The following is a 57671-nucleotide window of genomic DNA, read 5'->3' as shown; positions in this document are numbered from 1 at the left end:
GATCTCGAAGGCGCCGGCGACGATCGAAACCCAGCCGATGAAGATGGTGCTGATCACGGTGACGAGCATGACGTCGCCGAGAACCAGGAAGCCGGCCAGGATCAAGGCGAGTCCAAGCAGAACACAGATCCAGAACGGCGGCGCAGGCAGGTTGGTGACGCCCATCGGCGAGCTGTTGTCAATTGTGGTCATGGCAGTCTCCTCACTTCACGTCTCATCGCACCCTCGAGCAGCGTGGCCATCACCGCCATCGCCAGCCGCAGACGCGACGGCCGCGGTGCCACCAACAGACCCAACGGCGACGCCGACGACGATGCCAGTGATGAGGGGGACGCGACGGCCGCGTGGGCGGCCGTCCAGGCGGTCGTCGCGGTGGCCGTCCAGCCGGTGATCCAGGCGGCCGCGTGCCAGGGCCTTGAGTCTCGAGCTTGAAATCTCCGGCGTCCTTTCCAGGATCCTTCTGCACCGCGAACGGCGCCGCCTCGGCCATGCCTGGTGGCAGGCTTGTGGCCAGGCCGATGGTCACGGCACCGCACACCAGAGTCCGCAGCGCAGTGCGACGGTCGATTGCATCCATTGTTGTTCTCCTTCTTGGGACGCCCCTTTCCTCGCATGCTCATGCTGATCAGCCGGACCTCAATCGGTTACCGGGCGCATCACTTGGTATCTCGCCCGGCAGGTAATTTGGAAGCCGGCCCGCCGGGATGATCGCCAACAGCGCAAGACCGGCCATGATCAGCAGTCCGATCTTCAGCGCACGCAGCCGCGCTTCGGTATTCACGCGCACCGCTTCCTCGACCTGCTGCGGCGTCGCGGTCGTTCCTTCCATCACGCTCCGCAGCCGGTCGTTGCTGACGAAGGTGATGTTGTCGAGATCGACCTGGCTCTGGATCTCCTTCGGCAGCTCGGGGCTGGCCGCGATACTGCTGAGCGCGATCGCACTCAACAGACCGACCAGAAGCGCACCCGCCACCGCCGTTCCAACCGCAGCGGCAAGATTTTGCGTGGTGCCGCGCAGCGACCCGACGTCGCCTGCGAGTTCCTTGGGCGAGGCGGTGACCAGCACGTTGAACAACAGCGTCACCAGCGAACCCTGCCCGATCCCGAACAGAACCAGGCCGATCAGCACAGGAACCTCGCTCCAGTCGTTGCGCACGACAATGGCCAACCACACCAGACCAACCGTACACAGCAGGAAGCCGTAGCGGCCGATCTGCCGCGGCGTCAGCCGGTCGTAGACATTGACGATAAGCATCGCCGTGAAGAACACCGTCAGATTGAACGGCATCATCGCAATCGCAGTCGCAAGCGGCGAGCGGCCCTGCACGATCTGAATGTACAACGGCACTGAGAAATTGAGCGCCGCCTCCAGCGCGACCACGGCAAACAGCGCATAGACCGCACAGCGCTCTTCCGGCGAGTCGATCACCTCGAGCGCCAATAGCGGGGTCTTCCCGGCGGCCTGACGCCGATGCGTCCACATCAGGAATGCCTGCCCGAGCACCACGCCGAGAACGATCATGATCGGCGCCGGCGAAAGGCCAAGCAGGTCGAACGGCGCATTGGCGGTGGCCAGCGCTAGCCCCCATCCGTTCAGATTGTTGAAGCCGAAACTGATGAGCACGATCGCCGATGCCGCCAGAACCACACCGACGAAATCGATATGCACATCCGGGCGGCCATAGTCTCGCTTGAGACGGAAACTCAGGAGGAACACAATCGCGGAAACCGCGATCAGGATACCGAATGCCGGGCGCCAGCCGATATAGGTGCCGAGCACGCCGCCGATGATGAACGCCAGCACGCCGGCCGCCGCGCGCGCGGAGCCGAGCGCACCCACCGCCGTCGCCTGCTGCCTTCCCGTGTAATTCTCGGCAATCAGCGCCACCAGCGACGGTACGATCACGGCGCCGGCCGCACCGCAGAGCGCTTGCGCTGTGATCATCAACGTCGCCGTGGGGCTGAATGTCATCAGTATCTGCGACGCGCAGAACAGGATGACGGCGAAGCGGAACACCTGCAACGCGCCGAACCGCTGCGCGAGCTTTGCGCCGAGCATCACGAAACCGGCCACCAGCATGGAATAGGCCACGATGCCGGTCGCAACCGTCGTCGGCGGGACGCCAAAACTCTTCACCATCCCGCCGAGCGCTACTGGTAGCGAGGCGACGTTGTAGGACATGATCATCTGGCCGAGCGCGATGGCGATCATCGGTACCCATGACTCCCGCGCACCTTCCCGGATTGCTCCGATCGACATCGAGTGCGTCGCCATGGTGTCCTCCCGAGCGGCTCGGTTCCGGATCGATCGAGCTATCGGCTCGATCAATCCACTCTTTGCATCTGCTTCAGTTTTCCGGTTGCGATACGAACAGATCCATTCCCAGCCGCTGCGACAGGAATTTTGCCGCGAACTGCCCCTTCACGCTGTTGCCGGCCGCGTCGAGCGGCGGCGCGAAGGTACCGAAGCCGCCCTTGCCGGGAGAGACCGCGACGATGCCGCCGCCGATCCCGCTCTTGCCCGGCAGGCCGATGTCGTAGAGCCAGTCGCCCGACGTCTCGTATAGGCCGGCAGTAATCATCACGGTGAGCGCGTAGTGGCAGACCGCAGCATCCACTACGCGCTGCCGGGTGACCGGATTGACGCCGCCGTCCGCCAGCGTCGCGCCCATGACCGCCAGATCGCGCGCACTCACATTCAGCGAGCACTGCTTGGTATAGAGATCGGTCGCCTGCTTGGCGTCGCAATAGATGCGGTCGTAGCTCTGCAGCAGCCGGGCTATACTGCGGTTGCGATAGTTGGTTTGCGACGCCGAGGCGTACACCTCTTCATTGAGTGCAAGCTCGCGGCCGGCAAACCGTGACAGCCCGTCATGAATGAATTGCCATTGGCCTTCAGCCGTCAGGCCCGGCACGAGGCTGGTGGTCGCGATCGCGCCCGCGTTGACCATCGGGTTGGTGCGGCCACCGCCCTGCTCGATGGCCGCGAGGGAGTTGAAAGGCAATCCGGTGGCGTTCGCCCCAAGTCTTCTGCGCGCCTCTTCCGGGCCGATCGTCTCGCAAACAAGCGCGAACACGAACGGCTTCGATACGCTCATGATCGAGAATTCATAGTCGGTGTCGCCGGCCTCGTAGACACGCCCGCTGGTGCCGACGACGCAGACCCCGAACAGCTCTCGCGGCACCCTGGCGAGCGCCGGATAGACTTGTGAGTTCTGTCCGTCTCCGTTCGACTTGAAGCGCCGGTGCGCCTCCGACACAAGCTCTTGCACCAGCTCGGGTTCTGGCAGGTGTCCTGTCGAGATGTAGGGGCATTCTGTAGGTCCCGAAATCGAAGGTGAGTCCATCGGACTCCTCCATTCGGCTCGACATGCTGCGCCCAGATGATCGAGCCGTTCGGCAACACGCGTTACATGCTGATAGACGGTCTGCGTCGACCGTCTCAGCTTCGTTTGACTTGCACGTACCGTAACGCTTGAAAGTGCATCGAGTCAATCACACAACCTTAAAGTACGTTTGCGTCGGGTGTGTTCCGCTACACAACTTTGTGACAAATCACGCGAACGCCGATGGCTCCGTATCGACAAACCTCCGCGAATTAGCGACCAATTTGACCGAGCTAATGCGGTATTGAGCAATGACGAAGCCGATCTCCGAGCGACACGTCACCAAAGCCGCAGAGAACATGCTGGTCGATCCGTGCAACGGCGATATCGAGGATGATGCCGCCAGTCCGGGGCAGCGGTCGCTGCTGGCAATCGCCGGAAGCCTGCTGGTCGAAATCAGTTTGCCGAAGCTCTTGTTCGCCTGGACGATCTTGCTGTTGTTGCCGGCGGTGTTGCTCGGTCTGGCGCCGTTGCTGGCTTCGGCCTGGTTCTCCACCTTGTCGGAACAGCTTGCAGCCCTGACCGAAATCGGCGCGGCGCTGGTGCTGGCTGCGATCGTAGCGGCGGGATGGATCGGATGGCGTCCGCTGCTTCGGATCGCCGAGATCAATTTCTGGTCGCTCAATGCACTCGCGGTACAGCCCGGCTATGCGTTTGTGCGCGAAGCCTTGCGTCATCTGGCTGAGCTGATCGCGGGAAAAAACTTCACTCCTGCCGGCCGGGCGCGCTTGGGCAGCGCCAATTCGGTTGGCGCCGGCATCTTGTTGTCGGCATGCGCGGCGATGATCGCGATACTCGCCTGGCCTGCCTCGCGGTGGGCTGGTAACTGGAGCGATCTGCTCTTGCTGCATCGGCTCGCCGTGCCCACGCTTGCGAATGCCGTCGTACTGATGGCGGGCTATCTGGCGGTCGCATCGCTGGTTTGGGGTTTTGCCGATGCCAGCATGCCCCAACCGCTCGATCTTGCAATGTTCGATGCCGCCTCGGCCGAAGGCCGGATCTGGCGTGTCGCGCATCTGTCGGATATTCATGTGATCGGCGAGCAGTATGGCTTTCGCATCGAAAGCGGACGGGCTGGCCCGCGTGGAAATGGCCGGCTCAATCGAATCCTCGCGCGGCTGGCCGCCATCCATGCCAGCAATCCGCTCGATCACGTTCTGGTCACGGGCGACATGACCGACGCCGGTCGCGCCAGCGAATGGGCGTTAATCCTCGAAGCACTGGCGCGCCACCCGGAGCTTGCCGCGCGCACGATCCTGTTGCCGGGCAATCACGACGTCAACATCGTCGACCGCACCAATCCGGCCAGGCTCGACCTGCCGTTCAGCACCGGCAAGCGGCTGCGGCAAATTCGGACGCTGTCGGCGATGGCGGCCGTGCAAGGTGAACGGGTGCACGTCGTCGATGCCAACGGAAGACCGGCCGCTACGCTGCAACAGGCGCTGGCGCTGCACCGTGACGCGATCGTGGCCGTTGCGGAGTTTGGAGGTTTGCGCCGTGTCGCCGCGCTGCACAGCCTCTTCGACGACCAGTTTCCGATGATCCTGCCGCCGGAACCGGAAGATGGCCTCGGAATAGCCATCCTGAACTCGAATGCAAAGACCCACTTTTCCTTCACCAACGCGCTCGGACTGGTCTCCGTCGAACAGGCGCATCGCCTGGAGGCAGCCATCGGATATTTTCCACGGGCGCGCTGGATCGTCGCACTGCACCACCACCTGGCGGAATATCCCATGCCGGTGAAAGCATTTTCCGAGCGCATCGGAACGGCGCTGATCAACGGCAGTTGGTTCGTCCGCAGATTGGAAGCGCTGGGAGATCGCGCCGTCGTGATGCATGGCCACCGTCATATCGACTGGATCGGCGCGTGCGGCGGGTTAAAAATCATCTCCGCTCCGTCGCCCGTGATGGGTGCGACCGACGCTGCGGCGACGTACTTCTACATTCATTCCCTGACGGCCGGCCAGGATGGCCGGCTGGGCCTGTTGCCGCCCGAGCGGGTAGAGATCGAGGGCGAGACAGCCGACTAGGGCTTGCCGGGTTTCTCCGGCTCCGATCCGCCGAGCAGATCAGCAATCCAGCGGCTCGACGGATGCTGGGCACAGAAGGTGAGTATGGCGAGCGTGATGGGCACGCCGATGAAGGTTCCGAACAGGCCCCACAGGAACGTCCATAAGAAGATCGCAAACAGCACCACCACCGGCGAGATCGACAACAGGCTGCCGGCCACCCGCGGCTCGATGTAGCTGCCGACCGCGAACTGAATGATGTTCAGGCACACGAATACTCCGAGCACCGCCGGCCAGGTCTCGAACTGCGTCATCGCCAACAGGGTCGGAAACAGTGTCGCAACGAACGGGCCGATGAACGGGATATAGTTCAGCACGAAGGCGATCACGCCCCATTCGAACGCGAATGGCAGCCCGGTAATCCAGGCGAAGCTGCCGACCAGCAGGCCGGTGACCGCGCTCATCTGCGTCCGCACCAAAAGGTACTTTCGGAATTTCGCCGCGGTCGCTTCGCTGCCGTCGAGCAGCACGCGTGCTGCGGCACGGTTATCCAGCCGTTCGATGTTTCGCCTGATGCTCTCGACTTCGAGAAGCCCCAGCATGACGTAAACCAAGGCAATCACCCAGAAGCTGAGCGTCGTGTTCACCCGTCCGGTGACATATTGCGGTGGCGCGCAGCAGCCAGCTTACGTTGAAATGTTCAGCCCACAGGCCCGCAACCGAGACGCCGTGGCCGTCCAGCCAATTTACGGTCGCCGCATAAAGGGCCTGGTAGCGCGCCAGGTCGGCGAGCAGTGATTGCCCTACCCGACCAAATCCCCAGGCTGCGAGCGAGGCGAAGCCGAGGCAGATTGCCACGGTGGCGATGATGGTGATCGCCAGCGCGGCAAGTTTTGGCATCCAGGACTGCAACTGCTTCTGGATCGGCCACACAATCGCAATGATGAACAGTGCCGCCGCAAGCGGGGCGAACACCGTGCTCGCCTGAGCCAGCGCCGCCATGACCAGCACGGCTGCGATGATTCCTGTGGTGGTCTTTAGCCCGAAGCCCATTTTGGGTTCCTTCGACCGTTCAGCAACCCGAGATTGTCAGCGGCATCGCGCGTCGGCAAGCGTGGAAGCGCCGCGCGCTGCAACCGTGATCGCGGTCACGTACGACGGCCCGCACCCGGCTTAGCGTCCCAGCAAATCTCGCAACGAGGTCTCGCCTGAGGAGGCAGCCATGTCCCGCTTTAAGTCATCGCTATTGGGTGCCGGCCTGCTGGCAGGCCTGCTCGGCTTCGCTGGTGCGGCGTTGGCCGAAGCCCCGAACGTCGACATCCGCAACGGCATGCAAACGCCGCCGGCGGACCAGCGCGTCGCGCTGGTGATCGGAAATTCGAATTACCAGATCGCGCCAAAGCTCGCCAATCCCGGTAATGACGCGCAGTCGATGGCGCAGCTTTTGAACTCCGCCGGCTTCGAGGTCACCCAGGCCACCGACCTGACGCGCAGCGACATGGTCAAGGTCGTGCAGGACTTCTCCACCAGGGTCGCCGAGCGCGGCCCCGGCACCGTCGCCATGATCTATTATGCCGGTCACGGCGTGCAGGTGGCGGGTGAGAACTATCTGCTTCCAGTCGATGCGAAGATCGCTTCGCCGTCCGATCTTGACGGCAATTCGGTCCGGCTGGTCGATGTGATGGGCACGCTGGAATCGATCCCGAGCCGGATGCGCATCGTGGTGCTCGATGCCTGCCGCAACAATCCGTTCCCCGAGATCAACGACGCCGGACGGGGCTTGGCAATCGTCGATGCGCCCCGAGGCTCGATCGTCGGCTACTCGACCGCACCGGGTATGGAAGCGCAGGACGGCGACGGCAACCACAGCCCGTATACGTCAGCTTTCCTGAATGTCGCACGCGAGCCGAACCTGCCGATCGAGCAATTGTTCAAGCGCGTCCGGCTCGAAGTGAACAACACCACGTCCGGAAAGCAGACACCGTGGGAAAGTTCGTCGTTGACCTCCGACTTCTATTTCTTCGGCGATACCGCGGTCGCCGCAGGCCGCGCGCCGGATCGCCGCCCGATCATCCAGGCCGCGTCGAATCTGCCGTCGCGTTCGGTGCGCCAGGCTTACGACTACGTGCTGTCGGAAGGCTCGCCCGAGCACTATGAGGAATTCATCCGCCTTTACCCGCACGATCCGCTGTGCGACCACATCCGCCTGCTGCTCGGTAATCTGCGGATGGCGACGGCGTGGCACAAAGCGGTGGTCGCCAACTCGCCGTTCGCCTACAAGACGTTCCATGACAATTATTCCAACAGCCCCTACGCCAAGTCCGCGCTGAAGCTACAGGGCGCGCCGAAGGCCGTGCCACTGATGCAGTTCACGCATCTGGCGAAGCAGTCGCCGACATTTAAGCCGGGCAACATCGGTAGTTCACCCATACTCGGCATCTCCAAGCACAATCTTGGTGCCCAGGCCCACATGCCGGTGCCTTCCAAGATCATCACGCTGCCTGCCAAGGGCACGGCAACGAAAAACCCGATCAGTGGCATCAACAACGGCAACACGGGCAAGGTCACGACCCTGCCTGGCAAGCTCACTGGCAATAGTAGTGGTATTGGCGGAAAGGCCACGACCCCGCCCGGCAAGATCAACCCGATCCCTGTCAATGCCAGCAACAACAGCAGCAAGATCGGCAAGGGCACGACCTTGCCGCCCAGGATTCATAACAATCCGATGCGGGTCACCAAACCCATCACGACCAGGCCCATGATGGCCAGGCCGATGATAACCACCGCGCCGCGTCGGTTCAGCGGCGGCATGGGCGGCGGAGGAGGTTTCAGCCAGCGCTTCGCCTCGAGCCCGTCCCGCAGCTCGTTCGGCGGGTCATTCGGCGGCGGCGGCTTCAGGCGCTGAATAAGGAGCTCCGGACAACAAAAAAGCGGGCAGAGCACGTGCTCTGCCCGCCTCCGTTTAAGATGTGATGGTCAGGCGACCAGCTTGGCGAACAGGTCCGCGTCGACATTGCCACCGGAAAGCACGATGACGACGTTCTTTCCCCTGGCATCGATGCGGCCGGCCAACAGTGCGGCGAGGCCGACAGCCCCGCCTGGCTCGACCACCAGCTTCAATTCCCGGTAGGCATAGGCCACCGCCGCGCCTACCTCCTCGTCGGATGCGGTCACGCCGTTTGCGAGCAGCTTGCTGTTGATCGAGAAGGTGAGTTCGCCCGGCATCGCCGCCATCAGCGCATCGCAGATGGTGCGGCCGGCGGCGTGATGGGCCTCGCGATGGCCGGCGCGGAGCGACAAGCCGTGATCGTCATAGTCCTTGGGCTCGGCGACGATCACCTGCGCTTGCGGAAATTTTGCCTTCACGGCCGTCGCGACGCCGGCGATCAGCCCGCCGCCGGAGGCCGGCGCTACCACGATATCGGGCACGAGCCCGAGCGCTGTCATGTCCTCGGCGATTTCGCGGCCCGCAGTGCCCTGCCCTGCAATGACGAAGGGATCGTCATAGGGCCGGACCAGCGTCGCACCGCGTTTGCCGGCGATGCCGTTGGCGATCGCTTCGCGGTCCTCCTTGTCGCGGTCGTAGAGCACCACCTCCGCGCCATAGCCCTTGGTGCGCTCGCGCTTGGTGATAGGCGAGTCCGCCGGCATCACGATGGTGGCCTGCATGTTGAGGATCTGCGCCGCCGCCGCCACGCCCTGGGCGTGGTTGCCGGAAGAGAATGCGACCACCCCGCCGCCGCGCTTGTCCTGCGGGATCGAGGCCAGCTTGTTGAAGGCGCCGCGGAACTTGAACGATCCGGTCCGCTGCAGCATTTCGGGCTTCAGAAAGACTTTGGTCCCGACGCGCTCGTTGAGAACGGGGAACGACAACAGCGGCGTCCGCACCGCGAACGGGCCAACCACTCGCGCCGCCGCATCGATATCTGCAGCACCGACCGGTGCCGTTGAGGCTTTTTCCGTCATGCGCACTTTGTATCGCGCAAGCGGACCGGCGGGCAATACAGATTCAGGTGATATCAGGCGGCGAAATGCGGGTCCTCCGCCACAAATTCGGCCAGCTCGCCTTCCGGCCGCAGGGGACCAAGATTGAGGGCATGATGGACGAAAGCCCGTGCCGAGGCTTGCCAGCTATGGGCGGCAGCAAATTCCACGCATTCTTTTCGCGAAATCTGCAGCGCCTCCAGGCAGGCCGCGCGCAAATCCTCGTTCAGCACGCCAACCGGCGCCGAGCCGATCACGTCGCGGGGACCGTTGACCGGAAAAGCCGCAACCGGCAGGCCGCTGGCCAGCGCTTCCAGCAGCACCAAGCCAAACGTGTCGGTCTTGCTGGGAAAGACGAAAACATCGGCCGCCGCATAGATTTCGGCCAGTTCCTCGCCATGCCGCGCGCCGAGGAACACGGCGTTAGGATATTTGCGCTCCAGCGCCATCCGGGCCGGCCCATCGCCGACGATGAGCTTGGTGCCGGGCAGATCGAGATCGAGGAAGGCTTCGAGATTCTTCTCTACCGCGACACGGCCGACGCTGAGATATACAGGCATCGGCAGGCAGAGATCGGCGCTGCGCGGATGGAACAGCGAGGTATCGACGCCGCGTGACCACAGTACCACGTTACGAAAGCCACGCAGGCGCAGCTCAGCCGCCAGCGCCGGCGTCGCCGCCATTACCGCCCGGCTCGGCCGGTGGAAGGCACGCAGCGCCCACCAAACCCAGGATTCCGGAATCGGCGAGCGCGCCGACACATATTCCGGAAACCGGGTGTGAAAGCTCGTGGTGAACGGCAAGCCGCGCTTGCGGCAATAGCGCCGCACCAACAGCCCGATTGGCCCCTCGGTCGCGATATGTATGCTGTCGGGCCTTGCCGCTTCGATCAGTTGCGCGATCTTGCCGGGAAGCGGCAGAGCCAGCCGCAGGTCAGGATAGCTCGGCATCGCAAAGGTGCGAAATGATTGCGGCGTCAGAAAGCTCACCTCGACGCCAAGCCCCGTGGCCGCCTCCGTCATCGCGGTCAGCGTGCGTACTACCCCGTTGACCTGGGGATGCCACGCATCGGTCGCGACCAGGATATGCGTCATGCGGCGCGCGCCGCGACGCGGGGAACTGGCGCCGCCCTTCGCTGCGGATCGGTCCAGGTGATGATCTCGAACCGGCCGTCCTCGTGCTCGGCGAGCGCGGTGCAGCTTTCCACCCAGTCGCCGCAATTCATGTAGCGGATGCCGTGCTCGTCGCGGATGGTGGCATAGTGGATGTGGCCGCAGATCACGCCGTCGGCGCCGTGACGTCGCGCCTCGCCGGCCAGCGTCTGTTCAAACGCGCCGATGTAGTTCACGGCGTTCTTGACCTTCAGCTTCGCCCATTGCGACAGCGACCAATACGGCACGCCGAACATGCGGCGGAAGAAGTTGACGAGGCGATTCATCTGAATGGCGAAGTCGTAGGCCTTGTCGCCGAGATGGGCGAGCCAGCGCGCGTTCTGCACCACGAGATCGAAGATATCGCCGTGGATGACGAGATAGCGTTGGCCATCGACGCCGGTGTGAATGGTGTTTTCCACCACGTCGATGCCGCCGAAATGCGTGCCGTAATAGTTGCGCAGGAACTCGTCGTGATTGCCCGGCACGTAGATGACCTTGGCGCCCTTGCGCGCCTTGCGCAGCATCTTCTGCACGAAGTCGTTGTGCGATTGCGGCCAGTACCAGCTCGACTTCAGCGCCCAGCCATCGACGATATCGCCGACGAGATAGATGGTGTCGGCGTCGTGGCTTTTGAGGAAGTCCAGCAAACGGTCGGCTTGCGAGCCGCGGGCGCCGAGATGGACGTCGGAGATGAACAAGGTACGAAAGCGCCGTTCGGGGCTCTCTTCACTCAAGGAGTCACTACCCATACCTGTCCCCTGACAGATTTCTGTGACAGGGCGATGACTGTTCACGCCGCGATATTCCCGCGAGAATCAATGCCGCGCCCCACAACTTGCGGATAGCAGCGCGATGCGACAGACAAGCGACATTGGAGAGGCAACTTCTCGACGTTGTCTCTGCCTCGTGCGCAATCGCGCATTAACCCATCATCAACAGGGTCAATTATCGTGGAAGATTAACCATCCCCGTAATTCAACGGATGCGCCGCGACGCAAAAAGTCCCTGCGCGATTGCGCACCAGACAAGGACGGCAGCTAATAAAACTTATGAAAATGGTGGATCGGGCCGTGACCGCGGCCGACGCTGAAGCGATCTGCCGCCGCAATCGCAGCGCTGACCCACGCCTTGGCGTTACGCACGGCGGTTTCCATGCCCTCGCCCTTCGCGAGTTCCGCTGCAATCGCCGAGGACAATGAGCAGCCGGTGCCATGGGTATTTTTCGTCGCAATGCGCGGCGCGGCCAGCGCGATGGTGCCGCTCGTGCCGATCAGATAGTCGATGCACTCGGCGCCCTCCCCGTGGCCGCCCTTGATCAGCACCGCCTTGCAGCCCATGGCCAGCAATCGCCTGCCCTGGCTTGCGACGGCGGCCTCACCCGCAGCCACCGGTTCGTCGAGCAGCGCGGCGGCCTCAGGCAAATTGGGCGTAATGACCGAAGCTAACGGAATGAGTTTTGTCCGCAGCGCCTCGACCGCTTCCGCAGCCAGCAGCCGGTCGCCGGAGGTTGCGACCATCACGGGATCGAGCACAACATGCTTCGGCGACCAGCGCTTGAGGCCGGCGACGATGGCGTCGATAATCGATGGCTGCGCCACCATGCCGATCTTGACCGCTCCGACGTCGAGATCGGAAAACACCGCATCGATCTGCGCGGTCACGAACTCCGCCGGCACCTGATGGATGCCGCTGACGCCTTCGGTATTCTGTGCCGTCAGCGCCGTGATCACGGAGGCGCCGTAGACGCTGAGCGCGGCAAACGTCTTCAGGTCGGCCTGGATACCGGCGCCGCCAGAGGAATCGGAGCCGGCGATGGTCAGCGCGATCGGCGCCGTCATCGCAAGCCTCGTGCAAGTCGTCGGTTGAAGGCCATGTAATGTCCTACCGCGCCATGGCATGGGCAGCAAGCTGGCTTGCCATTATCGGCGGTTTTTGGCCTATTGGGACCAACTAATTCGGAGACGACAGCGATGGTTCCCTTCTTTGTCCAGTTCAAATGCAAACTCGGCCAATCCTATGCCGTCGCCAATGCGCTCGCGGAGGCTGAGATCGCCTCGGAGATCTATTCCACCGCCGGTGACTACGATCTGCTGGTCAAGTTCTACGTCGATAAGGACACCGACATCGGCCATTTCGTCAACGAGAGGGTGCAGGTGATTCCAGGGATCCAGGACACCCACACCATCATCACCTTCAAGGCGTTCGGCACGGGTTAGGCGTCGGCCCGCCTCCCCAAGGCCGCGTCCTTGGCGCGGCCGATAGGCCCCTGTGATGGAGGGGCTGCCAGCCCTGCCCGTCTGCCACGCCAATTGGGCGCCCCGACCGCAGCGGATAGTTAACGACGTTAACCATGGCATGCTTTTGCCATAAGGGGATCATGCTACCGCCTTGATATTTTTGATTATCTAGGGCGTCGTCAATCGGAAGTTCCGCGGCGGGGACGGTCCGAGGGGGAAACGGTCGCGAGTACCACCATGGGGACGCTGTACGATTTGCTCGGAGCGCTTCCGAGTGATGACGCCGAGGAATTGCGGAAGGCATTCCGCAAGGCAGCGAAGGCGACTCATCCCGATATCAATCCCGACGATCCCGATGCTGCGCTGAGGTTTAGGGAACTCATGCGCGCCTATGACATCCTGACCGACACCGAGCAGCGCGCGACCTACGATCAGTTGCTCGCCATTGCGCTGCAGCCGCCGGCCACCAAGGCAATCCAGACATACGAGACCGTACGAAAGGTCGCCTCCAACACGATGGCGGCAACGGTCATTTCCGCGGTGCTGGTCGGCGGCTACACGGTGTTCGGATTGTTTTCAAAACCGCCGGGCGCCGCAGAAATCGCAGATGGCGTGCAGCAGGTTGCCGCGCTGCAGCCCGACGCTACCGCGCAGGACGGATCCCGTGCCCAGCGCGAAGAAGAACTTTCAACCGGCAGCGTGGCCCCCATCGCTGCCACGGCACCCGCCGCAAAGGAAGCCCGCGCCGCGCCGCTCGGCCGCTTCGAGCCGGTCCCGGCCTTCGCCACGTACAATCTCGGGGTCCAATATTATCCGCGCTTCGCAGCCGCCTATTTCGATCGCGGCGGCGTGCTGTATCGGGTGGGCGATTTCGATCGCACACTCGGTGACGTCGCTTTGACCAAGCGCTCCACGGATTTGAAGCGGGCCAAAGCCGCCACGCCGCCCGTGCCGCGTAAGCCGCTGTCGATCGTGCCGACCTTGCCGGAGCGGCGCCAACCGATCACCGCAGCCGTGACGCCCTGACGACGCGCGAACTCGCGTCTCACGTAAGAGCTCTCAGCCTTCTTTCGCTTTCTTCGGCCGCGGCGGTCCCTCAACCGGCGCCAGCGACTTGACATACTCCGCGATGGCATCGCGATCTTCCGGCGGCAATTGCGAGGTGTTCTTGATCACGCGGACCATCGATCCGCCTGCGCTGTCGCCATCCGGCGTTTGCCCAGTTTCGAGGAAGTAGGCGATATCCTTCGCGCTCCACTCCTCCAATCTTTTCTGGGTGATGTTGGGCACCCAGCCCTCTCCTTCCGGATTGGGCCCGCCTGCGAAGCGTTGCGCCTGGACGATACCGCCGAGGAAGTTGCGCGGGCTGTGGCACTCGGCGCAATGACCCATACCGTTGACGAGGTAAGCCCCGCGATTCCACGACGCCGAATGTGAGGCGTCGGCTATGTGAGGCTTTCTGTCCATGAACAACCATTTCCAGACGCCGATGTTGCGGCGGATGTTGAATGGAAACGGGACGTCGTGACCGCGCGTCTTGCCGGTCACCGGCGCAAGCGTCTTCAGATAGGCAAAGAGATCGCGAACGTCGTCGACGGAAGCGTTCTGGTACGACGTATATGGAAAGGCCGGAAAATAATGCACGCCGTCCGGCGACGTCCCCTTGAGCACCGCCGTCACGAAATCAGCCTCGCTCCAGCGGCCAATACCGTAGGTGGGATCTGACGAGATGTTGGGAACGTAAAACGTCCCGAACGGAGACGGCATTGCGAGTCCGCCGCCCAGTTTCAACCGATCGGGCTGGTTGGGAACGGCATGGCAGGAGGAACAGCCCCCGGCATTGAACGTTGCAACGCCATTGGCAAGGTTCGGCGTGCGGGGAGGAAGTGAGGCTGGGGCAACGACCGTCGGGATCGTCAGCCACCAGAAGACACCGGCGCCGGCAACGCCAGCCAAAATCAAGGCAAGGAGAATTCGTCGCAGCATTCACTGATCCGTTGTCAGGGAGTCCTAAACTCAACAACCAGTATGAACGCACTTTGCGCCATAGGCTTCTACGAAAATTTCGAGCCTTTGTCGGCGCTGCGGGAATAAATTCGCCAAGCCGTTGTTTTGAGGCTGACATCGCCGTTTTGACGTCAACAGGGAGAAACACCATGTCGAACAAAACCATGCTTGTCACGCTTGCGTTGGGGGCAGCGATTGCTTTTGCCGGACCCGCGTCTGCCGACAAGATGAAGGCGACGCTCGACGGCAAGGCCCAGGTGCCGCCCAACACCAGCACCGCCAAGGGCACCGCCGACATCGACTACGATCCCGCCAGCAAGAAGCTGAGCTGGAAGCTCTCCTATTCCGGCCTGTCCGGCCCTGCCACCGCCGCGCATTTCCACGGGCCCGCAGAGGCCGGCAAGAATGCCGGTGTCGCTGTCGCCATTCCCAATGCGACGTCGAGCCCGGTCGAGGGCAGCGCAACGTTGACCGATGCGCAGGCCGCTGACCTCGTGGCCGGCAGGTATTACATCAACATTCACACTGCAGCCAATCCGGGCGGCGAAATCCGCGGTCAGGTAACCAAATAAATCAAGTCACCAAGTAAATTTGGTGACGAAGTAGGTAGGTTTGAACGCGAGTAAACAAGAAACAAGGGTAACACAAAAGGGCGGACGCTTCGCGGCGTCCGCCCTTTTTGTGAGGTCACAGCCTGATCCGGACAAATGTGTAGCGGTTCTTCGAGAAGATCATGCTCAAGTTAGAATGCGATCAGCCCTTCTTGATCCGGTATGTCTCGTGGCAGCCGCTGCACTGCTTGCCGATGACAGGCAGTTCCGCCTTTAGCGTGTCGAGATTCTTGACCTTGCCTTTGGCATCGGCGACGACCTTGGCGAAGCTCTTAATTTGGGACTCGAAGCCGGCCTTGTCTGTCCAGATTTTCGGCGAGGGGTCGTAATCACCCTCGAACTTGACGCCTTTCATGCTCTCGGGGAACAGCGTCGGAAGGTTCTTGGCGGTGTCATCGAACTGGGCCAGCGCGGCATTGACAGTCGACTGGTCGTAAGGCTTTTCGCCTTTGACCATCGCCGACAACGCGCCTGCGTTCTTGCCATTGTCCTTCATCATGGCCTGGGTCCGCTTGAGCTGGTCCTGCTGTGCAACGACCGCACCGGCACTGAATGCAAGCACGGCTGCGACGACGACGATCCGCTTCATTGGCAAAATTCCCTTCAATTCGGGTTTGTACCGGCCCCAAGATGGTGCAGACCGGCTGTTTGCAAACACCGCATTTGGCGCATCATTCCGCATGCGACAAAATATCAGAGATTATGCCGTTTCTGCGCCTCGCGGATCGCGATCCAGACCCGCTCGGCCGTGGCCGGCATGTCGATGTGGTCGATCTTGTACTCGCGCCAAAGGCCCTCGATGATCGCGTTGACCACCGCGGGGCAAGAGCCGATCGCGCCCGCCTCGCCTGCACCCTTGACGCCGAGCGGATTGGTCGTGCACGGCACGTTGTGCGTTTCGAAATGGAATGACGGGCCGTCGGAAGCGCGCGGCACCGCATAGTCCATGAAGGTGCCGGTGACGAGTTGACCGTCGGTCGCGCTGTAGACCGCGTGCTCCATCAAGGCCTGACCGATGCCCTGCATCGCGCCGCCATGCACCTGACCGGCGAGCAGCAGCGGATTGAGCGTCACGCCGAAATCGTCGACGATGACATAGTTGACGATTCTGATGATGCCGGTTGCGGGATCAATCTCGACTTCGGCGAGATGCGTGCCGTTCGGGTAGGTGCCGTCGGCCTGCGCGAACGTCGCGCTCGCATTCAGTTTCGACGGATCGACGCCTGGCCGCTTCGCGAGGTCTGCAAAACTGATCGAGCGATCGGTGCCGGCGATGCGCACGACGCCATTGCTGATCTCGAGGTCGCCGGCGCTGGTCTCCAGCGCTTCGGCCGCGATCTCCTTCAGCTTGTTGCCGAGTTCGCGCGTGGCGCGCTCGACGCTGACGCCGCCGGTCGGGATCGACGACGAGCCGCCGGTGCCGAGCCCGGTGGCGATCTTGTCGGTGTCGCCCTGCAAGACATGGACACGCTCCGGCGGCACGCCGAACTGCTCGGCAACGAGTTGCGCATAGGCCGTCTGGTGGCCCTGCCCGCTCGACTGTGTGCCGATCAGGATGTTGATGTCGCCGTTGGGATCGAGCGCGACGTTAGCGGTCTCCTCGCCCATCGTGCCGCAGATCTCGACATAGCAGGACATGCCGATGCCGCGCACGAGACCTTGCTTCTTCGCCGCCTTGGCGCGCTTCGGAAATTCCTTCCAGTTGGCGACTTCCATCGCGCGCTTCATATGCGCGGTGAAGTCGCCGGAATCGTAGACCTTTCCGGTTGCGGTCTTGTAGGGCATCGCCTTCGGCGGAATGAAGTTCTTGCGCCGGATCGCATCCGGCGTCATCCCGCGCTTGCGTGCCGCTGCATCGACCAGCCGCTCGACCACATAGGCCGCTTCGGGGCGCCCGGCGCCGCGATAGGCGTCGACCGGCACGGTATTGGTGAATACGGTGCGGACGCGGCAGTGGAAGGCTTGGATGTCGTAGAGCCCGGGCAGCATGCCGGCGCCGCCATGCGGGATGTAGGGCCCAAAGGTCGAGAGATAGGCGCCCATGTCGCCCATCAGATCGACGTCCATGCCGAGGAATTTGCCGTCCTCGGCCAACGCCATCTTAGCCGTCGTGACGTTGTCGCGGCCCTGCGCGTCGCCCATGAAGTGATCGGAGCGATCGGCGGTCCATTTGATGGTCTTGCGCAGCTTGCGCGCAGCCACCGAAATCAGCGCATACTCGCGGTAAGGAAAGAGCTTTGTGCCGAAGCCGCCGCCGACGTCGGGGCAGATCACCCGCATCTTTTCCATCGGAATCTTCAGCACCATGCCGCACAGGATTTCGCGCAGGCGATGGCTGCCCTGGCTGCCGATGGTCAACGTCAGATGATCGCGCTTGGCGTCGTATTCGGCGACCGCCGCGCGCGTCTCCATGAAGTTGGTGATGACGCGCGGGTTGACGATCGATATCTCGGCGATCGTATGCGCCTTGGCAAAGGCGGCCTCAGCCGCCTTCTTGTCGCCGATCGATACGTCGAACAGCACGTTGCCGGGCTTGTCAGGCCAGACCAGCGGAGCGTCTTTCTTCACGGCGTTGACGACGCCGACCACCGATGGAAGCGGCGTCCAGTTGACGTCGATCGCTTCGATCGCGTCACGGGCCTGGTCGATGGTGTCGGCGACCACGAAGGCGACGGCGTCGCCGACATGGCGCACCTCGTCCTTGGGAAGTATCGGATAGGGCGGGCCGGTGAACGGATCGACTTCCAGGTTGAACAGGCACGGCAGGTCGCCGAGATCCCTGACGTCGTCGGCGGTCAGGATCGCAGCCACGCCCGGCATCGCGCGGGCCTTGGTGACGTTGAGGGTGAATTTCGCGTGCGCATGCGGCGAGCGCAGCATCAGCGCGTGCAACGCCGGCTGTGGCGAATGGTCGTCGGTATAGCGGCCCTTGCCGCGAATGAGCGCGTCGTCTTCCTTGCGAAGAACGCTTTGACCGACGCCGAACTTGATGGGAGCTGCCATCGTCTCTCCAATTCCCGGTGTTTCGAGCGGCCGCATATTGCAGCGGTTGTCGGCTCAGCGCAAACCGCTTTCGCCCGACGAATTCGTGATTGCGGCGCAATGCGGATCACGCGGAGCTGCGTCCGGGGCGCGCTCGCCGGAATTTTTCGTTTAACTATAGAGATTTAGCGCGAGGATTGGCGATCGCGAAGGAGCGAGAACAGCCACCCCCTGCCGAACAGCAGCAGGATACAAACCCCGTACACGAACGCGCCGGATGCAATCAGCAACGCCAACACGGTCTCATCGCGGAACGTGTGCATCTGCGCAAAATAGACGCTCGCGAATCGCGCGGTGGCCCACAACGAGGCACCGAGCACGACACCGGCCGCGGCGAACTTGGCGAGCGACGTCATCCAGGCGCGGTCGAGCTCGAGGTAGCCCGCCCGCACCGCGAAGGCGAGCACCAGCAAGAGATTGACCCAGGCCCCAATGGCGGTGGCGAGCGCCAGGCCGATTTGTGCCAGCGCGCCCATCAGCGCGACCTTCAGTGCGACGTTGACGGCAACGCCGGTCAGCGCAGCCTTGACCGGCGTCGCGGTGTCCTGCCGGGCATAGAAGGTTGCTACCGCACTGCGGATGGTCACGAACGGGATGAGTCCGATTGCGTAAGCGGCCAGCGTGGCGCCGGCAGCCACCGCATCCGCGTTCGAGAACGCGCCGCGCGCAAACATCGCGCGCATGATCACATCAGGCACGGTCAGGAAGGCGGCGACGAAGGGCACCGAAAACAGCAGCGAGAATTCGAACGCCCGCCGCTGCGCGGCGGATGCACCGGTGATATCGTTCGCCGTGAGGCGCCGCGACATTTCCGGCAGCAGCACGGTGCCGATCGCGATCCCGATCACGCCGATCGGCAACTGGTTGAGACGGTCGGCATAATACAGCGCCGAAAGCGCGCCTGCCGGCAGAAAGGTCGCGATGATCGTATCGGCGAACAACGCGATCTGCGTTCCCATCGAGCCGATGGTCGCAGGCCCCAGCGCCCGGAAGAACGCACGCACGTCTTCGTCGAATTTGACGAAAGCGAATTTCGGCAGGATGCCGGTCTTGGCCGCGTCGCCAGCCAGCAGCAGGAATTCAAGGATGCCGGCAAGCAGAACGCCCCATGCGGCGGCGTAGCCAGCGCCCGGAAAGAACGCCGCCAGCGCCAGCGTCGCCATCATCGACAGATTGAGGAAGATCGGCGCGGCGGCAGCGCTGGCGAAGCGATGCATCACATTGAGCATGCCGCCGTACAGCGTCACCAGCGTGATCAGCAGCAAATACGGAAACGTGATCCGCGTCAGCGAAATCGCCAGTTCGCCACGCGCCGGATCGTCCTTGAACCCCGGCGCTAGAATGGCGATCACTTCCGGCATGAACACCCAGGCCACAACCAGCAAAACAACCTGCGCGGCGAACAAGAGCGAGAAGATCCGATCGGCAAACAGTTTTGCCGATGCTTCGCTTTTGCCGTGCAGATGCGCATAGGCCGGCACGAAGGCAGCGTTGAAGGCACCTTCGGCGAAGATAGCGCGAAAATGATTGGGCAGCCGCAGCGCCACGAAAAACGCGTCCGCGACGGGGCCTGCGCCGAGAATCGCGGCGAGCATGATATCGCGCGCGAATCCGGTCAGCCGCGAAAGCAGCGTATAACCGCCGACGGTGAAGATGCGTCCAAGCATGCGCCGCTTCTAGCGCATATTCGCAAAACGGGGAAATCAGTCCGCTAGCAGCTTAGCCTTGATGTTGACCGAAACCGGCCACCACCTTGCTGACGCTGCCCTTCGGGTCGGGTTCACGCCTGAAGCGCGCCGCGTACCGCCTTGATGACCCGCTCCTGCGTCGGCTCTTCGAGATAGGCATGTATCGGCAGGCTGATGACGTCGGCGGACAGGCTCTCGCACGCCGGCAGTCCGCCATCCGCGACTGGGAAATTGCGATAGGCGGTCTGCTGATGCATCGATTTCGCGTAATAGATCGCGGTCGGAATCCCCTGCGCTTTGAGGTCGGCAGCGAAGCGGTCACGGTCCGTGCCTTTGGGCAGGCGGATCGTATAGCAGGCCCAGATCGAGCTGCAGCCGCTGGCAAGACGGGGCACCGTCACGACATTGCCGAGCCCCCGCGCATAGCGCTCCGCGACCACATTGCGCGCCGCGATCTCGTCCTCGAAGATTTTTAGCTTCTCGATCAGAATCGCAGCCTGCATGGTGTCGAGCCGCGCGGTGAGCCCGATACGGACATTGTCGTATTTGTCCGAGCCCTGGCCGTGGACGCGGATGCTGCGCAGCGTTTCGGCCAGCGCATCGTCGTCGGTGAAGATCGCGCCGCCGTCCCCGAAGCAGCCGAGCGGCTTTGCGGGAAAGAAGCTGGTGGTGGTCGCCAGACCGAAGGTGCCGAGCCGGCGGCCCTTGTAGGTGGCGCCAAAGCTCTGGGCGGCGTCGTTGAGCACGAAAAGGCCCTCGGCTTCGGCGATGGCGCTGATCGCGTCCTGGTCGGCCGGCTGTCCAAACAGGTCGACCGGAATGACGGCGCGCGGATTCAGGCCACGCTGCCGCGCCGTCGCGATTCCGCGCTTGAGCGAGCCGGGGTCGATGTTGAAGGTCACCTCATCGACATCGACGAAGACGGGCGTGGCACCGGTCAGCACCACCACCTCGCCGGTCGCGCAAAAAGTGAAGGACGGACACAGCACGGCATCGCCTGGGCCGATATTTTTCGCCATCAGCACCATCAGCAGCGCGTCGGTGCCGCTGGCGCAGCTCACCACATGCTTGGCGCCGCAAAATTTTGCCAGCGCGGCTTCCAGCTCAGTGACCTCCGGTCCGTTGATGAACTGGCAGTGATCGAGCACGCGGGCAACGGCCTCATCGATCAATTTGCCGAGCCGGCGGCGCTGCGCAGCGATATCAGCGAAGGGAACGGGTTCTGGACGCATGTGCTGGTTCATGGAGTCTTGCTCGGTTCTGGAAGGAATTCAGCCGGCGATACGGCGCGGCCCCTTGCGCGCGGCGGAGGCCGCGGGCTTGGCGGGCTGCTCGAGGCAGCGAATGGCGATTTCAAGACTGGCGACGCCCTCGTCGCCGGAAACCGCCGGCATATTGCCGGTGCGGACGGCATCGAGGAATGCGATCAGCTCGGCGCGTAGCGGTTCGTCATGACCGACGGGCAGATGCCGCATCGAGTAGCTGCCGTCGGGCTTGAAACCGAAGCACTCGGTCACCTGCCGTGTCAAAAGATCGCCCATCACATATTTGCCGCGGGTTGCGACCGTAACGCTGCGCGCCTTGAACGGGGTCAGCCAGTTGGTGTTGATATGGGCAAGCACGCCGGAGGCGGTGCGGAACTGCAAGAGCGCGATGTCCTCGCGCTCGGCAACCGCGCTGGAAAGCTGCGGCTGCACCTCGACGATATCGGACTCGGTGAACCAGCGGATCAGGTCGATATCGTGGACGGCGAGATCGATCACGACGCCAACATTGGACATCCGCGGCGGAAACGGCCCGACGCGGGTGATGCCGATCGAAAGAATGTCCTCGCCCGAGATCGCCTGCTTGATCGCGGCGACTGCCGGATTGAAGCGCTCGACATGGCCGACCATCAGCGTCACGCCGGCACTACGCGCCGCATTGACGATGTCCTGCCCTTCCTCGACGGTCGAGGCCACCGGCTTCTCGACCAGGAGGTGGATGTTGCGGGTAATGCAGGCGAGCGCAATCTCGTGATGGAGATGGGTCGGCGCCGCGATCGTCACGGCATCGACGCCCTCGTCAAACAGCTCGTCGAGTTCGGCGAACGCACGGCAGCCGGCGAGCGCGGTGGCGCGCGCGCGGTGTTCGGGTAACGGATCGACAATGCCGACCAGCGTCACGCCGGGTAGACCGGCCAGCACGCGGGCATGGTTGCTGCCCATCACACCCGCGCCGACTACGCCGACGCGCAAGCCGCGTTTTGCGTCGGCCTTCGCGTCGAATGCGGACCCTTTGGAACTCATGTTTTGTCGACCCCAAGCAGATTTTAAGCAGATTCCAGGCAGAATTGCGCCGGTAATATCCCCGGCGGTTCTCTAGCACGCCATCACAGATGTGGCGAACGCGATCGACCGTTTTCGGACACGTTTTGATTCAAAGAATTACAACCGCGGGCCCGGTAAAACTACGGTCGGCTCAACTGCGCTGGTAGTCGTCCTCGATGCGGATGATGTCGTCCTCGCCGAAATAGCTTCCGGTCTGGACCTCGATCAACTCGAGCTGAATCTTGCCCGGATTTTCCAACCGGTGCACGGCGCCGATCGGGATGTAGATCGATTCGTTCTCGTGCACGGTCTTGACCAGTTCGTTGACCGTCACCTGCGCCGTTCCTCGCACCACGATCCAGTGCTCGGCGCGGTGGTGGTGTTTCTGCAGCGACAGCCGCCCGCCCGGCTTGACGATGATGCGCTTGACCTGATGCCGATCGCCATTGTCGACCGACTGATAGGATCCCCAGGGCCGATGCACCCTGATGTGGTCTTCCGTCACCTGCGGCGCCACTGTCTTCAGTTTCGCGACCAGCCGCTTCAGCCCGTTGGCGTCCTTCTGCCGGCTCACCAGCACGGCGTCCTGGGTTGCGACCACCACGAGGTCGTCGACGCCTTCGAGCGCGACCAGCGCGCGATCGGTCGATACGTTGCAATTGCGCGAATCCTCAAACACGGCTGCGCCGCGCGCCGCGTTGCCTTCGCCGTCCTTGCCGGACAATTCCCACACCGCATGCCAGGAGCCGACATCGGACCAGCCGCACGCGACCGGCACGACCGCGGCACGCGAGGTCTTCTCCATCACCGCATAGTCGATGGAGATCGATTTCGCCGATCCGAACGAGGCCTCGTCGAGCTTGACGAAGCCGAGGTCGGTGCCTGCCTTCGTCACTGCATCAGTGACGGCTTGGACGCTGTCCGCATCGACCTTGCCATACTCATCCGACAGCACGGCAGCGCGGAACATGAAGTTGCCGCTATTCCAGAGATAGCCCGACTTGACGTAATCAGCAGCGGTTGCCGGATCGGGCTTCTCGACGAACTTCGCGACTGCGCGAACCTTGCCGGAAATGAGTTCGCCGGGATTGATGTAGCCATATTCGGTGGCGGCGCGTTCGGGCTGCACGCCGAACGTCACGATGTGCCCGGCTTCCGCGGCAGCCAGCCCTTCGCGGCAGGCGGCGAGGAAAGCGGGCGTGTCGCGCACCACATGGTCGGCGGCGAGCGCCAGCACGATGGCACCCTTGTCGCGCGCTTGCGCAAAGGCAGCGCCGGCCGCGATCGCAGGCCCGGAATCGCGCCGCATCGGTTCGAGAAGCACGTCGGCTTCCAGTCCGATCTCCGCCAGTTGCTCGAGCACCATGAAGCGATAGGCGTTGTTGGTGATGATGACGGGCCGTTCGAACAGACCAGCATCCGAAACCCGCAACAGCGTATCCTGGAACGTCGAACGCGCGCCGAACAGGGACAGGAACTGCTTGGGATGAACCTCGCGCGAGGCCGGCCACAGCCGCGTTCCGGCGCCGCCGCACATGATGAGAGGAATAATTCGTCGGTTCATCGGCGCCTCAAATCAAATCCTGTAGTAGTCGCGATACCAGGCAACGAAGTCGCGAAGCCCTTCCTCGATCGAAGTCTGCGGCCTGAAGCCGGTGTCGCGCATCAGTTCGGTTACGTCAGCAAAAGTCTCGGTCACATCTCCGGGCTGCATCGGCAGCATCTCCTTGACCGCCGCACGGCCCAATTCCCGCTCTAAAACCGCTACGACATGGGTCAGCTCTTCCGGATGATTATTGCCGACATTGTAGACTTTTGCAGGCGCTCCGGCGCCCTGCCCGCCGTCGCGCGGGGCCTGGTCGACCAGCCGCAATACGGCACGCGTCACGTCCTCGATATAGGTAAAGTCGCGTCGCATCCTGCCATGGTTAAAGAGCCTGATCGGGGTACCCTCCACGATCGCCTTGGTAAACAGGTAAACCGCCATGTCGGGCCGTCCCCATGGCCCATAGATGGTGAAGAACCGCAGGCCCGTTACCGGAAGACGGTAGAGATGGCTGTAGGAATGCGCGATCAGCTCATTGGCCTTCTTGGTGGCAGCATAGAGGCTGATCGGATGGTCGGTCTTGTCCTCCACCGAAAACGGTAGTTTCGTATTGGCGCCGTAGACCGATGAGGACGAGGCGTAGACCAGATGGCCGCATCCATGATGCCGGCAGCCTTCCAGCACGTTGACGAAGCCCGCTAGATTGGCATCGACATAGGCGTGCGGATGATCGATCGAATAACGCACGCCGGCCTGGGCTGCGAGATGCACCACGCTTGGAAAGCGGTGTTTGGCGAACAGGTGTTCCACTGACGTGCGACTAGCGAGATCGATCTGCTCGAATGTGAAACCCTGCTCCCGGCGCAGGACCTCCAGCCGCGCCCGCTTCAACGCCGGATCGTAATAGTCGTTGAGATTGTCGAGCCCGATCACGGCGCGGCCTTCGGCCAGCAGCCGGCGCGCAACGTGGAAGCCGATGAAACCCGCAGCTCCGGTGACCAATATGGGTTGATCCGGCATCGTATCCTTGGAAGGCGCCGCTCGATGGCTGAAATTTCTGTCGCCAGGCCTCTTTACCTGCGTTGCCGAGGCCACCGCAACACCTACCAGTCCCGCTATTGCCAGATCGGCCCGAAAACCATACCAAGGCGCCCGAATTGCATCGCTTTTTGCACCCTCCTCTCAAACCCGGCACGGGCGAGATGCGCCGAATCCTGCTTTCGACATTGAAGATACTGGTCTCGGCGGCGCTCTTGTATTTCTCGTTGCGCAAGGTCGACCTCGCCGACCTCGCGGCCCGCATCGACGTTTCCAGCCTGGCCTGGATCGGCGTGGCGATTGCCGTGTCGTTCCTCCAGATATTCGTCGGCGTCCTGCGATGGCGCGAGATCGGGGCGGAATGCGGCGCGCCGCTGCCGACCCGGCAGGCGATGCGCTTCAACGTGATCGGGATGTTCTTCAACCAGACGCTACCGTCCTCGATCGGCGGCGATGCGGTCAGGCTATGGCTCGTCGCGCGCAACGGCGCCGGCTGGCGGGCGGCGACCTATTCCATCTTCGTCGACCGTGCCATCGGCCTGATCGCGCTCGCCGTCGTCATCGTTGCGAGCCTGCCGTGGAGCTATCGCCTGATCACCGATCCCCATGGCAGGTCAGCGCTGCTGTTCGTCGATTTCGCGGCGCTTGCCGGTGGCCTCGGATTTCTCCTGCTCGGCAGGCTGCGGTGGCCGTGGCTGAAGCACTGGTGGGGCACCCATCACATCCACGCCTGCTCGGTGATCGCCAATCGCGTGCTGTTCAGCCGCACTCACGGCCCGAAAGTCGCGGTGCTGTCGTTATTGGTGCACGTGCTTGCCGTCGTCATCGCCTGGTGCGTGGTGCAGTCGATCGCCGCCCCCGTTGTGTTCGGCCAGATATTCCAGCTTGTTCCGCCCGTCATGCTGATCACCATGCTGCCGATCTCGATTGCCGGCTGGGGTGTCCGCGAAGCCACCATGGGGCTGGCGTTCGGGTATGCCGGCCTGATGGCCAACGAGGGCGTCAACATCTCCCTGCTCTATGGCGCGGTATCCTTCATCGTCGGCGCGATCGGCGGCCTGGTCTGGATTTTCAGCGCCGAGAAAGCCGCGCAGGGCGTGACATCGATTGAAGTTCCCAAATAATTTTCGAACAACATGCCGCGCGGGTAGAATGGCCAATTCGCAACTATTGCTGTCGTTTGCCACAGTAGTGACGGCTGCGCTGTTGTCGGCCGTCCTGACATGGGCGATCCGGCCGCTGATGGTGCGGATAGTGCTGGCAAAACCGAATGCTCGCTCTTCCCATCGGGTTCCGACACCGCAGGGCGCGGGCGTCGCGGTGATCGCGGCCACGCTGATCGCGGCGGCTGCGGTCATCGCGCTTGCCGACGCGGCGGAGATGAGAATTCCCGTCGCCGTGTTCGGCGCGACGCTGTTCATCGCGGCCGTCGGCTTCGCCGATGACGTCAACTCGATTCCCGTGGTGCCGCGGCTATTGCTGCAGGGACTGACCGTCGCGGCAGTGATCTTGGTCGCCCCCGACAGCTTACGGATCGTTCCTGCCTGCCCGCTCTGGCTCGAGCGCGGCCTCCTGATCCTCGCAGGGCTGTGGTTCGTGAACCTCGTCAACTTCATGGACGGGTTGGACCTGATGACGGTCGCCGAGATCGTGCCCATCACCGGCGCACTCGTTCTGCTCGGCTGGCTCGGCGGACTTCCGGCATCAACGATGGTCGCCGCCGCAGCACTGTTCGGCGCGATGCTCGGCTTCGCGCCCTTCAACCGGCCGGTAGCAAAAATCTTTCTCGGGGACGTCGGCAGCCTGCCGATCGGCTTGTTGGTCGGCTGGTGTCTCTTGCAACTCGCCTGGCATCAGCAAGTGGCAGCGGCGCTGCTGTTGCCGCTCTATTACCTCGCCGATGCGACCGCCACGCTGCTGCGGCGCGTCGCGCGGCGCGAGCCGTTCTGGGCCGCGCATCGCACCCACTTCTATCAGCGCGCCACCGACAACGGCTTTTCGGTATCGCGCGTGGTGAGCGAAGTGTTCGCGCTCAACCTCGTGCTGGCTACGCTGGCGGTCGGCGCGGCCATGACCTCGTCCGCTGCGATAGCCGGCCTGTTACTCGGTGCTGGAGGCGCCGCGACGGCGCTCTTGATGCACCGTTTCTCACGCCGTCAACCGTCTCGCGTCTGATCCAGCTACTTCTGCGCGAGTTCCCGGATTAGCCCGCAATAGTCGTCCATGGCGATCTCAAAATCGAAGCGCTTGGAGATTTCAGCTGCGCGCTCGGCCCGTTGCGGGTCAATGGAAGCGGCGGCACGACCGACCGTTTTCGCCAGTTCATCGGCCTTGCCGGGTTCGACGACCCAGCCGACATCGTGCTCGGTCACCGTCAACGCCGCTTCGGCATCCGCTTCGGAAACCAGGATCACTGGACGGCCGATCGCCAGCAGATTGTAGAACCGGCTCGGCACCGATATGCCGGCAACGTTCTTGCGATACGGAATGATCCAGGCGTCCGCGGCCGAAAGAAAGGCCTCCAACTGCTCGTCCTCGACGCGGTCGACCAGGGTGACGTTGGAAAGTTTTGCCTCGGCCTGCAGGGCCTTCAACTGGTCGAACCCGATCCCCCAGCCCGACAGCAGGAAGTGTATATCCTTGTCGTCGCGCAGCAGGCGCGCCGCTTCGAACACGATGACGGGATCGTGGGTAAAGCCGAGATTGCCAGACAGTCCGACGACGAAGCGGGCGGAAAGCGAGCGGCGGTACGGATTGTCCGGGTCGATCGCGCGAACGCCACGTGCAAGTGTCGCCCAGTTCGGAATGAAGCGGATCTTGTCACTTGTCATTCCGCCATAGCGCAGCAGCAGCTTCTCGGTGTCGCGGCCGATGATGACGACGGCATCGAGCGCGCGAAACATCGGCGCGTTCAAGGCGCGCATCGCTTTCGCCACGATCGACTGCGGCTTCAACAGGCCAGCCATGACGAGGACGTCGGGATAGAGATCGTGCATGATCAGCGCTGATCTCGCGCCTTTCAATCTGGCCGCGGCGGCAAAAGCGTAAGGCAGCATGAAGGGCGCCGGCACGGTCAGCGTGACGTCGCCGCGCCGCAACCTCGCCAGCAGCACGAAAAACATCCGGACCGTGAACAGCAATTCGGCCACGGCGCGCCTTCCCAGCGCGCCCTTGCCCGGCATCCAGTTCTTGACCTCGACGACCTCAGGCTTGCCCGCTTGCGCCGATATCGCGGAGCCCGCCGTTCCCGACAGCACCGTCACCTCGGCCTCCTGCGCCACGTGGTCGGAAATCGCGGCCATGATCGCCGCCGTCGTGCTCGGATCGGGCGGATAATGCTGGCTGACGACGACGACTTTTCCGGACTTCTGCATCATGGCTTCCGAAGGGGCACGAATGGCCGCGGGGACGGACCAGGCGAGGCAGCAAAATCAGGCGGCGTTCGATCCGAATTCCGGCACGGCATCCTTGAGCACCGCACGGATGGTGGAGCGGTCATCCCGCGCGATTGCATCCTCCAGCGCCGCAAGCCATTTGCGCAAGGTCTGCATCGGCGGCTCATTCGGCTTCGCCGCCATGATGCCGGCCACCCCGATCTCGGCCGTCGGCTCCTCGGTGGCGAACAGGATCTCGTTCAGCCGCTCGCCCGGCCGTATGCCGGTGAACACCACCTCGATGTCGACGCCCGGTTCGAGGCCGGACAGGCGGATCATCCGCTCGGCAAGCTCCACGATCTTGACCGGCTGTCCCATGTTGAGGACATAGACGGAGACGTCGGGCCGCGCCGGCGTCAGCGCGTGCGTGGCTGCGGTCAGCACGAGATCGCAGGCTTCGCGGATCGTCATGAAGTACCGGACCATGTCCGGATGCGTCACCGTGACAGGACCGCCGGCCTCGATCTGCGCCTTGAACTTCGGCACCACCGATCCGTTCGAGGCCAGTACGTTGCCGAACCGCACCGAGATCAGCCTCATGTGCGGCTTGCCCTCCGATTGCGTCATCAGGTCGTGGTCGAGCGCCTGACAATACATTTCGGCGAAGCGCTTGGTCAGGCCCAGCATCGAGACCGGCTCGATCGCCTTGTCGGTCGAGATCATCACCATGGCTTCGGCGCCCGCCGCCTGCGCGGCGTCGGCGACATTGACCGATCCGAAGATGTTGGTCTTGACGCCCTCGCTCCAATCGCGCTCGAGGATCGGCACGTGCTTCAGCGCGGCGGCATGGAACACGATATCGGGCTTGAACTCCCGCATCAGGCTTATGATCCGGTCACGATCGCGGATGTCGGCGATCCGGCCTTCGATGGCGGCATTGGCTGCGCGTGCCGTCAGCGCTTCCGTGACCGCGTAAAGCGCCGGTTCCGAGTGCTCGATCACCAACAGCCGCGCAGCGCCAAAGGTCGCGACGCGGTCGCATATCTCCGAACCGATCGAGCCGCCGCCGCCGGTGACGATCACTGCCTTGCCCTTCACCAGCGTTTCAAGCCGCGCGTAATCGATCTTCTCGCTTGGCCGCAGCAAAAGGTCTTCGACGGCGACATTGGTCAGCCTCGGCACGTCGCCGCCTTCGAGCGACGGCAGGCGGCTGACGAATAGCCCGAGCCGCTTGGCCCGCATCAGAACCGCCTCGGGATGCGCCTCGGGTTCGAACGCCGATGGCGTCATGACGACCCGCGAAATCGGCTTTCCCCGCCCGGCATAATCGCGGACCACGTCCTCGACGTCGTCGATCCCACCCAGCACCGGCACGTTGCGGATCGACTGCCCGCGGTCCGCGGCCGAAGGCGACAGCACGCCAACCGGCCAAAGCTGCTTGACTGCGCCGCTCTCGATCGCGCGCAACAGCACCTCGGCGTCGGCGGCGCGGCCGATCAACAGCGTCGCCGATGCGCCTTCGGTCCGGGCATGGCGGCGAACCCGCGTGTAGCGGAAATAGCGATATCCGAAGCGGAGTGCGCTCAGCGCGAACACCTGCAGAAACCAGTAGAGCACGATGGTGATACGGCCGAACAGCACCGGCGCCTTGCCGTTCGATGCGGCGAAAATGAAGGCGTAGTCCAGCACGATAAGCGCGACCGCCAGAATGGTCGCCACGCGCAGGATATTCAGTGCATCGGGAAGCGAAATGAAACGCCATTTCGTCGTCGTCAGATTGAAGACGTAGCAGATAACGATGCTGAAGGCGACGAACAGCGGCAAGATCTTCAGCAGCAGGGGCAGGCGAGCATAGAAGGCCTCGCCTCCCTCGAAGCGCAGGTAGAAGCTTGCGAGCAGCGCAAGCGCAGTCGCCAATGCATCATGCGCTGCGATCAGGTAATTGCGACGGGTCAGTTGCGAAAGAGGCGTCATTCCGTTGGCCGGCTGCGGAAACGATCGGGATTCGCGGAGCGTCCCTCGCCCGCTGATATCTTATCTGCGGCGTGCATGCCAGCAATCATGGCCGGACTGTTCCGGAAGATTCCGCCGCCTCTGATCTGGCGCGCAGCACCATGCCTCCCGCAACTCCGACGCCCAGCACATACATCCAGCCTTCATGGAAGTCGAAGATGTGGGAGTTGAATAGCGAGGTGAAGATATTCTGCACTACGACCAAAAGCCCGATCCAATTCGCAAGCCCATCGCCACGGAACAGGAGCAGGTGCAACAGCCACATCGCGTACAGTATGATGACACCGACAATGCCCCATTGCACCGCGACGTTGAGCGTCTGGTTATGGGGATTTCCGATCACTTCGCTGCTGGCCTGGTATGAGTCGTGCGTGGCGACGCGCTCGAACAGCCCACGCGTCGCGCCCGTGCCATGGCCTATCAGCGGCGCCTCGGCAAAGAAGCCGAGAGACTTCCGCCAGAACTCGAGCCGCAGCCCGATCGATGTCGGAATGTTTTGTTCCTTGTAGAGCTGGTAGTCCCGGGCAAACGTCTCCGCGGTCCGGCGCAACGCCGGCGAGGTCTGCCAGGCAACGGCGGCGAACGCGGCCGCAACGCACAGGATGATGACGATGCTGCGCCACCTCAGATGCAACAGCGCAAACACCGCGAACATGATCGGCACCGTGACCAATGCCGTGCGCGACACCACCAGAAACGCCATGTTGACGAAGAAGCCGAAGGCGGTGGCGATGAGCAGCACGGCCAGCGCAATCCGCTTTGCCCGCAGCAGCATGACGACCGGATAGGCCAGCGCAACCGCGCATAGCGTGAATTCCTGGCTCTGGGCGATGTAGTTCTTGACAAAGATGCCGCGTGCGGCGAGCTCCGGCGTCCGCAACGAAAGTTCGGGACGCAAAAACACCAGCCAGGACATCAGCATCAAGAGCGTGCACGAAGCGAGGAACGCCACAAACACCCACGACCCGCGCGCCGAGCGCTCGAAATGATAGAGCAGGACCGGAAGCACCAGGAGCTTCGCGGCCGGCCCCACGGCATAGAATCGCGCGCCCCAAGCGGCGTCCGACCACAGGGTTCCAACAAACGCCAGAACGAACAGGGCGATCGGCAGCGCAGAAATCGGGCGCTTCAGCGAGGCAAGAAAGCCCTTCAACTCGACCGTCGGCGCAACCGTGGCCAGAAGCACAGCGCCGAAAATGCCGACCAGCGAAGTCGACCATGGCAGCGACAGCGCAAGCAGGACCGCGACGACGTCGCTCACCTTCATCCATGCGGCGGGATCGCGCCAGATCGGCAGCGCCTTGGCGATCGGCGACGAAGCTGCGTTCGCGCTCACGCCTTGCCTCCCCGGGCGCGGCCGACCAGCGACGTCGTGCTGTGGCCCGGCAGGATATCGACGAGCACGACTTCGCCGCCGGTAGCCTCGACGATCTCGTGGCCGACGACCTGCTCGCGCGTATAGTCGCCGCCCTTGACCAGCACGCTCGGCCTCACCCGCGTGATCAGGTCGATCGGCGTGTCCTCCGCGAAGATCGCGACGAGATCGACCGCCTCCAGCGCTGCCAGCACTTCGGCGCGCGCCCGCTCATCCTGCACCGGGCGCCCCTCGCCCTTCAATCGTTTCACCGAGGCATCGCTGTTGAGGCCGACGATCAGGCGGTCGCAGGTGCCGCGCGCCGCCGTCAGCACTTTGACGTGGCCGGGATGCAGAATATCGAAGCAGCCATTGGTGAAGCCGATGCGCAGCCCCTGCCGGCGCCACTCCGCCAGAGGCATCGCGAGATCGCCGCCTGCCGGCACGATCTTCTCTTCGGCCGCCAGCGACGCATGCGGCAGGATTTTCCGCCGCAGCTCCGCGGGTGTGACGGTAGCGGTGCCCTTCTTGCCGACCGCGACCGCGGCCGCGGCATTCGCCATCCTGAGCGCCGTCTCCCAATCGGCTTGGGCCGCAAGCGTCAACGCCAGCACCGCGGCAACCGTGTCACCCGCGCCCGAGACGTCGCGTACCTTGACCGGAAGCGCCGGCACATGGATCGCCTCGCCGCCGCGAACCACCAGCGTCATGCCGTGTTCGCTTTGCGTCACCAGCATGGCCTCGCAGTCGGCAAGATACATCGCGTCCTGCGCCGCCTCGGCAATGTTCTGGTCAGTGTCGGCGCGGCTGCGGGTCGCTTCGGCAAACTCCTTGCGGTTGGGAGTCAGCAGCGTGGCGCCGCGATAGATCGCAAAATTGGCGCTCTTGGGATCGACGATCACGCGCTTGCCGAGCTTTTTCGCGGCGTCGATGATGTTGCGGATGACGCGCGCCGTCAGCACGCCCTTGGCATAGTCGGACAGCAGCACGATGTCGGCGCGGGGCACAAGCGGCAGGATCGCATCGATCACCCGCTGCTCGACATCGGCCGAGGCCGGCACGGCCTGCTCCCAATCCGCGCGCAGCATATGGGTGGAAAAATGCTCGGAGACGAAGCGCACCTTGCGTGTGGTCGGACGGGAAGGATCGGATACCAGCACGGCCTCGATCAGGCTTTCCCGCGCCAGATCGGCCTTCAGCTTCGCGCCCGCCTCGTCTTCGCCGATCAGGCCGGCAAAGATGCAGCGTGCGCCGAGCGAGGTGATGTTGCGCGCGACGTTGCCGGCACCGCCGACATTGGTCTCGCTACGCTGGACCGCGATAACGGGCGCCGGTGCTTCCGGCGAAACACGGGATACGTCGCCATAGACGAACTCGTCGAGCATGAGATCGCCGACGCAGAGCACGGTCTGATTTGGGATCGCCTGGCTCAGGGCTTCAAAATCGAACATCTGTCTACCTGGTGCCCATCAGCGAAAGCGATCGGGACGATCGAGAAAAACCTTCACATAAGTCTCGACCGCGTCTTCGAGCGCGGTGAAACCGCCATTATACCCGGCGTTCAGCAGCCGATCGACCTCGCTCTGGGTGAAGTACTGATAGCTGCCGCGGATCTGCTCGGGCATATCGATATACTGGATGTTCGGTGTGATGCCGAGCGCGGCATAGGCCGACAGCATCAGATCGCGAAAACTGCGCGCCGTGCCGGTTCCGACATTGAAGATGCCGCTCACATCAGGCGTCGCGAGCAGCCACATCACCACCCGCACGACGTCGTCGACATAGATGAAGTCGCGCCGCTGGTCCCCGTCGGCGATCCCTTCCCGATGCGACTTGAACAATTGCACCGGACGGCCGGCCTTGATGTCGTCGAAGCGCCGCGCCAGCACGCTCATCATCGTGCCCTTGTGATATTCGTTGGGGCCGAACACGTTGAAGAACTTCAATCCCGCCCAGTGCGGCGGCAGCCGTTCGCCGCGCGCTGAGCGTTCGGCGACCGCCATGTCGAACAGATGCTTGCTCCAGCCATAGAGGTTCATCGGCCGCAGCCGCTTCAGCGCGTCCATTGACTGGTCGTCGCCAAACCCCTGCTCGCCGTCGCCATAGGTCGCGGCCGAGGACGCGTAGATCAACGGCGTGGCGTTGGCCGTGCACCAGTCGAGTAACCGCATCGACAGACGGAAATTGGTCTCGATCACCAGGTCGCCGTCGGTTGCCGTGGTCTCGGAAATGGCGCCGAGATGGATGATCGCCTCTAGCCGGCGGCCCTTCAGCCAGTCCAACAGTTCCGAAGGCGGTACAAAATCGGCCAGCCGGCGTTTGGCCAGATTGCGCCATTTGCCGTCATGGCCGAGCACGTCGCACACAACGACGTCCCGGCCAGCGTCATTCAACGCAGCCACGACGTTCGACCCGATAAAACCGGCACCCCCGGTCACCAGCAACATGCCATCCCCTGCCATGATTGTTCGGACGAAAGCTTTGCCTCACTCCCGCGCGGCAGGCAACTTTGTTCCTCGGCGGATCGAAGAACGAATCGACCGGCTTTACGTGTCGCCTTGGAGCGGTTACCGACGGGCCGGCAATTGGTTAGCGGCGAAACAACCAAGATATGAATTTTAATTCACCAAATGGGACCGAAATGGAAGATAGCGCCGACACCAGGCCTATCCTGATCGTTCCCTATATGTGGATTGGCGACTTCGTCCGCGGCCATACGGTGGTGCGGGTATTGAAGCAGCGCTGGCCGAACCGCCCGGTCGACCTCCTGGTGACCCCCCTTTGCGCACCGCTGGTCGACTATATGCCCGGCGTCCGGGCGGGCATCGGCTGGAACCTGCCGCGCAGCCGGCTTGCGCTGGCCAAGCAGCGGAGCCTCGCCACCGAACTGCGCGCCCGCGGCTATGGAACCGCCCTCGTCCTGCCCCGCACCTGGAAGGCGGCGATTGCGCCCGCGCTGGCCGGGATCCCCGAGCGCGTCGGCTTTTTCGGCGAGGCGCGGTTCGGGCTGATCAACCGGATGCGCTGGGGCGAAAAAGCCCTGCCCCGCTTTATCGACAAGAATGCCGCGCTGGCGCTGCCCGATAGCACGCCGCTGCCGCCGGAATGGCCAGTGCCGCAGCTCGTGGTTCCGCCGGAGGAAACCGCCCGGTGGCGGCAGGCGAGCGGGCTCGGCACAGGTCCCGCCGTAGCGCTCGGCCCGGGCTCCGTCGGCGCCTCAAAGCGATGGACCTATTATCCGGAAGCCGCGCGGCTCCTGATCGAGCGCGGCCTCGACGTCTGGGTGGTCGGCGGTCCCGGCGAAAAGACGCTGGCGCAGGAAATCGTCTCCGCCACCGGCGGCAAGGCCCGCGACCTCACCGGCACTGATCTGCGCAACGGCATACTGGCGATGGCGGCGGCGAGCGTGGCGATCTCGAACGACTCCGGCCTGATGCACATCGCGGCCGCGATCGGCACGCCGACCATGGGCATTTTCGGCCCCACCAGCCCCTATCTCTGGGCGCCGCTGAACGGCCTTGCCGCCACGGTGCTGCAGACCAAATCGAAGCTGTCCTGCCAGCCCTGCCAGCGCACGGTCTGCACCATGAACGACCACCGCTGCATGCGCGACATTGCGGCGGCCGAGGTGGCCGACATCGCGCAGCGCGTGATGGCTCAATCGAGCGTGCGATAGACTGCGGCGATCGCATTGGCCTCCGCCTCAAGACTGAACTTTTCCAGCACGCGCGCACGCGCCCGCTCGCCCATCGCATGTGCCGAGGCCGGATCGCGCATCAAAGGCTCAAGCGCCGCGACCAGCGCCTCAGTATCGCCCGGCGGCGTCAGCACGCCGGTCACACCGTCCTCGACCACGAACTCCGCTGCGCCTGCCCGCGCCGCCACCAGCGCCGCACCTGCCGCCATCGCCTCGATCAGCGTCAGGCCAAAGCCTTCGTTGCGCGAGGTGAACGCGTAGATCGTCAGCCGCTGATACCAGCGCTGTACTTCCTCGATTTCGAGCTCGCCCGTGATGACGATGCGCGATTGCAGCCCGGCCGCCTCGATCTGCCGTTTCAAGCCGTCGGCAAAACCCTGCTGCTCCGGCACGACCGCGCCGACGATGACAGCGGTGAAATCCGGGTAGCGCGGCAGCAACCGGCACATCGCCTCGACGAACACATCCGTGCCCTTTTGCGCGCGCACCCGCCCGAAGCAGCCGATCGCGTAATGTCCGGGCAGTTTCGCCTCGGCAAACGCCGCTGCGCGATCCGCCGGCGGTGTGTAGGCGTTGGTATCGACGCCATGCATCACCACCGTCGCCTCGCGCTTGAGAAACGACGCCGACAGTTCGGAAGTGGCGATCACGGCATCCATCTGCCGGATCAGCCAGCGCGTCAGCCAGGTGTGATGCCGCTGCGCCGCCGAGGTGAAGACCAGTTTCAGCGGCCAGCCGAGCGCACGCAGCAAGACGCCGACAATCATCTCGTCATTGCGTCGCGCGTGCCAGATCACGGAGTGGCGACGGCGCCAGAGTTTCAACAGATCCGCGAAACCCATCCGCGCGATGCCGTCGGGCGCGTGCGGCCCGAGCCATGCTGCGCGGTACATCTGCGCGAGCTTCGGCGCCACCATCCGGTTGGTCGCCGTGACGCCCGAATAGCGCCTGTGCAGATTCGGCACAATGAGCTGCAGATCACTGGCCAAATTGTTCTCGATCGGCACGTCCGGCTCCGTTTCGGCCAGTTCCTATACGCAACATTAAGCATAGTGGCCAGTTCGCCGGCGCCGAAACCCCCTCTTCACCGCGAGCCCCTAGCATTGCCCCTAAATAACTCCAAATAAATCGGGAGAGGTGAGCCATGACCGTGCTCGTCACCGGTGGCGCCGGCTATATCGGAAGTCATACGGTTCATGCGCTGGTTGACGCCGGCGAAAGCGTCGTCGTGATCGACAACCTGTCCACCGGATTTTCGTCACTTTTGCCCCGTCCCGTGCCGCTGTTCATCGGCGACGCCGGGGACGAAAACCTCGTCGAGGGCGTGATCGCCCAGCACCGCGTCGAGAGCATCATTCATTTCGCAGGCTCCGTCGTGGTGCCGGATTCGATGCGCGATCCGCTCGGCTATTACCGCAACAACACCATGACGACCCACAGCCTCTTGAATTCAGCGGTGAAGGCCGGCGTCAGCCGCTTCATCTTTTCGTCAACGGCTGCCGTCTATGGCAATCCGGACCAGGTGCCGGTGCCGGAACATGCGCCGACGCGGCCGATGTCGCCTTACGGCTCATCCAAGCTGATGACTGAAATCATGCTGCATGACGTCGCCGGTGCCCACGACATGAAATACGTCGTGTTGCGCTATTTCAACGTCGCCGGCGCCGATCCGAACGGCCGCTGCGGCCTCTCGACCGTCGGCGCGACGCATCTGCTCAAGATTGCGGTCGAAGCCGCCACCGGACAGCGCGCCAAGGTCGACGTGTACGGAACCGACTACCCGACGCCGGACGGAAGCTGCATTCGCGATTTCATCCATGTCAGCGATCTCGCGGAGGCCCATCGCGCCGCGCTGTCATACCTGCGAGGCGGCGGAAGCTCGATCACGCTGAATTGCGGCTACGGCCGCGGCTATTCGGTGCTGGAAACCGTCGAGGCCGTCCGCCGCGTCTCGATGCGCAATTTCGCGGTTCAATATGCGCCGCGCCGCCCCGGCGACATCGTGACCATGGTTGCCGATACCAGCCGCATTCGTTCGATGCTGGAATGGACGCCGCAATTCGACAATCTCGAAACCATCGCCGGCCACGCGCTGACCTGGGAAAAGCGGCTGTTCAGCGAACGCGGAGGCCTTCCGCAGCGTGCGGAATCGGCCTGAAATCAAGCGCTTATTTGGCTTGAAAAAGCCCCTCTAAGCAGGCAAGGAGGCATCGCAGCAGCCCTGACGCGCCGGGCTATCCAGGCGCCGTCAATGGAACGCGGATGACCGAACTTCCTACAGAAACTCCGAAGAAAATCACCGACGACCCATATGGTGCGGCGATCCTGATTCGGCGCCTCGTCGCTGAACAGGGGCTCGCCTACTGGCGGCGCTATCTGCTCGCCTTTTCGCTGATGGGACTAGCGGCGGTGACAACCGCGGGTTCCGCCTACCTGCTCGGCGAGGTCATCAACAAGGCCTATGTCGACAAGGATGTGCGCGGGATTGCGCTCTTGTCGCTGGTCACCGTCGTCATCTTTACGATCAAGGGTGCGGCGACCTACGGGCACACCGTGATCCTGTCGCAGATCGGCAATGCGATCCTCGCGAATAACCAGCGCCGGCTGTTTGCCAAGCTGATGAGCGAAAACATCGCGTTCTTCTCCGAGCGGCATTCATCGGAATTCCTGGCGCGGCTCACTGCCGGCGCCACCGCCGTGACGCAGGTGCTCAATCTCCTGATCAACGCCATCGGCCGCGATCTGCTGTCGCTGATCGCACTCGTCATCGTCATGGTGATGACCGATCCCCTGATGGCGCTGCTCGGTTTTGCGGTGGCGCCGCCGGCGATGATCGTACTGCGCAAGCTGGTGAAGCGCATCAAGGGTCTTGCACACAACCAGTTCTCCGGCACCGCCGACATCATGGAGACGATGCAGGAATCGCTGCAGGGCATCCGCACCGTGAAAGCCTTTACGCTCGAACAGGCGATGCGCGAACGGATCGACGCCAGCATCGCCGCGGTCGAGCGCAACGCCAACAAGATGGCGCGCGTTTCCAACCGCTCCAGCCCATTGATGGAAACCCTCGGCGGCTTCGCGATCGCGGGTGGCCTGATGTATGGCGGCTATCGCGTAGTCGCGATGGGCGCTTCGCCCGGCCAGTTCTTTTCATTCCTGACCGCGTTCCTATTGGCCTATGAGCCGGCCAAGCGGCTGGCGCGGCTCAACATCGAGCTCAACAGCAACCTGATCGGCGCGCGCAAGTTGCTCGAAATCGTCGACAGCCCACCGAGCGAGCCTGACGACAGTGACAAGCCGACGCTGAAACTCACTGACGCGCAGGTCGAGTTCCGCGACGTGACCTTCGGCTACCGGTCAGGCGAGCCGGTCCTCAATCGCATGAGCTTCGTCGCCGAGCCCGGCAAGACCACCGCGCTGGTCGGCCCGTCCGGCGGCGGCAAGTCAACGGTACTTGCGCTGCTGCTGCGGCTCTACGAGGTGAACCAAGGCGAAATCCTGGTCGACGGCCAGAACATTTCCAGCGTGTCGCGGCGCTCGCTGCGCCGGCAGACCGCCTATGTCGGCCAGGACGTCTATTTGTTCCGCGACACGATCGGCGCCAACATCGCCTTCGGCAAGGAAGGCGCCAGCCAGGACGAGATCGTGGCAGCCGCGAAGGCAGCCTGCGCGCACGATTTCATCATGGGCTTTCCACTCGGCTACGATACGCCGGTCGGCGAACACGGCACGCAGCTATCCGGCGGCCAGCGCCAGCGCATTGCAGTGGCCCGGGCGCTGATCAAGAACGCGCCGATCATCCTGCTGGATGAAGCCACCGCGGCGCTCGATTCCGAATCCGAGAAAGCCGTGCAGGAGGCGATCGAGCATCTTTGCCAGAACCGCACCACCATCGTGATCGCCCACCGCCTGCACACCATCATGCATGCCGATGCCATCCTGGTGGTCGAGGCCGGCGAGATCGTCGAACGGGGCGAGCATGACGATTTGCTGCGCCGCGGCGGGCGCTATGCTTCCTTCTTCCGCCTGCAGCAGCGCGAAGCCGGTCCGCCTAGTCTGGCGCCGATCAGCGCAACCGCGTAAAAGCTAGAGCATGATCCGGAAAAGTGGGCACCGGTTTTCCGAAAAGATCATGCTCAACTAGAAGACTCCGGATTTCCACCGTAACCCGAGACCCTTTTCATGACCGCAGCCTCCTACGTCATATCAGCAGCCCCGCAGCCCACGCTTCCCGTCGTCGGCGAGACCGGCTCCTATCCGGTTCGCCGCATCTGGTGCGTCGGGCGCAACTATCTCGAGCACATCCGCGAGATGGGCAATGACGAGCGCGCGCCGCCGTTCTTCTTCGCCAAGCACGCCGACATGCTGGTTCCCGACGGCGCCACGATTCCCTATCCGCCGCTGACCAAGGACCTGCATCACGAAGTCGAACTGATCGTCGCGATGAAGAGCGGCGGCCTCAACATCCCGGCCGACAAGGCGCTCGATCATGTCTACGGCTACGCCGTCGGTATCGACCTCACCCGCCGCGACCTGCAGATCGCCTCGCGCAAGAAGGAGCGGCCGTGGGAAGTCGGAAAGTCCTTCGACTATTCCGCGCCCTGCTCCGCTATCCAGCCCGCATCCAAGATCGGCCATCCTGCCAAGGGCAAGATCTGGCTGACGGTCAACGGCAAGGAAACGCAGAAGGGCGACCTCACCGAACTGATCTGGAGCGTGCCCGAAATCATCTGGCAGCTCTCGCAGCAGGTGAAACTCGCCGCCGGCGACATCATCATGACCGGCACGCCGGCCGGAGTCTCGCAGCTCAATCCCGGCGACAAGATCGAGTGCGGCGTCGACGGTGTCGGCACGCTGAAGGTGAATATCGGCGAGCCGGAATAGGCCGACGATACTTTCGACAGCAAGAAGCCCCGGATACATCCCGGGGCTTTTTCATTGCAGGAACGCCTGTTTCTACCGCGTCATTGCGTGCTCGCTGAGATAGGCCTGGTAGGCGAGCCGGATGCCGTCCTCGAGCCTCGTGCTGGCGCGCCAGCCGAGTTTTGCCAGGCGGCTGACGTCGAGCAGCTTTCGCGGGGTGCCGTCCGGGCGCGAGGCATCAAAACCGATCTCGCCGCTGTAGCCGACGATCGCCGCGACCACGCGGGCGAATTCGGCGATCGTGATGTCCTCGCCGGTGCCGATGTTGACCAGTTCGCTCTCCGAATAGGTCTTCATCAAATGGATGCAGGCGTCCGCGAGATCATCGACATAGAGGAATTCGCGCCGCGGCGTGCCGGTGCCCCAGACCACGACTTGCTTGGCGCCGGCAACCTTGGCCTCGTGAAAGCGGCGGATCAGCGCGGCGACGACGTGGCTGTATTCGGGATGATAATTGTCGCCGCGGCCATAAAGGTTGGTCGGCATCACGTTGATGAAGTCGGCGCCGTACTGGCTGCGATAGGCCTCCACCATCTTGATCCCGGCGATCTTGGCAATCGCATAGGGCTCGTTGGTCGGCTCCAGCGGGCCGGTCAGCATGGAATCCTCGCGCAGCGGCTGCGGCGCCAGCTTGGGGTAGATGCAGGAGGAGCCCAGGAACATCAGCTTCTCGGCGCCATGGACATGCGCGGCATGGATCACGTTCGAAGCAATCGCCAGATTGTCGTAGAGGAATTCGGCGCGCAGGGTGTTGTTGGCGACGATGCCGCCGACCTTGGCGGCGGCCAGAAACACCATCTGGGGCCGGTTGGCGGCAAACCACGCATTGACCGCGGCCTGGTCGCGCAGATCGACCTCATTGCGGGGCGTCGTCAGCAGCTCGACGTCTTCCCGCGCCAGCCGGCGCACCAGCGCGGCACCGACCATGCCGCGGTGGCCGGCGACGTAGACCGTCTTGCCCTTCAGCTCAAACGGCAGGCTTGCCATTAGCGACCTCCCGCCGCGCTTCGTCGAGATCGTTCGCGACCATTTCCTTGACCATCTGCGCAAACGACGTCTTGGGCTTCCAGCCCAGTTTCTCGCGCGCCTTGCTGGCGTCGCCGACCAGAAGATCGACCTCGGTGGGGCGGAAATAGACCGGATCGATGCGGACCACGGTCTTGCCGGATTTGGCGTCGACGCCGGTCTCGTCGGCGCCCTGGCCGCGCCATTCGATGCGGCGGCCGACTTCGGCGAACGCCAGTTCGACGAACTCGCGCACCGAGCGGGTCTCGCCGGTCGCCAGCACGAAATCGTCCGCCGCATCGGCCTGCAGAATCAGGTGCATGCCCTCGATATAGTCCCGCGCATGGCCCCAGTCGCGCTTGGCCTCGAGATTGCCGAGGTAGAGCGCCTCCTCCAGGCCGACCTCGATGCGGGCGACGCTGCGGGTGATCTTGCGGGTGACAAACGTCTCGCCGCGGATCGGGCTCTCGTGGTTGAACAGGATGCCGTTACTGGCAAACATGCCGTAAGCCTCGCGGTAATTGACCGTGATCCAGTAGCCGTACAGCTTGGCGACGCCGTAAGGCGAGCGCGGGTAGAACGGCGTGGTTTCCTTTTGCGGCACCTCCTGGACCAGGCCGTAGAGCTCCGAGGTCGAGGCCTGATAGAACCGCGTCTCCTTCTCCATGCCGAGGATGCGAATCGCCTCCAGCAGCCGCAGCACGCCGATGGCATCGGCGTTGGCGGTGTATTCCGGGCTTTCGAAGCTGACGCCGACATGGCTCTGGGCGGCAAGGTTGTAGATCTCGGTCGGCCTGATCTGCTGCATCAGCCGGATCAGGTTGGTCGAGTCGGTCATGTCGCCGTAATGCAGCAGGAACGGCACCTTGCGGGAATGCGGGTCCTGGTAGAGGTGGTCGATCCGCGCGGTGTTGAACGAGGACGACCGCCGCTTGATGCCGTGGACTTCATAGCCGAGGCCAAGCAGATATTCGGCCAAGTAGGCGCCGTCCTGCCCAGTGACGCCGGTGATCAGCGCCACGCGACGCTGCAAATCCTGAGCCGCCATATCTTCTCCATACCCGCCCGTCGCGCAGGCCATAGCATTCGACCTGCGCCAAGTCTATCGCCAAAGTCGTTTGAAATCAGGCTCTTAGGTGCCTAATCGCCATGGTGGCGCAAGCGTTCGAGTTCGATGATGGTGACGCCGCCATATTCGAGCCGCAGCATGCCCTCCTTCTCGAGCCGCTTCAGGCACTGGTTGGCGTTTTGCCGCGAAATACCGGAGAGCGCTCCGATTTCCTCCTGCGTGATCTCCAGGTGGCGCGTCATGTCCGGATAGAGAATCGGGTTGAACAGCGACGCGATGGAACGCGCAACGCGGCTGGTTGCATCGAGCGTGCGGCCATGTTCCACCGCTCCGATGAACTGGCCGAGCCGCTCGTTGAGCTGCCGGACCAGAAAGCGGTTGAACGCCACGCTGTTCTCGAACAGCCAGAAGAAGGTGCTGCGGTCCATCAGCGCCAGCCTGGTGTCGCGCAATGCCACCACGTCGTAACGGCGCGGCTCGCCCTTCAGCACCGAGCCTTCGCCGAACCAGGCACCGGCCGTGAGGCCTGCGAAGGTCGCGGCCTTGCCCCCGCTCGACACGGTACTCATCCGGGCAAGACCCGTGACGATGCCGGTCCAGTAGTCGAAGGGATCGCCGCGCATGAAGATATGCTCGTTGGCGCGATAGGATTTCTCGACGATGCCGGCACGGGCGACCTCGATTTCCCGCTCGTTCAGTTCGCGCGACCAGGCCGCGATGCGCTTGAGGTTATCCGCAGCAATCATGATCGCATCGACCGTCACGCCCTATACTTGCTGCACTGCAACAGAAGTGCAGCCCTGGCAAAATTTCCCGACGAATTGTCAGGCAAACGACATTTCAAACTATCGCATTGCCCTAAGGAGGGCCACCTCGGCGGGCGTGCCCATGGCGCTACCAGTTGGGGTGCGGCGTTACCACGCGTGATGCCGGCCGTGATCGGCATCGTTAGTCGGATGGCCGGAAGGTCACTTCGGATGTAAGATTGCGGGTTTAGTTGCGAACGATAGATAAAGAGCGCGGCAAGCGCCTTATCTGGAGGGAATGAGTGGCTCATACGTTGGAAGTGCGCGGCGTGTCGCTGCGCTTCGGTGGCGTCCGTGCGCTGACCGAGGTCTCGTTCGGCGTGAATGAGGGCGAATTGTTCTCGATTATCGGCCCGAACGGCGCCGGCAAGACCTCCATCGTCAATTGCATCTCCGGCCGCTACAAGCCGACCGAAGGCCGGCTATTCTACCGCGGCAAGGATATCACCGGCCTCAATCCGAACGCGCGGCCACAGCTCGGCATCGGCCGCACTTTCCAGAACCTGGCGCTGTTCCACCACATGAGCGTGCTCGACAACATCATGGTCGGGCGGCACCACCTCTTGAAGAACAATTTTATCACCGGCTCGCTTTACTGGCTGGCCGGCGCGCGGCGCGAGGAACTCGAGCACCGCCGCAAGGTGGAGGAGATCATCGACTTCCTTGACCTGCAGTCGGTGCGCAAGGCGACCGCCGGCACCCTGCCCTACGGCCTGCGCAAGCGCGTCGAGCTGGCCCGCGCGATGGCGCTGGAGCCGCAATTGATCCTGCTCGACGAGCCGATGGCCGGCATGAACTTCGAGGAAAAGGAGGACATGGCGCGCTACATCGTCGACCTCAACGAAGAGTTCGGCATGACCGTCATGATGATCGAGCACGACATGGGCGTGGTGATGGATATCTCGCACCGCGTCATGGTGCTGGATTTCGGCCGCAAGATCGCCGAAGGCGATCCCGCCTCCGTTCTCGCCGATCCGCACGTGAAACGCGCCTATCTCGGCGAAGAGGATGAGGTCCTCGTCGACCCCGACGACACGCCGGCGCCTCGGGAGAGCGTGGCATGATGGATTACGCCGGGCGCGCCGCCCTAGCCGATACCTTTCCAAAGCTGCTGCGCCTCAACGCCAGGGAGCACGGCGGCGAGATTGCGCTGCGCGAAAAGGATCTCGGGCTGTGGCGCGTCTTCACCTGGAGCGATTACCAGACCCGCGTCCATGACTTCGCGCTCGGCTTGGTCGAACTGGGTCTTGGGCGCGGCGACGTCATCGGCATCATCGGCGACAATCGCCCGGACTGGGTGGCCGCTGAAATCGCAACCCATGCCATCGGCGCCATGAGCCTGGGTCTTTATCGCGACGTGCTGGACGAGGAAGCGGCCTATCTGCTCAGCTACGGTGAGGCGAAACTGGTGTTTGCCGAGGACGAGGAGCAGGTCGACAAGCTGCTGGCGCTCGCCGATCGCGCGCCCAACCTCAAGCACATCGTCTATTCCGATCCGCGCGGCATGCGGAAATACGACGATCCGCGCCTGATGGAAGCCGGGAAGCTGGCCACGATGGGCCGCGACCGCGCCGCGCGCGAGCCCGGGCTCTACGATCGGTTGGTCGATGCGACGCGCGGCGAGGACGTCGCGATCCTCTGCACCACATCGGGCACCACGGCCAATCCCAAGCTGGCGATGCTGGCGGCTGGCCGCGTCCTCAAACATTGCGCGACCTATCTCGCTTTCGATCCGAAAGGACCGGACGACGAATACGCCTCGGTGCTGCCGCTGCCCTGGATCATGGAACAGGTCTACGCGCTCGGCAAAGGGCTGCTGTGCCGGATGAAGGTCAACTTCGTCGAAGAGCCCGAGACCATGATGCACGATTTCCGCGAGATCGCGCCGACCTTCGTGCTGTTCGCGCCGCGGCTCTGGGAATCGATTGCCGCCGATGTCCGCGCCGGCGTGATGGATTCCTCGCCGTTGAAGCAAAAGCTGTTCGACATCGGAATGAAGACAGGGCTCTCGGCGCTCGCGCAGGGCAAGCATTCGATATTTGCCGATCAGCTCTTGTTCCGCGCGCTGCGCGACCGCCTGGGCTTCACGCGGCTGCGCTCGGCTGCAACCGGCGGCGCGGCCCTCGGGCCTGACACCTTCAAGTTCTTCCAGGCGATGGGCGTGCCCCTGCGCACGCTCTATGGCCAGACCGAATTGCTGGGCGCCTACACGCTGCATCCGGCCGGCAAGGTCGATCCGGATACGACCGGCGTGCCAATGGCTGCAGACATCGAGATCCGCGTCGACAACCCCGACGTCAACGGCGTCGGCGAAATCGTCGTGCGCCACCCCAATATGTTCCTCGGCTATTACAAAAATCCGGAAGCCTCGGCCGCCGACATCAAGGACGGCTGGATGCATTCCGGTGACGCCGGCTACTTCAACGATCAGGGCCAACTCGTCGTCATCGACCGCATCAAGGATCTCGCCGAGACCGCGCGCGGCGAGCGCTTCTCGCCACAATATCTGGAAAACAAGCTAAAATTCTCGCCCTACATCGCCGAGACGGTGGTGCTCGGCGCCGGCCGCGATGCGCTGGCAGCGATGATCTGTATTCGTTACTCGATCATCTCGAAATGGGCGGAGAAGAACCGCATCTCGTTCACGACCTATACCGACCTCTCCTCGCGCTCCGAGGTTTATGCGCTGTTGCGCAAGGAGGTGGAAGGCGTCAACGCCACGCTGCCGCCGGCACAGCGTATTTCTCGCTTCCTGTTGCTCTACAAGGAGCTCGACGCCGACGACGGCGAATTGACCCGTACCCGCAAGGTCCGCCGCAGCGTCATCAACGAAAAATACGCAGAAATCATCGACGCGATCTACGCTGGCAAGAGCGACATTCCGGTCGATACCGTGATCCGCTTCCAGGACGGCACTACCCAGCGCATCCGCACCACGCTGCGGGTCGTCGACCTCGGCGGACCTGCGCCGATGGCGGAGGCCGCGGAATGAAGCTGATGTTTGCCGGTGGCGCCGCAAAGCTGACCGTCATGCGCGGGCTTGACCCGAGCGTCCATCCTCTTCGGAAAAAGTGCTTCTTCAGGCGATGGATCGCCGGGTCAAGCCCGGCGATGACAGCTTGCACGTCTGGTGACTTCGCATGAACACCCAGCTTCTGATCCAGCTTCTCGTCAACGGCCTCGTGGTCGGTACGCTCTATGGCGTGGTCGCGATGTCGTTCGTGCTGATCTACAAGGCGACGCAGGTGGTGAACTTCGCGCAGGGCGAACTGCTGCTGGTCGGCGCCTGGGTATGCTGGTGGCTGCTGACCAGATATCAGGTGCCGTTCTACCTGGGCATGCCGATCACGCTGGTGTTCATGTTCCTGTTCGGCATCGCGATCCAGATCGTCATCCTGCGCCCCATGATCGGCGAGCCGATCATTTCCGTGATCATGGTGACGATCGCGCTCTCGACCGTGTTTTCGGCACTGATGAAATGGATGTTCGGCGTCAATCTGCAGCCGTTCCCGCGCATCTTTCAGACCCAGAACGTCAACATCCTCGGTCTGCAGGTGCAGACCGTCTACCTGATGAGCCTCGCAGTCTCGGTGGCGATGATGGTGGGCATGGCGTGGTTCTTCCGCCTCTCCAAATATGGTCTGGCGATGCGCGCGACCGCGTTTAACCAGCAGGTGGCGCAGTCGCTCGGGATTTCTGTCAAAAGCGTATTCGCGATGGCCTGGGCGATCTCGGCGACCGTCTCCGCCGTCGCCGGCGTGGTGGTGGCCGTCGTCAATGGCGTCTCGGCAGGCCTCTCCGCCTACGGCGTCAAGGTGTTTCCGGCGGCGATCCTCGGTGGTCTCGACAGCGTTGGCGGCGCCGTGCTTGGCGGCATTATCATCGGCCTGTTGGAAAACGTCGCGCACTTTCTCGACAGCGAATATCTGCACTGGGGCAATCTCTACGAGATCGCGCCGTTCTATGCGCTCATCATCATCCTCATGATCAAGCCGTACGGCCTGTTCGGCACCAAAGACATCGAGCGGGTTTAAATCATTATGGCAGGCCAAACCCTCATTCCCGCCGGCGATTTCCGCACCAGCTATGCGGCGGATACCACCGTGTTTCCGACCACGACCAGCCGCAACGCCATGATCGCCGGCATCGTGCTGATTTGTTTTGCGCCACACGTCGTCAACGAATACATCCTCAGCCTGCTGATCCAGATCGGCATCTTCGGCATCGCAGCACTTGGGCTGAACATCGTCGTCGGCTTCACCGGCCAGATCTCGATCGGTCATGCTGCCTTCTTCGGTTTCGGCGCCTTTACCTCGGCCTACCTCTCGAACCGGTTCGGCATTCCCGTCTTCTTCTGCATTCCGCTCGCCGGCGTCGTGACGGCCGCAGTCGGTCTGGTCTTCGGCCTGCCGGCGGCGCGGCTGAAGGGGCTTTATCTCGCGATCGCGACGCTGGCGGCGCAATACATCCTGCTCGACTTCTTTGCCCGCGCCGAATGGTTCACCGGCGGCAGCGTTCCCGCCAGCGCCGAACCGTTCTCGATCTTCGGATACATGCTGCGCGGCGATAAGCAATATTTCTACGTCGTGCTGGCCTACGTCGTCGTCTGCTATCTACTGGTGACGAACCTGATCCGTTCGCGCGACGGACGCGCGCTGGTCGCCGTGCGCGATCATTATCTGTCCGCTGAGATCATGGGCATCAACCTGACCAAGTACCGGACGCTGTCGTTCGGCCTCGCCGCCTTCTTTGCCGGCGTCGGCGGCGCGCTCTATGCGCATTACAATCAGGTGGTCTCCAACGAAGGCTTTGGCATCGATCGCTCGATCATCTTCCTCGCCATGATCATCATCGGCGGGCTCGGTTCGATCATGGGCACGCTGATGGGCACCGCCTTCATGGTGCTGCTGCCGGAATCGATGGAATGGCTCAGCGTCGCGCTCCGCGACAGCCCGATCGATCAATTTCTGGGACTAAAGAACAATATCGCTTTCTTGCGCGAGATGGCCATCGGCCTGATCATCATCATCTTTCTGGTGTTCGAGCCGGATGGACTTGCGCATCGATGGCGGCAGATCAAGGCATACTGGAAACTCTACCCGTTCTCGCATTGAGGTCGGAACGGGACGAACAACGAGAAGACCTCGAGAAGTAACCGGGAGGACTATGTCCATGACGATGAAGACTCTGTTGAGCACAGCCTCGCTTGCTTTGCTGTTGGGTTCTACCGCTGCATCGGCCCAGGCGCCGGTCGCGCTGGGGCATCTCACCGACTATTCAGGACCAACTTCGGACGTCGGAACGCCGTTCGGACAGGGTGTCGCCGACACCTATGCATGGATCAACAAGAGCGGCGGCATCAACGGCGCCAAGGTCAACCTCGATACCGTTGATTACGGCTATCAGGTGCCGCGCGCCATCGCCCAGTACAAGAAATGGTCGGGCGCCGACAAGGTCGCCGCCATTCTCGGCTGGGGCACCGCCGACACCGAAGCGCTGACGGGTTTCCTGGCCCAGGACAAGATCCCGGATATCTCGGCATCCTATGCCGCAGCACTCTCCGATCCGACCGGCGCCGGCGGAAAGGCCAAGCCGGCGCCCTACAACTTCTTCTATGGACCGAGCTATTCGGACGCACTTCGTGGCATGCTGACCTGGGCCGCCGAGGACTGGAAAGCCAAGGGCAAGCCCGGCAAGCCGAAATACGTCCACATGGGCGCCAACCACCCCTATCCGAACGCGCCGAAGGCGGCAGGTGAAGCGATTGCCACCGACCTTGGGTTCGAAGTGCTGTCGCCGATCGTGTTCGCATTGACGCCCGGTGACTACAGCGCGCAGTGCCTGACGCTGAAGAGCTCGGGCGCCAATTACGCCTATCTCGGCAATACCGCGGGCTCCAACATCTCCGTGCTCAACGCCTGCAAGGCCGCCGGCGTCGACGTTCAGTTCCTCGGCAACGTCTGGGGCATGGATGAGAACGCCGCCAAGGCTGCCGGTGCTGCCGCCGACGGCGTGGTGTTTCCGCTGCGCACCGCGATCGCCTGGGGCGGCAATGCGCCCGGCATGAAGACGTTCATGGAAATCTCCAAGATGTCGGACGCGGCCGGTACCGCCTACCGTCCCGTGCATTACCTCGCCGGCGTCTGTACCGCGCTCTACATGAAGGAAGCCGTCGAATGGGCGGCCAAGAACGGCGGCGCCACCGGCGAGAACGTCAAGAAGGGCTTCTACCAGAAGAAGGATTGGGTGCCCGCCGGCGGCGAAGGCATCTGCAACCCCTCGACCTTCACCGAGAAGGATCACCGCGGCACGCTCAAGGTCGATCTGTATCGCATGAAGGTCGCAGGCGCGACCGACGCCCCGCTCAACGAGCTCGTCAAGAACGGCGGCATCAAGATGGAGAAGGTGAAGACGATCGACCTGCCGCGCAAGCCCGAGTGGCTGGGTTGGTGAGGTCGTGGTCGCCGAGAGGCGCTAATGCATTCGGCTGTCGTCCTCCGCGAAAGCGGGGGACCCAGTACGCCGCGGCTTCTCGGTGAATCACAGCCGCCTCTGGAATACTGGATCACCCGCCTTCGCGGGTGATGACAGCGGTTGGTTCCACTGACGATGTCAGGATCAGGGCATGACTGAAACGACTGAAATTGATCGCCCGCGCGCGACGTCTACGACGGGCGCCTCCCCGCTGCTCAGCGTCCACAACATCGAGGTGGTCTATGACAAGGTCATCCTGGTGCTGCGCGGCTTGAGCCTTGAAGTGCCGAAGGGCGCGATCGTGGCGCTGCTCGGCGCCAACGGCGCCGGCAAGTCGACGACGCTGAAGGCGATCTCGGGCCTGCTCAAGACCGAGGACGGCGAAGTGATCCGCGGCGAAATCGTCTTCGACGACGAGCGCATCAACGGCATCGACCCCGACAAGATCGTCCGCCGCGGCATCTTCCAGGTGATGGAAGGCCGCCGCATCATCGCGGACATGACGTCGATCGAAAACCTGAAGCTCGGCGCGTTCACGCGCACCGACAACGAGATCGCCGCCGACATCGACATGGTGTTCAGATATTTCCCGCGGCTCAAGGAGCGTACCGGGCTCGCCGGCTATCTCTCCGGCGGCGAACAGCAGATGCTGGCGATCGGCCGCGCGCTGATGGCGCGCCCCAAGATGATCCTGATGGACGAGCCGTCGATGGGCCTGTCCCCGCTCCTGGTCAAGGAAGTGTTTGGGATCATCAAGGCGATCAACCGCGACCTCGGCGTCACCATCCTGCTGGTGGAGCAGAACGCGCGCGCAGCGCTCTCGGTCGCGAGCCACGGCTACATCATGGAACAGGGCAAGGTGGTGCTCGACGGCACGGCTGACGAATTGCGCGACAACGAGGACGTCAAGGAGTTCTATCTCGGCGGCGCCGGCGACCAGCGCAAGAGTTTCAAGAACCTCAAAAGCTTCAAGCGGCGAAAGCGGTGGCTGTGAACCATAGCGTTTTCGAGCGAAGTGGAGACCGGTTCGCGTGAAGAAAACGCGTCAAAACAAAAGAATCAAATGCTCAGCCGAGCACCTGTTCCGCTTCCGCGACCGCGCAGAGAACATGATAGAACGAAGACGCAGGAATGGTGGCGACCAGCGAGTTGCCGTCGCGGTCGAGTTGGTCGTACCAGCCGCCCGTGACGGGATGGCTGAGATAGTGCCGTTCGAGCCGCGCCAGCGCCGCGCGCGCTTCATCGGCCGCGCCTGCCTCGCCCGCTTCCGCCTGCGCGATCCACGCCTTGGCGATTTCCGTCTGCGGCCACAGACGGCACGTATGCCGCCTGATGTTGCCGCGGGCGTCGCCTTCGTCGATCAGGCAGCCGGTCGCCTCGTCGCGATAGCGCAGCGCTGTTGCCAGCAATTCGCCTCGATAGCGCCCGGTCGGACAGCCGGTGATGCGCTCAAAACCTTTCAGCAGCCACGCCCATTCCGCCTGATGTCCGGGCTCGACGCTGACCGGCTCGATCTTCGACCAGTCCTCCTCGAAATATTCGCCCAGCACCTGCCGCTGCTTGTCGTAGAGGCTGGCCAGAAACAGGCTGAAGAAATTCCCGGCCCTGTTCTGGAACACGAGGTCATGTGTCGCGTCGAACGCCGCGATCATCGCTTCGAACAGATGCATCTGCGGGTTTTGCCGCCGCGGCAGCGATACCGGCAATCCTTCGTGGACCCCACCGTGCGGCGAGCGCAGTTGCGTCTCGGCGAAGTGGCACAGTGCGTCGATCTCGGCGCGGATCTGCGCATCGCGCTCGAGGCCATAGACGGTCGCAAGGGCGAGCAGGACAAAGGCGTGATCGTAGGAATCGCGCAGCGGGTCCAGCACGGACCCATCAGGCTGCAGCGTGTGCACAAAGCCCGGCTTGCCGTCGGGGGCTTTCGCCTTCGCCAGCAGGTGCTCCAGCCCTTTGAGCGCGATCGCGCGCCCCTGCGGATACCAGCCCATCTGCGCCGCCTTGGCGAAGCAATAAATCTGGCGCGCCTGTACAAAAACCCGGCGCGGCGCCAGGCGGTCTGCACGGCCGTCCGGATCGAGCCGATCGATAAAGCCGCCCGCTCTGTCGTCCCACCCCTCGGTCGACCACAGCGGCAGGCAATGATCGACCATGCGAAGCTTCAGCTTGGCGACGATATCGGCCGAATCCAGCGTGTCTGCCGCCGCAGCGGTATCTCTTTCAGCCATTGCGTTCCCTGGAACATCAACACCGGTAGAAGCCGTCTGATAGCACGTCAGAGCCGGCACGCAATCGGCCCTCACCTGAGGCATCAGCCATGACCGACCACTATGACGCCCTTGAAACGCGCGAGCCGGGCATACGCGAGGCGGAGCTGTTTTCAAAGCTTCCGGACGTCCTGCGCAAGGCGCTCGCCGCGCCGGCCTATGCCGAGCGGCTGAAAGGCATCGATCCCGCCGCCGTGACCAGCCGCGCCGCGCTTGCTGAGTTACCTGTGCTACGCAAATCGGAACTCCCTGCCCTGCACAAGGCCGCGCCGCCCTTCGGCGGGTTTGTGGCGGGGTCGCTTGGGTCGTTCGGACGGTTGTTTACCTCGCCGGGACCGATCTTCGAGCCCGAGCCCGTTCACGCCGACCCATGGCGTGGCGCACGGGCGCTGTTCGCGGCGGGCTTTCGGCCCGGCGACGTGGTGCTCAACACCTTCAGTTACCATCTGACGCCGGGCGGCTTCATTTTCGATGCCTCGGCGCGAGCGCTGGGCTGCGCGGTGATTCCGGCCGGCCCCGGCAATACCGAGCAGCAGTTTGAACTGATCGAGGCCTATCGCCCGGTCGGCTATAGCGGCACGCCTGATTTCCTCAAAATCCTGCTCGACGCCGCCGCGAATGCCGGACGTGATGTCTCCTCGATCAAGCGCGCGCTGGTCTCCGGCGCGGCGTTTCCGAAATCACTGCAGGACGAAGTCAAGGCACGCGGCATCGACGCCTATCAGGCGTTCGGCACCGCCGACCTCGGCATGGTCGCGTTCGAGACGCCGGCGCGCGAAGGCATGGTCGTCAACGAGGATCTGATCATGGAGATCGTGCGTCCCGGCACCGGCGATCCGGTGGCGCCCGGCGACGTCGGCGAGATCGTCATCACCTCGCTCGACCCGCAGCATCCCTGGATAAGGCTCGCGCTCGGCGACCTTACCGCGGCGCTGCCGGGAACAAGCCCATGCGGGCGCACCAACATGCGCATCAAGGGCTGGATGGGCCGCGCCGACCAGACCACCAAGATCAAGGGCATGTTCGTCCGCCCCGAGCAGATCGCCGAGATCGGTAAGCGCCATCCGCAGCTCGGACGGCTGCGCCTCGTCGTCACGCGATCCGGCGAGAGCGATGTGATGACACTGAAGGCGGAAACGGCTTCGCCCGGCGAGGCGCTACAGGGCGAACTCGCCGCCACCTTGCGCTCCGTGACGAAGCTTGGCGGCAACATCGAACTGGTCGCGGCGGGCTCGCTGCCGAACGACGGCAAGGTGATCGCGGACGAGCGCACCTGAGCGACTTATCAAGAGGCGGCTGGACAATACCTCCTTATGTTTCAATAACTTACATATTTCATTTTGTGAGTTTGCTCGCATATCTTGCATCGCCGATTTCCTCAACCGTCATGATGAAGGTTCCATGGTATTAAAACACCTCCCGCTACTGTTCCTCCGCGGACATGCCGACCCGCTCTACCAGCACCTCCTCCTCACAGCAGAGAAGAAGTTTTGGCGGTGTGTGCAGACGGGCGAGCCCCCTTCCCTCTTCGGGATCGAAACGCCACGCCCACGGCTCGAAGCTGTGAAGGTTGTGGACATGTCGCCATCGAACTCGTGGGCAGAGCTCGCGGCAACCTACTTGCGCACGCGCGCGGCGCACCAGGATCACGAGATCACCAAAGCGGAACTTAAGAAGCTCGTGCCTGAAGACGCAAAGGAAGCTAGCGGACACGGTATCCGAGCGAAGCGCTCGAAGTCCGGTGCGATCAGTTTTGACCCGATTCAGATGGAGACCTCAAATGCACCAGTCCCAGTGAGCGCATCGGCGCCATTGCGGCGGCGCTTGCCAAAGCGCAGGCTGAGCTGACCAACCCGGAAAAAACCCTGGTTGCGACCATCCGCTCGCCCTTTCCACGCGAGGAGGACCGCACCTTTCGCTACGCCTCTCTTGCTAGCGGCTTGGATATTGTGCGCAAGGCCTTAAGCCAGCAGGAGATTGCAACCATCCAAACCACCCGGATCGAGCCGAGCTCGGGGCAAGTTCGTCTGACCACTCTGCTTGCCCATTCATCCGGCGAATGGATTTCGGCCGACTGGCCGGTATGTGCCGCGAAGGATACTGATGCGCCGCACCGGATGGGGGCGGCCTTGACCTATGCCAGGCGTTACGCTCTGTTCGCACTGGTTGGTATCGCTGGCGAGGACGACTGGGACGCACCTGACGCCTTGCCCGGCCTGCCACAGCCCCGGCCGAATGCGACGCACGCAGCCGACGACAAACGCAATAAGCCCGTTCTGCACCGTCCGCCAACGCTTAGCCAAGATCAGTCCGCCCAGCTGCGGGACAAGATGCTAGGTGAGATCGGCAGCTTAACCACGGAGAATGAGCTACTCGCCTGGGCCAAAGACGGACTACCTCGGAAGAACGCTCTGCTGGAATCAGATGCCCGGTTGATCGAGATCGCCTATCAGCAGAAGCTCGGCGAAGCCGCGCATCCTTCTGAAAGCGTAGCGACCTCACCGGCGGAACCGTCCGTCCCCGGCGTCCTGCAAAATGCGGCGGCGACGCTCGCATTGCCGAAGGAGCCTACGCGCAAGCGAAGCAAGGGGCACCTGTCCTTCGTACGAGGACAGCCTTGCCTGATCTGCCAACAAACCCCGTCGGACCCACACCACCTGAAGTTCGCGCAACAGCGCGCCTTAGGACGCAAGGTCAGCGATGAGTTCACGGTGCCACTCTGCCGCACCCATCACCAAGACTTGCACCGGCACGGCAACGAAAAGGCCTGGTGGGCAAATATGCAGATCGCGCCAATGCCTATTGCCAAGCAGCTGTGGGACGCCAGTCAGACCGGCGGCCAAGAAGGGACCCCGATACTACTAACCCCTCGCACACATCAACGCCCGAGGGGCTCACAACATGAATGCTCCCTTCAATACAGCTCCGACCTTTGCACTACCCGCGGAGTTGGACTCACTATCGCCCCCTCCTTTGCTGCTGCCGGGTGAATCACTCGCTCCTACACTCGAAAGAACGTTGACATGCGATGGTGACGAGACTGGTACGATCCGTGCGAGAGCCAGTGGATCGAGATATCGGTTTGCCAGGGGCTCCGGCAACCCGTATAAAACGCCGCGACTTTCCGCCAATCCCCACGATTTCCGGCCTGTTTTCGCCAGCCGACCTGACGCCGTTCCAATGACCAACGCCCGCACTTTGGTGCTGATTCCCAGCCGCATGGCGGCGACCCGCCTGCCCGGAAAACCACTCCTGGATATCGGCGGCCTGCCGATGATCGTCCATGTATTGCGGCGGGCGGAAGAAGCCCGGATCGGCCGGGTGGCGGTCGCCACCGACACGCCCGAGATCGCGGCCGCCGTGAGATCCCATGGCGGCGAGGTGGTGATGACGCGGCCTGACCATCCCTCCGGCTCGGACCGGATCTATGAGGCGCTCAGCGCCATCGATCCCACGGGCCAGACCGAAATCGTGGTCAATCTGCAGGGCGATTTCCCGACCATTTCGCCTGTCAATATCAGGGACGTGCTGCCGCCGCTGGCCGACCCCGCCGTCGATATCGCGACCCTGGCGGCCCAGATCCACACCGAGGAAGAGAGCACTAATCCCAACGTGGTGAAGGCGGTTGGCTCGCCGATCGGCGATCGGCGCTTGCGCGCGCTCTATTTCACCCGCGCCACGGCGCCTTGGGGCGACGGGCCGCGCTACCATCACATCGGGCTTTATGCTTATCGCCGCGCAGCCCTGGATCGCTTCGTGCGGCTGTCGCCCTCTCTGCTGGAGAGGCAGGAAAGACTGGAGCAACTGCGGGCGCTCGAGGCCGGCATGCGGATCGACGTCACCATCGTCGACGCAGTGCCCCGCGGCGTAGACACCCCGACCGATCTTGAAATCGCCCGCCAGACACTGGCGAAATCTCAATCCGCCTGTCTTGATGTAGCGGCGGTCCGCTAACGTTTTCTTCCTCTGGTCTTGCTCTCCGTCGTCGCCCTCCCCTCACGATCACGAGAACCAGTCCAAACAGGGCTGACGAACGGGATGCAATCCTGGTCGAGTAGGGCTTGCTTTCAATTTCGTTTCAGCAGGCTATTGAGATAGGCGCCGTATTCGCTTGCCAAAATCGGTTGCACAAGCGTCTCTAGTTGGGCGTCATCGATCAACCCAAATCGCCACGCGGTCTCTTCAGGACTGCCAATCTTCAATCCCTGTCGATGTTCGATCGTGCGGATGAACTCAGAGGCTTCAAGCAATGAATCATGCGTTCCAGTGTCGAACCAAGCGAAGCCACGCCCAAGAACCTCGGCGTGAAGATCGCCCGCTTCCAGATATGCGATATTGACATCCGTGATTTCAATTTCACCCCGCGCCGAGGGCCTCAGCTTCGCTGCGATATCGACCACGCGGTTGTCATAAAAATAGAGCCCAGTGACGGCCATGTTGCTGGGAGAGACTTTCGGCTTTTCAATCAACGCCGCGATGCGCCCACTGGCATCTAATGTAGCAATTCCATATCGCTCCGGGGTAGCAACGGGATGCACAAAAACCGTCGCCCCATTCTTGCGAGCCGCGGCTTGTCCAACGGCATCGGGCAAGCCGTGGCCAAAGAACAGATTGTCACCAAGCACTAGCGCAACGCCATCTTCACCGATGAAATCGCGACCGACAATGAAAGCGTCCGCGAGGCCGCGCGGACGATCCTGCTCGGCGAATGACAAACGAATGCCCCATTTCTGGCTGCCCCGAAACAACTCCTTGAAGCGCGGCAGATCATGGGGCGTACTGATCAGCAAAATGTCACGGATGCCGGCCATCATGAGCACCGTCAGCGGGTAGTAAATCATCGGCTTGTTGTAAACCGGAAGCAACTGCTTTGAGACTCCGAGCGTTACCGGATAAAGCCGTGTGCCGGCACCGCCCGCAAGAATAACACCCTTCATGTCCCGCTCCGTTGTTGTTCTGATAGATCATTATGAAGACCGCTCAGGATATCATCCAGCGCGCGCTCCCAGGGCCGTAAGGCGACGCCGTAAACTTGAAAAACCCGGCCGCAGTTAAGTATCGAATAGATCGGCCGCGCTGCGGGCGTCGGATATTCCGCTGTCGTTATGGCATCGAGCCGCGGCGCGGTGCGGCCGCTCGCGACAAGCCAGGCAAAGACGTGGGCAGCGACACTGTGCCAAGTGGTGGCTCCTGAGTTCGTCAGATGAAACGTCCCGAACGCGTCGCGACCTTCGGACAGCCCGGTGATGATCGCGAAGATGGCTCCTGCCAAATCACCGGCGGAGGTGGGCGTTCCCCACTGATCGGCCACCACACGAACAAGTTCCCGTTCGCCTGCGAGCCGCAGCATCGTCTTGACAAAGTTCGATCCATGTGTGCCGCAGACCCATGCGGTCCGAAGGATAATGTGGCGTTCGCACCCTATGGTCACCAGCCGTTCGCCGGCCTGCTTGCTGCGTCCGTACACGCTGAGTGGATTGACCGGATCGTCCTCGACGTAGGGCTCGCGTTTGCGGCCGTCGAACACGTAATCCGTGGAGATATGAATCAATGTCGATCCCTGCGACTGAGCAACTTGCGCAAGGTTACCCGCGCCCTGCCCGTTAACGGCAAACGCGCGCTCCGCTTCGGATTCCGCCTTGTCGACAGCCGTATAGGCCGCGGCGTTGATAATGACC

Annotated in this window: 49 protein-coding genes and 2 pseudogenes (2 of these 51 only partly in view); 23 read left to right on the top strand and 28 right to left on the bottom strand. The window is 63.0% G+C overall.

All coding sequences use genetic code 11. The features are described from left to right. A protein-coding gene (locus tag V1278_RS16120; protein WP_334381503.1) for an HdeD family acid-resistance protein crosses the window boundary here: on the bottom strand, nucleotides 1–192 show its 5' end (the start). It extends 372 nt beyond the left edge of the window; the window shows 192 of its 564 coding nt (coding positions 1–192); it begins with the start codon at nucleotides 190–192; its stop codon lies beyond the left edge, outside the window. A gap of 42 nt (nucleotides 193–234) precedes the next feature. Here V1278_RS16120 and V1278_RS16115 point away from each other — a divergent pair, with 42 nt between their 5' ends. Continuing rightward, nucleotides 235–432, top strand: coding sequence for a hypothetical protein (locus tag V1278_RS16115; RefSeq protein ID WP_334381502.1), 198 nt, complete (start codon nucleotides 235–237; stop codon nucleotides 430–432). A gap of 193 nt (nucleotides 433–625) precedes the next feature. Here V1278_RS16115 and V1278_RS16110 read toward each other — a convergent pair whose 3' ends face one another. Together V1278_RS16110 and glsA are read right to left on the bottom strand one after the other, a co-directional pair. Further along, nucleotides 626–2275, bottom strand: a complete 1650-nt coding sequence (locus V1278_RS16110; RefSeq protein ID WP_334381501.1) for an MFS transporter — start codon at nucleotides 2273–2275, stop codon at nucleotides 626–628. Nucleotides 2276–2348: 73 nt separating this feature from the next. After that, a complete protein-coding gene (glsA, locus tag V1278_RS16105; protein ID WP_334381500.1) occupies nucleotides 2349–3347 on the bottom strand; it encodes a glutaminase A in 999 nt (332 codons plus the stop codon). A gap of 290 nt (nucleotides 3348–3637) precedes the next feature. On the opposite strand from glsA, the gene V1278_RS16100 reads away from it, so the two are divergent. Then, nucleotides 3638–5416 (top strand): metallophosphoesterase family protein, encoded by a 1779-nt coding sequence (locus V1278_RS16100; RefSeq protein WP_334381499.1) that lies wholly within the window; start codon nucleotides 3638–3640, stop codon nucleotides 5414–5416. Here V1278_RS16100 and V1278_RS16095 read toward each other — a convergent pair. Then, a pseudogene (locus tag V1278_RS16095) lies at nucleotides 5413–6448 on the bottom strand (AI-2E family transporter). The gene V1278_RS16100 and the pseudogene V1278_RS16095 overlap by 4 nt on opposite strands. A 169-nt stretch (nucleotides 6449–6617) precedes the next feature. Here V1278_RS16095 and V1278_RS16090 point away from each other — a divergent pair. Next, the gene (locus V1278_RS16090; RefSeq protein WP_334381498.1) at nucleotides 6618–8300 is read left to right on the top strand and encodes a caspase family protein; all 1683 of its coding nucleotides are present in this window, start codon (nucleotides 6618–6620) and stop codon (nucleotides 8298–8300) included. A gap of 71 nt (nucleotides 8301–8371) precedes the next feature. On the opposite strand, the gene V1278_RS16085 is transcribed toward V1278_RS16090, so the two are convergent. The 4 genes from V1278_RS16085 to thiD form a co-directional block, all read right to left on the bottom strand. Beyond that, nucleotides 8372–9361: a threonine ammonia-lyase gene (locus tag V1278_RS16085; RefSeq protein WP_028348579.1), complete on the bottom strand. Its 990-nt coding sequence runs from the start codon at nucleotides 9359–9361 to the stop codon at nucleotides 8372–8374. Between the two features lie 53 nt (nucleotides 9362–9414). Continuing rightward, entirely contained in the window at nucleotides 9415–10473 is a 1059-nt protein-coding gene (locus V1278_RS16080; RefSeq protein WP_334381497.1) for a glycosyltransferase family 4 protein, read from the bottom strand. Further along, a complete protein-coding gene (locus tag V1278_RS16075; RefSeq protein ID WP_334363788.1) occupies nucleotides 10470–11282 on the bottom strand; it encodes a UDP-2,3-diacylglucosamine diphosphatase in 813 nt (270 codons plus the stop codon). Before V1278_RS16075 ends, V1278_RS16080 begins: the two co-directional genes overlap by 4 nt. A gap of 288 nt (nucleotides 11283–11570) precedes the next feature. Next, entirely contained in the window at nucleotides 11571–12371 is an 801-nt protein-coding gene (gene thiD / locus V1278_RS16070; protein ID WP_334381496.1) for a bifunctional hydroxymethylpyrimidine kinase/phosphomethylpyrimidine kinase, read from the bottom strand. A 132-nt stretch (nucleotides 12372–12503) separates the two neighbouring features. Between thiD and V1278_RS16065 the strand changes: the two genes are divergently transcribed. Next, a complete protein-coding gene (locus V1278_RS16065; RefSeq protein WP_213256806.1) occupies nucleotides 12504–12749 on the top strand; it encodes an Lrp/AsnC ligand binding domain-containing protein in 246 nt (81 codons plus the stop codon). A 258-nt stretch (nucleotides 12750–13007) separates the two neighbouring features. Next, on the top strand, nucleotides 13008–13796 hold the full coding sequence (locus V1278_RS16060; protein ID WP_334381495.1) for a J domain-containing protein: 789 nt from the start codon (nucleotides 13008–13010) through the stop codon (nucleotides 13794–13796). 33 nt (nucleotides 13797–13829) lie between these two features. Here the strand turns inward: V1278_RS16060 and V1278_RS16055 are convergent, their stop codons facing one another. After that, nucleotides 13830–14756 carry a c-type cytochrome gene (locus V1278_RS16055; RefSeq protein ID WP_334381494.1) on the bottom strand — a complete coding sequence of 309 codons (927 nt, stop codon included), beginning with the start codon at nucleotides 14754–14756 and terminating at the stop codon, nucleotides 13830–13832. A gap of 170 nt (nucleotides 14757–14926) precedes the next feature. On the opposite strand from V1278_RS16055, the gene V1278_RS16050 reads away from it, so the two are divergent. Further along, nucleotides 14927–15349: a CHRD domain-containing protein gene (locus V1278_RS16050; protein WP_334381492.1), complete on the top strand. Its 423-nt coding sequence runs from the start codon at nucleotides 14927–14929 to the stop codon at nucleotides 15347–15349. Nucleotides 15350–15530: 181 nt separating this feature from the next. Here V1278_RS16050 and V1278_RS16045 read toward each other — a convergent pair whose 3' ends face one another. The 7 genes from V1278_RS16045 to V1278_RS16015 form a co-directional block, all read right to left on the bottom strand. Next, nucleotides 15531–15977: a c-type cytochrome gene (locus tag V1278_RS16045; RefSeq protein ID WP_334381491.1), complete on the bottom strand. Its 447-nt coding sequence runs from the start codon at nucleotides 15975–15977 to the stop codon at nucleotides 15531–15533. A gap of 104 nt (nucleotides 15978–16081) precedes the next feature. Then, nucleotides 16082–18391 (bottom strand): xanthine dehydrogenase family protein molybdopterin-binding subunit, encoded by a 2310-nt coding sequence (locus V1278_RS16040; RefSeq protein ID WP_334381490.1) that lies wholly within the window; start codon nucleotides 18389–18391, stop codon nucleotides 16082–16084. A gap of 164 nt (nucleotides 18392–18555) precedes the next feature. After that, the gene (gene murJ / locus V1278_RS16035) at nucleotides 18556–20097 is read right to left on the bottom strand and encodes a murein biosynthesis integral membrane protein MurJ (protein WP_334381489.1); all 1542 of its coding nucleotides are present in this window, start codon (nucleotides 20095–20097) and stop codon (nucleotides 18556–18558) included. A gap of 113 nt (nucleotides 20098–20210) precedes the next feature. Continuing rightward, nucleotides 20211–21362, bottom strand: coding sequence for a DegT/DnrJ/EryC1/StrS family aminotransferase (locus tag V1278_RS16030; RefSeq protein WP_334381488.1), 1152 nt, complete (start codon nucleotides 21360–21362; stop codon nucleotides 20211–20213). Between the two features lie 27 nt (nucleotides 21363–21389). Then, a complete protein-coding gene (locus V1278_RS16025; protein ID WP_334363799.1) occupies nucleotides 21390–22406 on the bottom strand; it encodes a Gfo/Idh/MocA family oxidoreductase in 1017 nt (338 codons plus the stop codon). Between the two features lie 172 nt (nucleotides 22407–22578). Then, nucleotides 22579–23991 (bottom strand): mannose-1-phosphate guanylyltransferase/mannose-6-phosphate isomerase, encoded by a 1413-nt coding sequence (locus V1278_RS16020; RefSeq protein WP_334381487.1) that lies wholly within the window; start codon nucleotides 23989–23991, stop codon nucleotides 22579–22581. 12 nt (nucleotides 23992–24003) lie between these two features. Beyond that, nucleotides 24004–24993 carry an NAD-dependent epimerase gene (locus tag V1278_RS16015; protein ID WP_334381486.1) on the bottom strand — a complete coding sequence of 330 codons (990 nt, stop codon included), beginning with the start codon at nucleotides 24991–24993 and terminating at the stop codon, nucleotides 24004–24006. Between the two features lie 182 nt (nucleotides 24994–25175). On the opposite strand from V1278_RS16015, the gene V1278_RS16010 reads away from it, so the two are divergent. After that, the gene (locus V1278_RS16010; RefSeq protein ID WP_334381485.1) at nucleotides 25176–26135 is read left to right on the top strand and encodes a lysylphosphatidylglycerol synthase transmembrane domain-containing protein; all 960 of its coding nucleotides are present in this window, start codon (nucleotides 25176–25178) and stop codon (nucleotides 26133–26135) included. A gap of 28 nt (nucleotides 26136–26163) precedes the next feature. Next, the gene (locus tag V1278_RS16005; RefSeq protein WP_334381484.1) at nucleotides 26164–27186 is read left to right on the top strand and encodes a glycosyl transferase; all 1023 of its coding nucleotides are present in this window, start codon (nucleotides 26164–26166) and stop codon (nucleotides 27184–27186) included. Between the two features lie 5 nt (nucleotides 27187–27191). Here the strand turns inward: V1278_RS16005 and V1278_RS16000 are convergent, their stop codons facing one another. The 5 genes from V1278_RS16000 to rfaD all read right to left on the bottom strand — a co-directional run bounded on the left by V1278_RS16000 (nucleotide 27192) and on the right by rfaD (nucleotide 34199). Continuing rightward, a complete protein-coding gene (locus tag V1278_RS16000; protein WP_334381483.1) occupies nucleotides 27192–28385 on the bottom strand; it encodes a glycosyltransferase family 4 protein in 1194 nt (397 codons plus the stop codon). 57 nt (nucleotides 28386–28442) lie between these two features. Further along, nucleotides 28443–30359, bottom strand: a complete 1917-nt coding sequence (locus V1278_RS15995; RefSeq protein WP_334381482.1) for an SDR family NAD(P)-dependent oxidoreductase — start codon at nucleotides 30357–30359, stop codon at nucleotides 28443–28445. 85 nt (nucleotides 30360–30444) lie between these two features. After that, complete coding sequence (locus tag V1278_RS15990) at nucleotides 30445–31734, bottom strand: O-antigen ligase family protein (RefSeq protein WP_442893649.1); 1290 nt, start codon at nucleotides 31732–31734, stop codon at nucleotides 30445–30447. Further along, nucleotides 31731–33203: a D-glycero-beta-D-manno-heptose-7-phosphate kinase gene (rfaE1, locus tag V1278_RS15985; protein WP_334381481.1), complete on the bottom strand. Its 1473-nt coding sequence runs from the start codon at nucleotides 33201–33203 to the stop codon at nucleotides 31731–31733. Before rfaE1 ends, V1278_RS15990 begins: the two co-directional genes overlap by 4 nt. A gap of 18 nt (nucleotides 33204–33221) precedes the next feature. Continuing rightward, nucleotides 33222–34199, bottom strand: coding sequence for an ADP-glyceromanno-heptose 6-epimerase (gene rfaD, locus V1278_RS15980; protein ID WP_334381480.1), 978 nt, complete (start codon nucleotides 34197–34199; stop codon nucleotides 33222–33224). A 164-nt stretch (nucleotides 34200–34363) separates the two neighbouring features. On the opposite strand from rfaD, the gene waaF reads away from it, so the two are divergent. After that, nucleotides 34364–35428: a lipopolysaccharide heptosyltransferase II gene (gene waaF / locus V1278_RS15975; protein WP_334381479.1), complete on the top strand. Its 1065-nt coding sequence runs from the start codon at nucleotides 34364–34366 to the stop codon at nucleotides 35426–35428. On the opposite strand, the gene V1278_RS15970 is transcribed toward waaF, so the two are convergent. Continuing rightward, a complete protein-coding gene (locus tag V1278_RS15970; RefSeq protein ID WP_334381478.1) occupies nucleotides 35410–36456 on the bottom strand; it encodes a glycosyltransferase family 4 protein in 1047 nt (348 codons plus the stop codon). The two genes, waaF and V1278_RS15970, sit on opposite strands and share 19 nt — an antisense overlap. Before the next feature lie 137 nt (nucleotides 36457–36593). Here V1278_RS15970 and galE point away from each other — a divergent pair, with 137 nt between their 5' ends. From galE to V1278_RS15955, 3 genes are all read left to right on the top strand, one after another. Further along, nucleotides 36594–37607 carry a UDP-glucose 4-epimerase GalE gene (galE, locus tag V1278_RS15965; RefSeq protein ID WP_334381477.1) on the top strand — a complete coding sequence of 338 codons (1014 nt, stop codon included), beginning with the start codon at nucleotides 36594–36596 and terminating at the stop codon, nucleotides 37605–37607. 104 nt (nucleotides 37608–37711) lie between these two features. Next, on the top strand, nucleotides 37712–39532 hold the full coding sequence (locus tag V1278_RS15960) for an ABC transporter ATP-binding protein (RefSeq protein ID WP_334381476.1): 1821 nt from the start codon (nucleotides 37712–37714) through the stop codon (nucleotides 39530–39532). Between the two features lie 99 nt (nucleotides 39533–39631). Then, the gene (locus tag V1278_RS15955) at nucleotides 39632–40333 is read left to right on the top strand and encodes a fumarylacetoacetate hydrolase family protein (RefSeq protein ID WP_334381475.1); all 702 of its coding nucleotides are present in this window, start codon (nucleotides 39632–39634) and stop codon (nucleotides 40331–40333) included. Nucleotides 40334–40405: 72 nt separating this feature from the next. On the opposite strand, the gene fcl is transcribed toward V1278_RS15955, so the two are convergent. The 3 genes from fcl to V1278_RS15940 all read right to left on the bottom strand — a co-directional run bounded on the left by fcl (nucleotide 40406) and on the right by V1278_RS15940 (nucleotide 43192). After that, nucleotides 40406–41359: a GDP-L-fucose synthase gene (gene fcl / locus V1278_RS15950; RefSeq protein WP_334381474.1), complete on the bottom strand. Its 954-nt coding sequence runs from the start codon at nucleotides 41357–41359 to the stop codon at nucleotides 40406–40408. Further along, nucleotides 41340–42425 (bottom strand): GDP-mannose 4,6-dehydratase, encoded by a 1086-nt coding sequence (gene gmd, locus V1278_RS15945; RefSeq protein ID WP_334381473.1) that lies wholly within the window; start codon nucleotides 42423–42425, stop codon nucleotides 41340–41342. The genes fcl and gmd overlap by 20 nt, the downstream gene beginning before the upstream one ends. A gap of 92 nt (nucleotides 42426–42517) precedes the next feature. Further along, a complete protein-coding gene (locus tag V1278_RS15940; RefSeq protein ID WP_334381472.1) occupies nucleotides 42518–43192 on the bottom strand; it encodes a Crp/Fnr family transcriptional regulator in 675 nt (224 codons plus the stop codon). Nucleotides 43193–43494: 302 nt separating this feature from the next. On the opposite strand from V1278_RS15940, the gene V1278_RS15935 reads away from it, so the two are divergent. The 7 genes from V1278_RS15935 to V1278_RS15905 all read left to right on the top strand — a co-directional run bounded on the left by V1278_RS15935 (nucleotide 43495) and on the right by V1278_RS15905 (nucleotide 50720). Then, nucleotides 43495–44316, top strand: coding sequence for an ABC transporter ATP-binding protein (locus V1278_RS15935; RefSeq protein WP_334381471.1), 822 nt, complete (start codon nucleotides 43495–43497; stop codon nucleotides 44314–44316). Then, complete coding sequence (locus V1278_RS15930; RefSeq protein WP_334381470.1) at nucleotides 44313–46244, top strand: long-chain fatty acid--CoA ligase; 1932 nt, start codon at nucleotides 44313–44315, stop codon at nucleotides 46242–46244. The genes V1278_RS15935 and V1278_RS15930 overlap by 4 nt, the downstream gene beginning before the upstream one ends. Next, the gene (locus V1278_RS15925) at nucleotides 46241–46396 is read left to right on the top strand and encodes a hypothetical protein (protein WP_334381469.1); all 156 of its coding nucleotides are present in this window, start codon (nucleotides 46241–46243) and stop codon (nucleotides 46394–46396) included. The genes V1278_RS15930 and V1278_RS15925 overlap by 4 nt, the downstream gene beginning before the upstream one ends. Then, nucleotides 46393–47286 (top strand): branched-chain amino acid ABC transporter permease, encoded by an 894-nt coding sequence (locus tag V1278_RS15920; RefSeq protein WP_334381468.1) that lies wholly within the window; start codon nucleotides 46393–46395, stop codon nucleotides 47284–47286. Before V1278_RS15925 ends, V1278_RS15920 begins: the two co-directional genes overlap by 4 nt. 6 nt (nucleotides 47287–47292) lie before the next feature. Next, entirely contained in the window at nucleotides 47293–48366 is a 1074-nt protein-coding gene (locus V1278_RS15915; RefSeq protein WP_028351615.1) for a branched-chain amino acid ABC transporter permease, read from the top strand. 58 nt (nucleotides 48367–48424) lie between these two features. Further along, nucleotides 48425–49705, top strand: coding sequence for an ABC transporter substrate-binding protein (locus tag V1278_RS15910; protein ID WP_334381467.1), 1281 nt, complete (start codon nucleotides 48425–48427; stop codon nucleotides 49703–49705). 172 nt (nucleotides 49706–49877) lie between these two features. After that, nucleotides 49878–50720, top strand: a complete 843-nt coding sequence (locus V1278_RS15905) for an ABC transporter ATP-binding protein (RefSeq protein WP_334381466.1) — start codon at nucleotides 49878–49880, stop codon at nucleotides 50718–50720. Between the two features lie 73 nt (nucleotides 50721–50793). On the opposite strand, the gene V1278_RS15900 is transcribed toward V1278_RS15905, so the two are convergent. Next, entirely contained in the window at nucleotides 50794–51954 is a 1161-nt protein-coding gene (locus V1278_RS15900; RefSeq protein ID WP_334381465.1) for an AGE family epimerase/isomerase, read from the bottom strand. Nucleotides 51955–52043: 89 nt separating this feature from the next. On the opposite strand from V1278_RS15900, the gene V1278_RS15895 reads away from it, so the two are divergent. From V1278_RS15895 to V1278_RS15880, 4 genes and pseudogenes are all read left to right on the top strand, one after another. Then, nucleotides 52044–53270: a phenylacetate--CoA ligase family protein gene (locus tag V1278_RS15895; RefSeq protein ID WP_334381464.1), complete on the top strand. Its 1227-nt coding sequence runs from the start codon at nucleotides 52044–52046 to the stop codon at nucleotides 53268–53270. Nucleotides 53271–53433: 163 nt separating this feature from the next. Further along, nucleotides 53434–53841 (top strand): annotated as a pseudogene (locus tag V1278_RS15890) (hypothetical protein); the annotation flags it as partial. After that, nucleotides 53796–54983 carry an ERF family protein gene (locus tag V1278_RS15885; protein WP_334384188.1) on the top strand — a complete coding sequence of 396 codons (1188 nt, stop codon included), beginning with the start codon at nucleotides 53796–53798 and terminating at the stop codon, nucleotides 54981–54983. The pseudogene V1278_RS15890 and the gene V1278_RS15885, both read left to right, overlap by 46 nt. A 190-nt stretch (nucleotides 54984–55173) precedes the next feature. Continuing rightward, nucleotides 55174–55947, top strand: a complete 774-nt coding sequence (locus tag V1278_RS15880; protein WP_334381462.1) for a 3-deoxy-manno-octulosonate cytidylyltransferase — start codon at nucleotides 55174–55176, stop codon at nucleotides 55945–55947. A 113-nt stretch (nucleotides 55948–56060) separates the two neighbouring features. Here the strand turns inward: V1278_RS15880 and rfbA are convergent, their stop codons facing one another. Together rfbA and rfbD are read right to left on the bottom strand one after the other, a co-directional pair. Next, complete coding sequence (gene rfbA / locus V1278_RS15875; protein WP_334381461.1) at nucleotides 56061–56930, bottom strand: glucose-1-phosphate thymidylyltransferase RfbA; 870 nt, start codon at nucleotides 56928–56930, stop codon at nucleotides 56061–56063. Beyond that, nucleotides 56927–57671, bottom strand: the 3' portion of a protein-coding gene (gene rfbD, locus V1278_RS15870) for a dTDP-4-dehydrorhamnose reductase (RefSeq protein WP_334381459.1). 170 nt of this gene lie beyond the right edge of the window; the window shows 745 of its 915 coding nt (coding positions 171–915); its start codon lies beyond the right edge, outside the window; the stop codon is at nucleotides 56927–56929. The genes rfbA and rfbD overlap by 4 nt, the downstream gene beginning before the upstream one ends.

Origin of the sequence: Bradyrhizobium sp. AZCC 1577, assembly GCF_036924575.1 — a bacterium.
Classification (GTDB): Bacteria; Pseudomonadota; Alphaproteobacteria; order Rhizobiales; family Xanthobacteraceae; genus Bradyrhizobium.
This window is presented reverse-complemented; position numbering and strand designations above follow the sequence as displayed.

Bases quoted from the DNA above. Each gene is read 5' to 3' on its own strand.
- waaF (WP_334381479.1), top strand. From the start codon at position 34,364: ATGAATTTTAATTCACCAAATGGGACCGAAATGGAAGATAGCGCCGAC.
- V1278_RS16080 (WP_334381497.1), bottom strand. From the start codon at position 10,473: ATGACGCATATCCTGGTCGCGACCGATGCGTGGCATCCCCAGGTCAAC.
- glsA (WP_334381500.1), bottom strand. From the start codon at position 3,347: ATGGACTCACCTTCGATTTCGGGACCTACAGAATGCCCCTACATCTCG.
- V1278_RS16110 (WP_334381501.1), bottom strand. From the start codon at position 2,275: ATGGCGACGCACTCGATGTCGATCGGAGCAATCCGGGAAGGTGCGCGG.
- V1278_RS15900 (WP_334381465.1), bottom strand. From the start codon at position 51,954: ATGGCTGAAAGAGATACCGCTGCGGCGGCAGACACGCTGGATTCGGCC.
- V1278_RS15930 (WP_334381470.1), top strand. From the start codon at position 44,313: ATGATGGATTACGCCGGGCGCGCCGCCCTAGCCGATACCTTTCCAAAG.
- fcl (WP_334381474.1), bottom strand. From the start codon at position 41,359: ATGGCAAGCCTGCCGTTTGAGCTGAAGGGCAAGACGGTCTACGTCGCC.
- V1278_RS16065 (WP_213256806.1), top strand. From the start codon at position 12,504: ATGGTTCCCTTCTTTGTCCAGTTCAAATGCAAACTCGGCCAATCCTAT.
- V1278_RS16075 (WP_334363788.1), bottom strand. From the start codon at position 11,282: ATGGGTAGTGACTCCTTGAGTGAAGAGAGCCCCGAACGGCGCTTTCGT.
- murJ (WP_334381489.1), bottom strand. From the start codon at position 20,097: ATGCTTGGACGCATCTTCACCGTCGGCGGTTATACGCTGCTTTCGCGG.
- V1278_RS15940 (WP_334381472.1), bottom strand. From the start codon at position 43,192: ATGATTGCTGCGGATAACCTCAAGCGCATCGCGGCCTGGTCGCGCGAA.
- V1278_RS15925 (WP_334381469.1), top strand. From the start codon at position 46,241: ATGAAGCTGATGTTTGCCGGTGGCGCCGCAAAGCTGACCGTCATGCGC.
- V1278_RS16025 (WP_334363799.1), bottom strand. From the start codon at position 22,406: ATGAGTTCCAAAGGGTCCGCATTCGACGCGAAGGCCGACGCAAAACGC.
- V1278_RS16005 (WP_334381484.1), top strand. From the start codon at position 26,164: ATGGCCAATTCGCAACTATTGCTGTCGTTTGCCACAGTAGTGACGGCT.
- V1278_RS16040 (WP_334381490.1), bottom strand. From the start codon at position 18,391: ATGGCAGCTCCCATCAAGTTCGGCGTCGGTCAAAGCGTTCTTCGCAAG.
- V1278_RS16060 (WP_334381495.1), top strand. From the start codon at position 13,008: ATGGGGACGCTGTACGATTTGCTCGGAGCGCTTCCGAGTGATGACGCC.
- rfbA (WP_334381461.1), bottom strand. From the start codon at position 56,930: ATGAAGGGTGTTATTCTTGCGGGCGGTGCCGGCACACGGCTTTATCCG.
- V1278_RS16055 (WP_334381494.1), bottom strand. From the start codon at position 14,756: ATGCTGCGACGAATTCTCCTTGCCTTGATTTTGGCTGGCGTTGCCGGC.
- V1278_RS16100 (WP_334381499.1), top strand. From the start codon at position 3,638: ATGACGAAGCCGATCTCCGAGCGACACGTCACCAAAGCCGCAGAGAAC.
- V1278_RS16085 (WP_028348579.1), bottom strand. From the start codon at position 9,361: ATGACGGAAAAAGCCTCAACGGCACCGGTCGGTGCTGCAGATATCGAT.
- V1278_RS15960 (WP_334381476.1), top strand. From the start codon at position 37,712: ATGACCGAACTTCCTACAGAAACTCCGAAGAAAATCACCGACGACCCA.
- V1278_RS15915 (WP_028351615.1), top strand. From the start codon at position 47,293: ATGGCAGGCCAAACCCTCATTCCCGCCGGCGATTTCCGCACCAGCTAT.
- V1278_RS16010 (WP_334381485.1), top strand. From the start codon at position 25,176: ATGCGCCGAATCCTGCTTTCGACATTGAAGATACTGGTCTCGGCGGCG.
- thiD (WP_334381496.1), bottom strand. From the start codon at position 12,371: ATGACGGCGCCGATCGCGCTGACCATCGCCGGCTCCGATTCCTCTGGC.
- V1278_RS15920 (WP_334381468.1), top strand. From the start codon at position 46,393: ATGAACACCCAGCTTCTGATCCAGCTTCTCGTCAACGGCCTCGTGGTC.
- V1278_RS15955 (WP_334381475.1), top strand. From the start codon at position 39,632: ATGACCGCAGCCTCCTACGTCATATCAGCAGCCCCGCAGCCCACGCTT.
- V1278_RS16000 (WP_334381483.1), bottom strand. From the start codon at position 28,385: ATGCAGAAGTCCGGAAAAGTCGTCGTCGTCAGCCAGCATTATCCGCCC.
- V1278_RS16090 (WP_334381498.1), top strand. From the start codon at position 6,618: ATGTCCCGCTTTAAGTCATCGCTATTGGGTGCCGGCCTGCTGGCAGGC.
- galE (WP_334381477.1), top strand. From the start codon at position 36,594: ATGACCGTGCTCGTCACCGGTGGCGCCGGCTATATCGGAAGTCATACG.
- V1278_RS16045 (WP_334381491.1), bottom strand. From the start codon at position 15,977: ATGAAGCGGATCGTCGTCGTCGCAGCCGTGCTTGCATTCAGTGCCGGT.
- rfaE1 (WP_334381481.1), bottom strand. From the start codon at position 33,203: ATGTTCGATTTTGAAGCCCTGAGCCAGGCGATCCCAAATCAGACCGTG.
- gmd (WP_334381473.1), bottom strand. From the start codon at position 42,425: ATGGCGGCTCAGGATTTGCAGCGTCGCGTGGCGCTGATCACCGGCGTC.
- V1278_RS16020 (WP_334381487.1), bottom strand. From the start codon at position 23,991: ATGAACCGACGAATTATTCCTCTCATCATGTGCGGCGGCGCCGGAACG.
- V1278_RS16030 (WP_334381488.1), bottom strand. From the start codon at position 21,362: ATGAACCAGCACATGCGTCCAGAACCCGTTCCCTTCGCTGATATCGCT.
- V1278_RS15880 (WP_334381462.1), top strand. From the start codon at position 55,174: ATGACCAACGCCCGCACTTTGGTGCTGATTCCCAGCCGCATGGCGGCG.
- V1278_RS16050 (WP_334381492.1), top strand. From the start codon at position 14,927: ATGTCGAACAAAACCATGCTTGTCACGCTTGCGTTGGGGGCAGCGATT.
- V1278_RS15995 (WP_334381482.1), bottom strand. From the start codon at position 30,359: ATGACGCCTCTTTCGCAACTGACCCGTCGCAATTACCTGATCGCAGCG.
- V1278_RS15895 (WP_334381464.1), top strand. From the start codon at position 52,044: ATGACCGACCACTATGACGCCCTTGAAACGCGCGAGCCGGGCATACGC.
- rfaD (WP_334381480.1), bottom strand. From the start codon at position 34,199: ATGTTGCTGGTGACCGGGGGTGCCGGTTTTATCGGGTCGAACGTCGTG.
- V1278_RS15910 (WP_334381467.1), top strand. From the start codon at position 48,425: ATGACGATGAAGACTCTGTTGAGCACAGCCTCGCTTGCTTTGCTGTTG.
- V1278_RS15905 (WP_334381466.1), top strand. From the start codon at position 49,878: ATGACTGAAACGACTGAAATTGATCGCCCGCGCGCGACGTCTACGACG.
- V1278_RS16015 (WP_334381486.1), bottom strand. From the start codon at position 24,993: ATGCCGGATCAACCCATATTGGTCACCGGAGCTGCGGGTTTCATCGGC.